Origin of the sequence: Vibrio kagoshimensis, from assembly GCF_050337535.1 — a bacterium.
Classification (GTDB): domain Bacteria; phylum Pseudomonadota; class Gammaproteobacteria; order Enterobacterales; family Vibrionaceae; genus Vibrio; species Vibrio gallaecicus.
Genome location: NZ_JAKJSZ010000007.1, coordinates 1 through 57,671, shown reverse-complemented (window position 1 = coordinate 57,671; position 57,671 = coordinate 1). Strand labels below are relative to the sequence as shown.

Here is a 57,671-nt window from a genome sequence, read left to right as displayed (position 1 = left end):
CTGAAGTGATCATGACAGTCGATAATGGTGTTTCTTCGATTGAAGGTGTTCGTTTCGCGAAAGAGAAAGGGTTAGATGTTTTGGTAACAGACCATCACTTGCCTGGTTACGAACTACCAATTGCCGATGCAATGGTTAACCCCAATCTAGACAGCTGTGCATTTCCTTCAAAAGCACTAGCGGGCGTTGGTGTCGCTTTCTATTTGATGATGGCTTTGTGTGTTCATATGCGTAAGTTAGGCTGGTTTGCTCAACACGGTATGACAGAGCCTAAACTAATGGAGCTGATTGATCTTGTAGCGCTAGGTACCGTTGCTGATGTGGTGCCTCTTGATGAGAACAATCGAATTTTAGTTCATCAAGGTTTACAGCGTATTCGAGCAGGTAAAGCGCGCCCTGGAATTCAAGCATTAATCGAAATCGCTAAGCGAGATGCTAAGCGATTAGTGGCGTCTGATTTTGGTTTTGCTCTTGGTCCTCGTATCAATGCAGCTGGCCGATTGGATGATATGTCGTTTGGTGTTGAGCTTCTGATGAGTAACAACATTCATGCCGCGCGTCGAATGGCCAGCGAGCTAGATGGCTTGAACCAAACTCGTAAAGAGATTGAAGAAGGCATGAAACAAGAAGCGATGGCTTTTTGTGAACGTCTTGAGTTTGGTAAAGACGATTTACCTTCCGGTTTAGCCTTATTTCAAAGAGATTGGCACCAAGGCGTGATTGGGATACTTGCTTCTCGAATTAAAGATAAATACCACCGACCTGTTATTGCTTTCGCAGATGGCGGGGAGGGCAGCATTAAAGGGTCATGCCGATCAATTCCTGGTTTGCATATGCGCGATGCATTAGACCGAATCGATACTCAAAACCCTGGTTTAATTTTGAAGTTTGGTGGGCATGCTATGGCAGCAGGTTTGACCATTATGGAAAAAGACTTCGATCGCTTTAGTAAGCTCTTCAATGAAGGTGTTAAAAAAGAACTCGGAGAAACGGCGCTTAAAGGTATTATTTTATCTGATGGTGAGTTGTTACCTGAAGAGTTTTCCATGCATACCGCAGAAACTTTACGTGCTGGTGGTCCGTGGGGACAAGCTTTTCCTGAGCCTATCTTTGATGGTGAATTTAAGGTACTTCACCAAAAGCTTGTGGGTGAGAAACACTTAAAGTTAATGCTGGAACCTTTATATAAAGGTCACCCAACCAATGTCATGATTGATGGTATCGCTTTTAACGTTGATCTAAGGCGTTGGCCTGATGCATCTGTTAAAACTGTCCATCTAGCATATAAGCTTGATATAAATGAATTTCGCGGGAATCAGTCCCTTCAACTAATGGTTGACCATTTAGATGCGAAATAACTAGATTAATTAGACGCAACATCGCTAGAAGCAAAAGCGAGTACGTATTCCGTATCGCTAATATTCACCTTATTCAGTCAGATCTAATGACTGAATAAGGTGAATGGTGTCATTCAATCGTGTTTCAAAAGTAAATCAAACTCGATGATTTTAGCGTCGGGTTTACATTCTACGTACAAGTCTGCGATCTCTTCTTTATCCAACCTAAAAAATTCTGTATCTCCGTCACACTTTTGAGTACAATTCTTCGGTTAAATTCTACTCATAAATGATGAGCTAAAATGTTTGAAATCAATCCTATAAAAAACCGTCTGCAGGATGTGTCTGAGCGCACAAATATCCTGAGGGGGTATCTTTGACTATGACGCTAAGAAAGAGCGTCTAGAAGAAGTAAACGCAGAACTAGAACAACCGGATGTATGGAACGAACCTGAGCGTGCACAAGCACTGGGTAAAGAACGTTCATCACTAGAGGCAGTAGTTGAAACTATCGACCATCTTGACCAAGGTGTTGAGGATGTTGAAGGGCTACTTGAGCTAGCGGTTGAAGAAGAAGATCAAGAAACGTTTGACGAAATCGAACCAGAATTAGCAGAGCTAGAAGCTAAGCTAGAAAAGCTGGAATTCCGTCGTATGTTTGCTGGTGATCACGATGCATCAGATTGCTATATCGACTTACAGTCAGGCTCGGGCGGTACAGAAGCTCAAGACTGGACTTCAATGATGCTCCGCATGTACTTGCGTTGGGCTGATTCGAAAGGCTTCAAGACAGAAGTTATCGAAATGTCGGATGGTGATGTGGCAGGTCTGAAAGGCGCGACTGTACGTATCTCTGGTGAGTATGCTTACGGTTGGTTGCGTACTGAAACTGGTGTTCACCGTTTGGTTCGTAAATCACCTTTTGATTCAAGTGGTCGTCGCCATACTTCATTTGCATCTGCGTTTATCTACCCAGAGATTGATGACAATATTACGATTGATATTAATCCTTCTGACTTACGCATTGACGTTTACCGTGCCTCTGGTGCTGGTGGTCAACACGTAAACACGACAGAATCAGCGGTACGTATTACTCACGTTCCGACTAACACTGTCGTTCAATGTCAGAATGACCGTTCGCAGCATAAGAACAAAGATCAGGCGATGAAGCAGCTACGTGCTAAGCTTTTTGAACTTGAGATTCAAAAACAAAATGCTGAAAAACAAGCGAGCGAAGAAACGAAATCAGACATAGGTTGGGGCAGTCAGATCCGCTCTTACGTACTGGATGATTCACGTATCAAAGATTTACGCACCGGCATTGAAAACCGTAATACTCAAGCGGTTCTTGATGGTGACTTAGACAAGTTTATTGAAGCTAGCCTGAAATCAGGTTTGTAAGCTTTACCAACTATATTTGTAAAAATGCCTATATTTGTAAAAATATAGCTGTCCAAATTATAAAAGCAGGGTACATCTCTAATGACTGATGCTGTTCAAAATGAAAACGCACAAGAAGCTTCTTCACCTGAAGAGAACAAACTAATCGCTGAGCGCCGCAGCAAGCTGGATCACATCCGCCAAAACTGCAAAGCTAACGGTCACCCAAATGACTTTCGTCGTGAGCACCTAGCGGGCGATCTTCAAGCGGAATTCGGTGAGAAGACTAAGGAAGAGCTAGAAGAGCTTAACCACATCGTTGCGATCGCTGGTCGTGTTATGGCGAAGCGTGGTCCATTCCTTGCGATTCAAGAAACTTCTGGTCGTATCCAAGCATACGCAGCGAAAGATGTACAAAAAGTACTGAAAGAGAAGTACCAAGGCCTAGATATCGGTGACATCATCGGTGTTAAAGGTGCGCTTCACAAATCAGGTAAAGGCGATCTTTACGTGAACATGGAAGAGTTTGAATTGCTAACTAAAGCACTTCGTCCTCTACCAGAAAAGTTCCACGGTCTAACTGACCAAGAAATGCGTTACCGCCAGCGTTACGTTGACTTAATCGTGAACGAAGACTCTCGTAAGACATTTATTGTGCGTTCTAAGCTTGTGTCTTCAATCCGTAACTTCATGAGCTCAAAAGGCTACCTAGAAGTTGAAACGCCAATGATGCACGTGATCCCGGGTGGTGCGACTGCACGTCCATTCATCACTCATCACAACGCATTAGACATCGACATGTATCTACGTGTTGCACCTGAACTTTACCTTAAGCGTCTAGTGGTTGGTGGCTTTGACCGTGTATTCGAGATTAACCGTAACTTCCGTAACGAAGGTCTTTCTCCACGTCACAACCCAGAATTCACAATGATGGAATTCTACCAAGCGTACTCTGATTACAAAGATCTAATGGATCTAACGGAAGAGATGCTAAGCACAGCAGCTATGGACGTTCTTGGTTCGACTTCTATGCCTTACGGTGACGAAACGGTTGAGTTCGGTGGCACTTACGCTCGCATGAGCATGTTCGATGCAATCAAACACTACACACCTGAAAATGCAAACATTCAAGCTCTTACTGAAGACGATCTTCAGAACAGAGAATTGATGGTTAAAATTGCAGAAGAAGTGGGTCTTTACGTTGAGAAATTCTGGACTTGTGGTCAGCTTCTTGAAGAGATCTTTGGTGAAACAGCTGAGCCTCAGTTAATTCAACCAACGTTCATTACAGGTTACCCAGCGGACATCTCTCCACTAGCTCGTCGTAGCGACAGCAACCCATTCTTCACAGACCGCTTTGAGTTCTTCATCGGTGGCCGTGAAGTGGCGAACGGTTTCTCTGAGCTTAACGATGCACAAGACCAAGACGAGCGTTTCAAAGCACAAGTTAACGCAAAAGACGCGGGTGATGATGAAGCGATGTACTACGATGCAGATTATATTACTGCACTAGAGCACGGCTTACCGCCAACAGCGGGCCAAGGCATCGGTATCGACCGCCTAGCAATGCTATTTACAAATACGCATACTATCCGTGACGTAATCTTGTTCCCAGCAATGCGCCCACAAGCTTAATTGATAAATCAATAAGTTATAAATATCTAAAACCACCTTCGGGTGGTTTTTTTGTTTTTATAGAAAAATCGTATATAGCCCGCACTATTTATTCGAAACATCACTGAATATGACATAGTCTTACTATTGAGACTGGTTATCTTGGATAGTCTCATTACTGTAACGTTTGTATTTTTAATGCGACTAAGACTTATTTTAGTTTTTGTTGATGAATTTAATCATAAATAAAGTAAGGAAATAGGATGGGAACTCAATTCAAGATGGATTCCTTACCAGGTTCTCTTATCGTCGTGGGTGGTGCGTATGAACCTTGGCTATCTGTTCTAGAACAGGTTGGCTGGCAATGCACACAATGTGCTGATTTACGTAAAGCGGATGCCTTAATTACCAGTACAGGTCCATGTATTGGTATCGTTGATTTAAGCCACGATGAATTCAGTTTAAATGGGATAGCGAACCTAGTTAGTACGCATAAACAAGTTCGCTGGCTGGCTTTTATCCGAGAGTCGCAATTAGGTTCGGATACTATTTGCCAGTTTATCGTTAATTTCTGTATCGACTTTTTCACAGCTCCGATCCCAGATGCCCAATTATTAAATACTATTGGCCATCAGCTTGGCATGCTTAAGCTAGAAAAAAAGGTATGGCCTAATTATGGTAATAGCCATGATATGGGGCTACTTGGTGAATCTGTAGCCGTTAAGCGATTAAGAGATCAAGTCAAACGCATCGGCCCTACCGATGTCAGTATCTTAATTTATGGTGAAAGTGGATCGGGGAAAGAAACCGTTGCTAGGGCGATTCACAATACTTCTTCACGAGCACATAACCCTTTTCTTGTTGTTAATTGCCGAGCCTTATCCGAGGAAAGGATTGAGTCGGATTTATTCGGGGTATCTCATAGTCATAACCCTAAAACCTCAATATTAGAACAGGCAAATGGTGGAACGGTTTTATTAAATGATGCTCTTGCTATGCCAAAATCTCAGCAAATGAATCTATTGAGATTTTTACAGGAAGGGAAAGTTGATACTCCGACAGGTTCAAAAGCTGTCGATGTCCGTATTCTTGCCGCGAACTCTTCGGATATAGAAAAAGCACTGATTGACGGTGAGTTTAACGAAGAGCTGTATCATTACATCAATGTGCTAAGAATTAATGTACCTAGCCTCAAAGAGCGTGCTGGGGATATTTCTATTCTGTCCGGTTATTACTTACAAGAGTATTCAAAAGAGTTTAATGCGCAAGCTCGTAGCTTTTCTGAAGATGCGATGAAAGCACTCACTCGTTACCATTGGCCTGGTAATATTCGTGAACTCATGAATCAACTAAAACGTGCAGTACTTATGTCGGACTCGGTAATGATTGATGAAGCAGCATTAGAGCTACCAAAGCATAATGATGGAAAGCGGAGTCTTAAAAGTATCCGTGAACGCTCTGAAAAGGATGCTTTAATTCTTGTCTTAGAATCACATTGTGGGCAAGTGTCATTAGCGGCAAAAGAGCTAGGGGTATCAAGAGCAACAATGTATCGTTTGTTGAATAAGCACAGCTTAATATCTGAAAGCACTATATAGAGAAATTACTATGTAGAGAAATCGAGCCACGTATCTAGCGTGGCTTTTTCGTTTCAGCGATATATTCTTTAGTTTTTATATAGCTCTTATGAATATGTTATATTTAAACGGATATGCAACAACTTACTAGGTGAATACTTTGTTTTCATAATGTTATAAATTTATAGGTTGAATTTTATACTCATTTGAATAGAATTTAACCGTGAAAGCAAAGTTATCTCTGCTTTATACATCATCATATATTTGGATTTTTTAGTTAGCTTGGAGGCGTAAATGAAACATTTTAATTTTATTCATCACATTTACGCATCGTCGGATTGTAGCAAAGATATGCCTGCTTACATGGCTGGTACATTTATGACTACCGATCTAGCCACCCAAGATAAATCTAACTAACAGATCCGTACCCTTATTTGGCTGCGGAAATAGCAGCTAAATGGGAACCTACCCCTTATCTCATCTAGAACGCTATTTTCTCAGTTAATCCTATTACTGGAGAATTATTATGCGTCACTCAATTTATTTAAAACTTGCGACTGTTCTTGTTCGTGCAGATCTACGCCGAGAAGAAAGAGAATGGCAACGAAAAGTTCGCCGTAGTTCATTTGATTTACCATGGGAAAACAAACATTTACTAAGAGATATTGGCTTGGAAAGTGATGGTCGACCTATTGCGTTTTCTGAACCTGAAGCTGTAACTATTGAGCGTCGAGTTCGTCATCTACGCCGAGTTTTAAGTGCACGAATACCAACGTAATATATGGGGTTGAGATACCTTCAGCCCCTAAACTGTATTGTGAGATATTTATTATGGTGTCGGGATTATTAGAGTGATCTTGAATGAATATCAAATTGAAAAGAGAAGTGGTTACTCACTTCTCTTTTTACGTTTCAAATGTATTTTTTAGCAAAGTAAATGACTTCAACTAAGCTTGAATAGAGCAGTGGAGGTGAATTATGCAAAAACATCAATTAGACATGTGGTTACACGGGCATCACAAGGAGTCTTATCAACCACCTAAAGTGTATGTGATTGGGTGTTCGGATGTTACTGAATACTTATTGGCAGTTGAATATAAGCATAAACTTGAACCAGTAAAAAAAGGCGGGGAGCCGTTACATTTCGGATCTTTGGATCAAGTAAAAGAAGAGCTAGTGCGATTGGGTATAGAGAAAGCGTATTTACGATTACACAATGCGTACGATGAGTTCGGCTCTACACCAAGCCAGCCCTATTGTGATATAGAGCTGTCATTAACTACGCATTAATTAAAAAGCCTTCAGAAATATAGATTAAAGGCTAAATAATTATAGGTAATGTGTCGTTAAAATTTGATGAGTAAATTGCGTTCTTAAATAGAAGCCTCTTGGCTTAGTTTTTATTGGTTTTCCATTTACGCCATAAGCTTCTGTGAGAACTCGGCTATTGGCTGCTTTTGGACGTAAGTGCAGAGCCTCTCCGTACCGGGCGGTGATTTGCTGTATGTTGCCGAGCACTATAATTTCCATTAGCTCTTCCCAGTCTCTTCTTAACACGTCCTCTTCTTCAGAGCTTGGTGTCCAAAGCAAAGGCGATCCAACTCTTCTATCCGCTAAAGGAATTTCTCTTTCTCCTTCAACTGGTATCCACAGCACTTTAGATAACTTATTTCGCACATGGCTGGTTTCCCAAGTTAAACCTTGTACACCGATCAGTGGAGCAACACAGACAAAAGTTGTCTCTAGTGGCTTTCCGCTATAACTGATAGGAATGCTTTTTAATTCGATCCCTAAGTTAACAAAATCTTGTTGAGGTTTACTGCCGGCGAGCGCTCCTAAATGCCATTCAAGTAACTGCCCAACCCAACCTTTATCTCGTTTAAGATCTGGTGGTACATCCATCTTGGCTTCGTTGGCTAACTCTTGAAATGACAATCCAGCAATAGCATTGGCTCTTTCTAGTAATTCTTCTTGGGTTTTAGGTTCTGGTTTCATAATAAAGAGGCAATATAAAAAATGAATTTTATCAGAAGTTATTGGAAATGATTACCGGTTAATAAACGATCTTGCAGTGCATCCTTTGATCAAAATTAAGGTTATCCACAGATTAGTTACGTAAAAATAAAAATAATTGCGATCTGTATAAATAAACAGGCGTTTTAAGATGAATAAATACTTGCTATATCAAGAGTAAAATGAAGCTTTTAGTGTGCTGTGTGGATAAAGGTCACATTGGTTGATCTTTGACCGATTGTTTTTCTGTAAAGATCCTTCCGGTTTTATTTTTATTTTAGTTTTTACTTTTATTTTAACTTGTTGATTTTTAATTGTTATATTTTTAAAGTTAAAGTGCTCAATAACTTTTCAATCTACATGAAGATTATTGATAGCCGATTATTGTTAATTCTTCACATAGTTATTCACAGAAAAGGTGAATAAATGTGGTCTATGTCTCACTCTTATGTGGGTAACTTAAATTTGAACAAAAGTTATCCAGAATTAAGAATAAAATCATAAATATCGGTTTAATCACATCACTAAGTTTGCTCCGCTTGGGGATATGTGGAAAAATCAATGTAATTAAAAATTTAGATAGAGGTTGGCCAGTGATAGATGGCGATGGTTACCGATTAAACGTTGGTATTGTAATCTGTAACAACCATGGTCAGGTCTTCTGGGCTAAACGATACGGGCAACATTCTTGGCAGTTTCCCCAAGGGGGGATTGATGAAGGTGAAACTCCAGAGCAGGCAATGTTCCGAGAGTTATATGAAGAAGTTGGTCTAACAAAAAAGGATGTGAAAATCGTTGCGACTAGTCGTCATTGGTTACGCTATAAGCTACCCAAACGCTTAGTTCGATGGGATTCAAAACCTGTCTGTATTGGACAAAAACAGAAGTGGTTTCTTCTACGACTAGATTGCGATGAATCTCGTATTAATATGCAGCGTGGAAGTACACCTGAATTTGATGGTTGGCGCTGGGTAAGCTATTGGTACCCAGTAAGACAAGTCGTTTCTTTTAAGCGAGATGTGTATCGTCGAGCAATGAAAGAATTCGCATCTTTAGCAATGCCGTTTAAAGAGCGAAAGACAAAAGGAAAACGTAAACAACGTAGAGGGTAAGCATGCTCAGTCAACTAAGGGACATAGTTGAACAAGTTTCAAGGGTTGAAGATGTTTATACTGCTCTTGATATTTTAGTAAAAGAGACATGCAGCGCGATGCAGACTGAATGCTGTACCGTGTACCTTGCTAACGATGAAATGCAGCGCCTTGAGTTGATGGCAACTCAAGGTCTGAATTTTAAAACTGACAGTATTCATATTAAATTTTCGGAAGGTTTAGTTGGTCTTGTTAAACGCAGTGCCGAACCTATTAACCTTGCAGAAGTCTCAAATCATCCTGCTTATAAGTTTTTCCCTGAACTAGGTGAAGATGTTTATCACTCTTTTTTAGGCACTCCAATTATCTATCGCAAGCAAGTGCTTGGCGTACTGGTTATTCAACAAAAGTCACCCCGTTTATTCAGTGAAATGGAAGAATCTTTCCTTGTCACTCTTTCTGCCCAGCTGGCTGTGATTGTTGCCCATGCACAAACGCAAGGTTTATGGCGTTTAGAGCAACAACAGCGTTTATCAAGCAAAGGTATCGCAGCTTCTTCGGGTGTAGCAATTGGCGATCTTTGGTGGGACAACACTCAACCTGAACTGACTGACGTCTATCCGGCCTCTACGCTTAATATTGAAAAAGAGCATGAGCAGTTGGTAGTGGCTATTGAAAATGCGCTGAGTGACTTTAGGCGTATGAGAAAGCGTTTAGATAGTGATATTAATAAAGATGCTTTGGCGATCTTTGATTTATTTACTCACTTACTGAACGATCCAATGCTTCGTAAAGATCTGAAATCTCAGATTCAAAAAGGTGATAGGGCGGATTGGGCACTAAGACAAGTCGTTGAAAGTTATTCAAACCGCTTCGCCAGAATGTCGGATGTGTACTTAAGAGAACGTGCTCAAGATATTCGCGAATTAGGACAAAGGTTACTCTACTTTCTCCATAATACTGAATATGAACAGCGTTCTTTAGAAAAGCCAATAATTTTAGTCGTTCGAGAGTTAACCGCTTCTGTTTTAGCTTCTATCCCTAAAGGGAAGTTATTAGCAGTGGTTTCTCTTGAAGGGGCTGCAAACTCTCATGCTGCTATTTTGTCTCGTGCTTTAGGCGTACCAGCAGTCATGGGGCTGAGCCTGAACCTCGAACAAATAAATGGTAAGCAAGCCATTGTTGACGGTTACAGCGGTGAAGTGTTCATTGAACCTGATAGTAACTTACTGAGTGAATATGGTGAGTTAGTGTTAGAGGAGAGTGAGCTCTCTTCAATGGTCAATCAAGAGCTGTTTAAACCGGCACTGACACAAGACGGCAGGCATGTTGATATTTTGTTGAATGCGGGGCTGAGTGCTGATACCAACATTGCACTTAATCAAGGTGTTGATGGCGTTGGCTTGTATCGAACTGAAATCTCTTTTCTTTTACAGCAGCGCTTCCCTTCAGAAGATGAGCAAGTGAAGCAGTATCGTTCAGTCTTGGAGAGCTATCCGAATAAACAAGTGGTTATGAGAACGCTTGATATTGGTGGAGATAAAGCCTTGCCGTATTTTCCAATTGAGGAAGATAACCCATTCTTAGGCTGGCGTGGGATTCGTTTTACACTCGATCATCCCGATATTTTTATCATTCAATTACGCGCAATGCTTAGAGCAAGCTGTGACAGTCAGAATTTAAGTATTTTACTTCCGATGATCTCTGGTGCACAGGAACTTGATGATGCCATCAAACTTATTGAACAAGCTTATGATGAAGTGAGTTTGTTGGATAGCCGAGTGAGAATGCCACGTATAGGGATTATGCTGGAAGTGCCTTCAATCGTGTATTTACTGCCTCTTATTGCTAATAAAGTGGATTTTGTATCAGTCGGCACCAACGATTTAACTCAATATTTATTAGCCGTAGACCGGAACAATTCACGTGTAGCGAGTGTCTATGAATCTATGCACCCTGCAGTGATTATGGCTTTGAAACAAATACACGATACTTGTAAACAACATTCATTACCTGTCTGTATATGTGGTGAGCTTGCAGGGGACCCGATGGGAGCCTTGTTATTAGTTGGGTTAGGGTATGACACCCTAAGTATGAACACCTCTAATGTTGCAAGAACTAAGTATTTGATTCGCCAATCTACGCATCAAGAGCTACAAGATTTGGCGAATAAAGCATTATCACAGCCCTACGGAAGTAGCATCTATAGTATGATGTTACGTTATTTTGAAGAACGAGAGTTTACTGGCTTTATTCGAGCGGGTAAGAAATAGGATATAACGTGACATATGAACTAATAGGCTTGCTAGTAGTATTAGGTGCGGTAGTTGGCGTATTAGCAGGTTTACTGGGTATTGGTGGCGGGCTACTTGTTGTTCCTGCTCTCCTTTTCCTCCTTCCGAAATCTGGGATATCCCCTGATATTGCTATGCAAATGGCACTGGCAACCTCTTTAGCCACAATAATAGTGACTTCAGGTTCATCCGCTTTAAATCATCTAAAGCTGGGTAATGTTGATATATTTGTTATTAAGTGGTTGATGCCAGGGGTCGTGATAGGGGGCTTCATGGGGTCTTTTATTGCAGATGTCATCCCTACGGAATACCTTCCTAAAGTTTTTGGTTTCATTGTGTTGCTACTTGCACTGCAAATGCTGCTATCGATTCGTTCGACCAGTCAAAAGTCTATGCCAAGTTCAGCTAAAACCATCATCTATGGTAGTGGGATTGGTGTTATTTCAAGCCTAGCTGGAATCGGTGGTGGATCATTGTCTGTGCCTTTTTTAAATTATCATGGCATAGAGATGCGTAAAGCTGTGGGTTCGTCCTCAGTGTGCGGTTGTGTGATTGCTTTATCAGGCATGCTTGGGTTTGTTTGGCATGGTTCATCCGTCGAACATTTACCTGAATACAGTGTTGGCTATGTGTACCTACCTGCTTTAGTTGCCGTTGCGAGTGCTTCTGTGCTGACAACTCGCATAGGGGCAAAGCTTGCTACTCAATTACCGACATCGGTTTTAAAAAAATTCTTTGCTGTATTTTTAATGTTCATTGCTGGCGCTATGTTGCTGTAGTCCCATTTCAGTATTCTTAGTCCGCGCGTTTCATTCATTGTTATTCATTTTATTGTTATAGAGAGTCGAGTATGTCTCAGGGGTTTATTGAATTCCCAAATATTGATCCTGTTCTTATCGAACTAGGTCCTATTGCTGTTCGTTGGTACGGGTTGATGTACCTTGTTGGTTTTATGTTTGCTATGTGGTTAGCGAACCGCCGAGCTGATAAGCCGAATAGTGGGTGGACGAGAGAGCAAGTGTCTGACTTATTGTTCGCTGGCTTTCTTGGAGTAGTAATTGGTGGGCGTGTTGGTTACGTTCTGTTTTACAACTTTGATTTGTTTTTGCAAGACCCGCTATATCTGTTCAAAGTATGGACCGGTGGTATGTCTTTCCACGGTGGTTTACTAGGTGTTATTAGCGCAATGTTCTGGTACGCACGCAAGAACGGTCGACCATTCTTTGGCGTGGCTGATTTTATCGCACCTTTAGTTCCGTTTGGTTTAGGGATGGGACGCCTAGGTAATTTCATGAACAGTGAATTATGGGGACGTGTAACAGATGTTCCATGGGGTATTGTTTTCCCTAACGGTGGACCCTTACCTCGACATCCGTCTCAGTTGTATGAGATGGCATTGGAAGGTATTGTTTTATTCTTAATCCTCAATTGGTTTATTCGTAAACCTCGCCCGTTAGGTTCTGTTTCTGGTCTGTTCTTGATGGGGTACGGTTCTTTCCGCTTCCTTGTTGAGTATGTACGAGAGCCTGATGCCCACCTTGGTTTGTTTGGTGACTTCATCTCTATGGGGCAAATATTATCGCTACCAATGGTGATCTTAGGTGCGTTGATGGTGGCGTGGGCATACAAATCAAACAGTAAAGTTGTTCAGTAGAATTCATTTTTGTTAGGAAAGTTATCGTGAAGCAGTATTTAGATCTTTGTCAGCGTATCGTAGATGATGGTGTGTGGATTGAAAATGAGCGGACAGGTAAGCGCTGTCTTACCGTGGTTAATGCCGATCTAACCTACAATGTTGGTCAGAATCAATTCCCGCTAGTGACAACTCGTAAAAGTTTTTGGAAAGCGGCTGTTGCAGAGCTCCTTGGTTACATCCGAGGTTACGATAATGCAGAAGACTTCAGAAAGCTTGGTACCAAGACTTGGGATGCCAATTCAAACTTAAATGACGCCTGGCTAAATAATCCTTACCGTAAAGGTGAGGATGATATGGGGCGAGTTTACGGTGTTCAAGGTCGAGCATGGGCTAAACCTGATGGCGGTCATATCGATCAATTGAAGAAAATTGTGGATGACTTGACTCGTGGTGTTGATGACCGCGGGGAGATTCTTAATTTTTATAATCCAGGTGAATTCCACATGGGTTGCTTAAGACCGTGTATGTATAGCCATCATTTTTCTTTATTGGGTGACACTTTATATTTAAATAGCACTCAGCGCTCTTGTGACGTGCCACTTGGACTTAATTTCAATATGGTTCAGGTTTATGTGTTTTTGGCTATCATCGCTCAAATTACAGGTAAGAAGCCTGGCGTGGCTTATCATAAAATTGTGAATGCCCATATATATGAAGATCAACTGGCGCCAATGAAAGACATTCAGTTGAAAAGAGAGCCGCTAGCTTCTCCTACTTTTCATATTAACCCTGAAATTAAGTCACTTGAAGATTTAGAAACTTGGGTGACATTAGATGATTTTTGGGTCGAAGGCTATGAATGCCATGATGCAATTAAGTATCCATTTTCGGTTTAACCTTTCCTAGTTGTTCTTTTGTTAAAGCGAGAAAAAATGGGAAAGGAGATAAGTAATCTTCGATAGATAACTTTAGATAAAGAAATAATGAAAAGGTTGGCTAGAAATAGCCAACCTTTTTTGTATCTGAAACTTTATCTTTGGATACAAAAATCCCCGCCTCAATGAGAGCGGGGATTTTTATTTAATATCGTATTTTATGAAAGGTAATGTCTATGCTGTTAGAGCAAGAATAGTACCTGGCATTACGATGAATACTGCAGCTAAGTAACCAGCAACAACAGCTTTGTTTTTTACTGCCATGTCAGAGATGAAATCTGCGCCCTTAACCGGCAGTTCACGTAGGAACGGAATACCATAGATAAATACTGTAGCCATCAAGTTAAACACTAAGTGAACAAGGGCAATCTGGAGTGCAAATACTGCGAACTCACCGGAAACGGCTGTTGCTGCAAGTAAAGCGGTAATACATGTACCGATGTTAGCACCAAGAGTGAACGGGTAAACATCACGAACCTTAAGGACACCCGTACCTACAAGTGGAACCATTAAGCTTGTCGTTGTAGAAGATGACTGTACTAGAATCGTTACAATTGAACCTGAAGCGATACCGTGAAGTGGACCACGACCAATTGCATTCTTTAGAATTTCACGAGCACGACCAACCATCAAACTCTTCATAAGTTTACCCATCACAGTGATTGCGATGAAGATAGTTGCGATACCCAATACAATCAGCATAACGCCGCCGACAGTATCACCAAATGTTGATAGAGGCTCTTTAATCGCGCTCACAACAGGCTTAGTAATAGGCTTGATGAAGTTAAAGCCTTTAATGCTCATATCACCAGTTGCTAGCATTGGAGAAACCAACCAATGAGAAATCTTTTCTAACATACCAAACATCATTTCTATTGGTAAGAAGATGGCAACGGCAAGGAGATTAAAGAAATCGTGAATAGTAGCACTTGCAAAAGCACGCTTAAACTCATCTTTACAACGTACATGACCAAGGCTAACTAGCGTATTAGTTACTGTTGTACCAATGTTAGCACCCATAATCATAGGGATAGCGACTTCAACTGGTAAACCACCAGCAACTAAGCCAACAATAATTGAAGTAACAGTACTTGATGATTGAATAAGAGCCGTAGCGGTTAAACCGATCATTAAGCCAGCAACAGGGTGAGATGCAAATTCAAATAAAACTTTTGCTTGTTCGCCCGTTGCCCATTTAAAGCCTGTACCTACCATTGAAACAGAAAGTAGTAGTAGGTAAAGCATGAATGCCAAGTTAGCCCAGCGTAGCCAGCGAGTAGTGCTCGCCATTGGCGCTGCTGCAGTAGTAGCTTGGTTCATAATGTATTCTCCATTTGACTGTAAGAGTCTGTGTTAAGTCTATGAGTTAATCTGAGCGTGATGTTAGAGGGGAAATATTTCAGTAATATTACATTTTTATGAGGTCTCTTTTTTTTCGTGATGTTTTAACTGTGAAATATGTAAATATAAAATGACACGCTAGTATCTATATGTTTTTAAAGGTTTTATTTTGGTTTTTGTTCGGTGGGATCTAGCTCGATTATTTGAATTTTTTTTCGGTTTTTATTTTTAATATGACAATGTGAAAATTGATATGTAGGAAAAACTATCGTTATTGTTCATTTGCGTAGGTTTTTACGAACTGTTTGAGGGGGCGTGTCATATTTGATATAAATAGAGGTGAATCCCACGATAATTGAGTCTCTATGTCGCACCTAAATTATAACCACCTTTACTATTTTTGGATGGTCTGCAAGCAAGGGTCTGTTACTAAAGCTGCTGAAGCATTGTTTTTAACACCTCAAACAGTAACTGGTCAGATTAAAGCGCTTGAAGAAAGAATGGATGGCAAATTAACGAAGCGAAATGGTCGTAGTGTTGAACCCACAGAGCTCGGTCAGTTAGTTTTCAAATATGCAGATCGTATGTTTGGCTTAAGCTACGAGATGCTTGATATCGTTAACTATAGTCAGCATTCCAATATTTTATTTGATGTAGGCGTAGCGGATGCTTTGTCTAAAAGGTTTGTCAGTAAAATATTAATGACTACCATTCCTGATGACAGCCGAATCCATTTACGTTGTTTTGAGTCTACTCATGAATTGCTACTTGAACAGTTATCACAGCATAAGCTAGACATGATTTTATCTGACTGTCCTGTTGATTCAGGGAAAAGCCCTGGGTTATTCAGTAAAAAGCTAGGTGAAAGCGGTATGAGCTTTTTCTGCTCTGGGGACATCGAAGGTGTCAGTTTTCCTGCAGTATTAGAACAAAAAAAATTGCTCATTCCTGGAAGTCGAACATCAATGGGCAGAAAGGTATTACAGTGGTTTGATAGGCAAGGGCTAAAGCCAGATATTCTTGGTGAGTTTGATGATGTTGCATTGATGAAGGCTTTTGCTCGTTATCATCCAGATGTGATCTTATTGGCACCAACGGTTTATATATCAGAACTTGAAGAAGACATCTCTTTACAATTACTTGGTGATATTGAAGAGTTTAAAGAAGAGTACTACGTCATATTTGCTGAAAGAATGATTCAGCACCCGGCAGTGAAAAATGTGTGTGATGCTGATTTCAGTAAGTTGTTTGAATAGCCTTATCTATAAATGAATAGTTTGGAAAAACATCAATTTGGATTATTATTCCAAGTATATTAGTAGTAAATCGTATTAGTAACATCGAATTTTCTGGTTATGAATGTCAGAAGTTGTATAGGAGTCGGCTTATGAACTTGAAAGATATGGAACAAAACTCATCTCAAGCGGTGATTTTGTTAAAAGCGATGGCTAATGAGCGACGTTTACAAATTTTATGCTTACTGCACAACTCTGAACTATCTGTTGGTGAACTGTGTGGGATGCTGGAATTAAGCCAATCTGCGCTATCTCAACATTTAGCGTGGTTACGCCGAGATGGTTTAGTCCAAACGCGTAAAGAAGCACAAACTGTTTATTACACTTTGAGTAGTGGTGAAGTGAAGGCGATGATTGAACTTCTACACAGCATCTACTGTGAGTAAAGAAACGAGCTGAAAATAAAAACTAAGTATCGAGTTCTGAAGTGAAGAAGTTGAAGGTTAAAAGTTGCATCAGGCTCTATTAGAAAAATAGAAATAAGCTATAAGTGCGAATTAATGGCTTAGACCAGGTGGTAAAAGCGAGATACTCAAATTTCAGATATAAAAAAACCGGCCAAGGCCGGTTTTTTCGTTAAGCGTTGTAATCGCAGTTCTAATTAAAGAGCTTTGATTGCAGCAGCGAAACGAGACTTATGACGAGCAGCTTTATTCTTATGAATAAGGCCTTTAACCGCCATACGGTCTAGAAGTGGTGTAACTTCTACAAGAGCTGCAGTTGCAGCTTCTTTATTGCCAGCTTCAATAGCTGCAATAGTTTTTTTCATGTAAGTGCGCATCATAGAACGACGACTAGCATTGTGCTGGCGACGTTTCTCAGCTTGGATAGCGCGCTTCTTAGCAGATTTACTGTTTGCCAAGGGTCTAACTCCCAAAAACTTAGTTCGGTGACAATTTAAGGGCGAGGACTATCCCTCATTAGCGCTTAATTGTCAAATGATTTGTGCAAAAACCCAGCTAAGCCAAACAATATTTGGATTGGAAGAGTCATCGCGGTTAAGATGGCGGGGATTCTAACAGCATTTGTAGACCAATGCTAATAAATATACCTTCAAGAATAGGATAGTATTTATCCTTGCCTAAAAGTAATCAACCAGTGTCAGAGGTTTTTGTGAGTAAACGACTGTTAAAGTCAGGCATGATCGTCAGTGCAATGACGTTTGTCTCCCGAGTGTTAGGGCTTGTACGAGATGTTGTCGTCGCCAATTTAATGGGGGCTGGAGCAAGTGCCGATGTCTTTTTCTTTGCAAATAAAATACCCAATTTTTTGCGCCGCTTATTTGCCGAAGGGGCATTCTCTCAAGCTTTTGTTCCTGTATTAACTGAATACCATGCAAAAGGTGATAAAGATAAAACCCGTGATTTGATTGCTAAAGTGTCAGGTACCTTAGGTGTCTTAGTTTCCATTGTGACTATTGCTGGTGTTTTAGGATCTGGGATTATAACTGCCATGTTCGGAGCCGGGTGGTTTATTGATTGGCTTAATGATGGACCGGCAGCTCCTAAGTTTGAATTGGCGAGCTTTATGCTCAAAATTACTTTTCCTTATTTATGGTTTATCACTTTTGTTGCTTTGTCTGGAGCCATTCTTAATACCCTAGGTAAATTTGCTGTTTCGTCATTTACACCTGTTTTTTTGAACGTGATGATTATCGGCAGTGCGTGGTTTATCTCTCCTAATCTTGCTCAGCCTGAAATTGGCTTAGCAATCGGCGTATTTTTAGGTGGCTTAGTCCAATTTCTTTTCCAAATGCCCTTTCTTATCAAAGCTGGAGTATTGGTTAAGCCTAAATGGGGATGGCGAGATCCGGGGGTTGTAAAGATCCGCACATTAATGATCCCAGCCTTATTTGGTGTATCTGTCAGTCAAATTAATCTGTTGTTTGACACATTCATCGCGAGTTTCTTAGCAACTGGCTCTATCAGTTGGCTTTATTACTCAGATAGATTACTCGAATTCCCCCTTGGTCTATTTGGTATCGCAATTGCGACCGTGATTCTTCCTGCTCTATCCCGTAAGCACGTTAATTCACAAGGTGATGGCTTTGCTCACACCATGGATTGGGGGGTTCGTATGGTTCTTTTATTAGGAATTCCAGCAATGTTGGGGCTGATAGTCTTAGCTAAACCAATGTTGATGGTTTTATTCATGCGAGGAGAATTTACACCACATGATGTAGACCAAGCTTCAATGTCTCTTGTCGCTTATGCTTCTGGGCTGCTGAACTTTATGTTGATTAAGGTACTAGCCCCTGGATATTACTCACGACAAGATACAAAAACGCCAGTGAAATACGGCATTATCGCCATGACCACTAATATGGTGTTCAACGCTATCTTTGCTTATTTTTATGGTTATGTAGGGTTAGCAATTGCCACTGCACTTTCAGCATTCGTAAATATGGCATTACTTTACAGAGGCTTGCATCGAGCGGGTGTTTATCAGCTAACTAAGACCACTTTAATATTCAGTGCTAAATTGGTGTTAGCTGGTGGTGTTATGGTGTCGGCAATATTATGGCAGCTAGAAAGCTCCCAGCAGTGGCTATCTTGGACCTTTGCTCACCGAGCATTTATGTTAGCTGCGTTAATTGGTTTTGGTGCGGCAGCTTATATCGCTTCAGTGCTTGTTTTAGGTGTCCGAGTAAAACATTTAAAAGCCGCGACAGATTAATGCTGATTAGTATATAATCCGTCGGTTTCACACAATAAATGATGCAAAATTACAGGTTTTAGCTGGTTATAATGGAACTTATCCGAGGCATTCACAATATTAAAGCACAGCATCATAGCTGTGTATTAACCATAGGTAACTTTGATGGTGTTCATTTAGGGCATCAGGAAGTTTTACAACAAGTATCGCGTCAAGCTGACTTGTTAGCGTTACCTTCTGTCGTTATGACATTTGAACCGCAACCTATGGAATTTTTTGCTAGGGATAAAGCGCCGGCGCGCCTGACTCGCTTGCGAGATAAGTTTGTTCAGCTCAGTAAACTTGATATTAATCGATTGCTGTGTGTGAATTTTAATCAGTATTTTTCGAGTTTATCCGCCGAAGCATTTATTAAAGAATTGCTTGTCGATAAGCTTGGCGTTAAGTTTTTAGTTGTTGGTGACGACTTCTGCTTTGGTAAAGGTCGTACCGGTAATTTCGCTATGTTAAAGCAAGCGGGTGAAAAATATGGTTTTGAGGTGGTGAGCACCCAAAGCTATTGTTTAGATAAACGCCGCGTGAGTAGCACGGAAATACGAAATGCATTAGCTGCAGATGATTTTGCAAATAGTGCTACGATGCTAGGGCGTGATTACAGTATCAGTGGTCGCGTTTCTCATGGTCGTAAATTAGGAAGAACGATAGGTTTTCCTACGGCTAATATTCCTCTTAAACGCTGTGTCTCTCCTGTATCTGGAGTCTATGTTGTGCAAGTTCTCGATCTTGATGGGGTGACCGTCGGTGGAGTGGCTAACATAGGGCAAAGACCAACAGTTGATGGAATTAGGCAACAACTAGAAGTACACTTTTTTGACTTTAAAGCCAATTTATATGGTAAACAGTTAGAAGTAGTACTTTTACATAAATTGCGTGATGAAAAGAAATTTGAATCATTTGACGCACTTAAAAATCAAATAGAATTAGATGCTGAAGCTGCAAGGGTGTTGTTGCTTCAGTTAAAGAATTAACCGGATGATTCCACTGGTTAAAATAATGTCTAACCTCGCCCAATATGACGGAATTAAGAATCGATGAGTGATTATAAAGATACCCTGAACTTACCTGAAACAGGGTTTCCAATGCGCGGCAACCTGGCTAATCGTGAGCCAGAAATGCTTAAACGTTGGTACAAAGAAGATCTTTACGGTGAAATCCGTAAAGCAAAGAAAGGTAAAAAGTCTTTCGTACTACATGATGGCCCTCCATACGCGAACGGCGATATTCATATTGGTCACGCGCTGAACAAGATTCTTAAAGACATTATTATTAAATCTAAGACCCTTTCTGGTTTTGACGCACCGTACATTCCAGGTTGGGACTGTCATGGTCTTCCAATTGAATTAATGGTTGAGAAGAAGAAAGGTAAGCCTGGTCAGAAGATCTCTGCTGCTGAATTCCGCGAAGAGTGTCGTAAGTACGCAGCAGGTCAAGTTGAAGGTCAGAAAGAGAGCTTCAAGCGTCTTGGTATCATGGGCGAGTGGGACAAACCTTACCGCACTATGGATTTTGGCACTGAAGCGAACATCATTCGTTCTCTAGGCAAAATTGCAGACAAAGGTCACCTTCTTAAAGGTTTCAAACCTGTTCACTGGTGTACTGACTGTGGTTCTGCTCTAGCTGAAGCTGAAGTTGAATACAAAGATAAAGTTTCTCCATCTATCGATGTGAAATTTTCTGCAGCTGACGAAGCTGCGCTTCTAGAGAAGTTTACTCTAGCTGAAGGACACGCTGGACAAGGCGAAATCTCTATCGTTATCTGGACGACAACACCATGGACTTTGCCTGCAAACCGCGCAGTATGTCTACGTGATGATCTAGAATACGTACTTATTCAAGTTGAAGCGAATGGCGAACAGCCAGCCCAACGTATCGTTGTTGCTTCTGAACTAGCAAAAGACGTAATGGACCGTGCGGGTATCGAGCGTTTCCATAACCTTGGTTTTGCTACTGGTGCTGATCTTGAGCTTTCTCAGTTTAATCACCCGTTCTACGACTTCACGGTTCCTGCTGTTCTTGGCGACCACGTTACAACAGATTCTGGTACTGGTGTGGTTCACACTGCTCCGGGTCACGGTCAAGAAGATTTCGTGGTTGGTAAAAAGTACAACCTAGAAATCGCTAACCCAGTAGGTTCTAACGGCGTTTACCTGCCAGACACTGAGCTATTTGCTGGTCAGCACGTATTCAAAGCGAACGACTCTGTTTTAGAAGTTCTAAAAGAGAAAGGTGCATTGCTGCACCACCACGCTTACGAGCACAGCTACCCACATTGTTGGAGACACAAAACTCCAATCATCTTCCGTGCAACACCACAATGGTTCATCTCTATGGATCAAGCTGGTTTACGTGCTAAAGCACTAGAGTCAACGAAGAATGTTGAGTGGATGCCTGAGTGGGGTCAAAGCCGTATCGAAGGTATGATCGAAGGTCGCCCTGAATGGTGTATCTCTCGTCAACGTACTTGGGGTGTGCCAATTGCTCTGTTCGTTCATAAAGAAACGTCAGAACTTCACCCAGAAAGCCCAGCTCTTATTGAAAAAGTAGCAAAGCTTGTTGAAGAGAAAGGTATCCAAGCTTGGTGGGATGTAGATGCTGCTGAACTTATGAGCGCTGAAGACGCTGATAAGTACGAAAAAGTAATGGATACGCTAGACGTATGGTTTGACTCTGGTGTTACGCACTTCTCGGTTGTGGATTCTCGTGAAGAGTACAACTTCCCGAATGAAGAAAGAACGCACAGTGCTGACCTATACCTTGAAGGTTCTGACCAACACCGTGGTTGGTTCCAGTCTTCTCTAATTTCATCTATCGCGATGAAAGACGAAGCGCCATACAAGCAAGTGCTAACGCACGGTTTCGTGGTTGATGGTAACGGCCGTAAGATGTCTAAATCTATCGGTAATGTTGTTGCTCCTAAAGATGTAACTAATAAGCTAGGTGCGGATATTCTGCGTCTATGGGTTGCTTCTACGGACTACACGAACGAAGTCGCGGTTTCTGACGAGATCCTTAAGCGTTCAGCTGATGCTTACCGCCGTATTCGTAACACAGCTCGTTTCTTCCTTGCGAACTTAAACGGTTTCAATCCTGCAACTGATCTGGTTCCTGCTGATGAAATGGTAGCACTTGATCGTTGGGCTGTAGGCCGTGCTCAAGCTGCACAAGAAGAGATTGTTAAAGCATACGGCGAGTACAACACTCACGGTGTGACTCAGCGTCTAATGCAGTTCTGTTCTATCGAAATGGGTTCTTTCTACCTTGACGTAATTAAAGACCGTCAGTACACAGCGAAGCAGGGCAGCCATGCTCAACGTAGCTGTCAAACTGCGCTTTACTACATCGTAGAAGCACTAGTTCGTTGGATGGCACCTATCATGTCATTCACAGCTGATGAAATCTGGAACGAAATGCCAAGCTCTTTACCAACTGGAGAGCAGCGCGATACGTTCGTATTCACTGGTGAATGGTTCGAAGATCTATTCGGTCTTGCAGAAGGTGAAGAACTAAGCAACGAATTCTGGGCTGAAATCCAGTCAGTTCGTGGCGCAGTGAACAAGCTTCTTGAAGACGCGCGTAAAGAAAAAACAATCGGTGGCGCACTGCAGGCTGAAGTAACTCTGTACGCTGACGACGCACTAGCGGCGAAAATCAACAAACTAGAAGATGAGTTACGTTTCGTACTGATTACTTCTGCAGCTGTTGTTAAGCCACTTAGCGAGAAGTCTGATACTGCTCAAGCAACGGACGTTGAAGGTCTATTTGTTGAAGTAGCCGCAACAGAAGCTGAGAAGTGTGACCGTTGTTGGCACCATACTCCAGATGTAGGCACAATTGAAGGTCACGAAAAAGTATGTGGTCGTTGTGTGACAAACGTCGATGGTGAAGGTGAAGTGCGTAAATACGCATAATTTGCTAGCAAGCAACTGAACTTTTTAGAAATATTATAGCCCCAGTATCTACTGGGGTTATTTTTAGGTTTTAGGAAAAGGTATGAGTGAACAATCACTAACATTAAAACAATCTGGTGTACGTTGGTTATGGTTAGCTCTGCTAGTCTTTATTGCTGATATCGCCATTAAGTTAGTTGTTATGGATAATATGGGATACGGCTGGGCAAATCGCATTGAGATCCTACCGTTTTTTAACTTACTGTATGTTCATAATTACGGTGCTGCTTTTAGCTTCTTAAGCGATCAAGGCGGATGGCAGCGTTGGCTATTTACCGGTATCGCTTTTGTGGTAACAGGCATGCTGACTTACTGGATGAGTAAGCTTCCAGCATCGGAGAAGTGGAACAACATCGCTTATGCAATCATCATTGGCGGTGCGGTTGGTAATGTATTTGACCGTGTTGTGCATGGCTTTGTAGTGGATTACCTAGACTTCTACTGGGGCGCATACCACTGGCCTGCGTTTAACTTAGCGGATATGGGGATCTGTATCGGCGCTGCGATGATTATATTAGATGGTTTTCGCAAGAAAGATGAAAGTAAATAAGCTGCTCTGAAGTCAGTCTATGACTCACAGATTAGAATAGCCCTAAGCGCTGTCGGTTGATTCCAACAGCGCTTTTTGTTTATGCTGCACAGGATAAGACAATCAAATAAAACTGTTCTTCCAATAATAAAGAAATCTAAGGAAAGTCACGTGGTAGCAATTAAAAAAGATTCAGCAGTAACTCTACATTTTACGATCAAAATGCAAGATGGATCTGTTGCCGATAGTACTCAGAATATGGGCAAGCCAGCGAAATTTATTATGGGTGATGGAAGCCTGAGTGAGAATTTTGAGCAATGCTTGATCGGCTTAGAAGCTGGTACAAAAAAGTCGATTGAATTAAAAGCAGAAGATGCGTTTGGTATGCCGAACCCTGACCATATTCATCATATGGATCGTGCGAAATTCGTTGGTGATGCAGAAGTTGAAGTCGGTACTATCATGGCGTTTTCAGGTCCTGACGGTATGGAAATTCCAGGTATTATTACTGAAATCGCTGGTGACTCGGTGACGGTTGATTTTAATCACCCCCTCGCGGGACAAGATGTTACTTTCGACGTAGATATTTTAGAAGTTGAATAGAGATTGATTGGCAAGGCTAAGAGGTTCTAGCCTTGCCTTCGGATAGACATAGCACCTTACAGTCGATCCTAACCAAGCGCTTCACTGTTTTTGAGCTTCACTGTAGAATGCATGCTTCGCTAATCGCGAACTCCATGGAAACGATTTTAGCCCCGCTTTAAGCTTATAGCCTCTGCGTTAAGCTATGGGTATGTAAAGTGACAATGAATTGAGCAATAAAATGAAAATAATGTTAGCTAACCCTCGTGGCTTTTGTGCCGGTGTTGATCGTGCGATCAGTATTGTTGAACGTGCACTTGAGATGTATCAGCCGCCTATTTATGTTCGTCATGAAGTGGTTCATAACCGTTTTGTTGTTGAAGGGTTAAAACAGCGTGGTGCTATCTTTGTTGAAGAAATCAGTGAAGTGCCTGATGATAATATCGTGATCTTTTCTGCCCATGGTGTATCACAAGCTGTTCGCAAAGAAGCGAAAGAGCGCGAACTTACCGTTTTTGATGCGACTTGCCCGTTGGTAACGAAAGTTCATATGGAAGTGGCTCGTGCAAGCCGCAAAGATATGGAAGTGGTATTGATTGGTCATGCTGGTCACCCTGAAGTTGAAGGTACTATGGGGCAATACGCTAGTAAGTCAGGTGGTATGTATTTGGTAGAGAAACCGGAAGACGTTCAACATTTGATAGTTAATGATGCGTCCAACTTGCACTATGTCAGCCAAACGACATTATCGGTTGATGAAACCGCTGATGTGATCGAAGAGCTGCGCCGTGTTTTTCCTGAGATCCAAGGTCCACGTAAAGACGATATTTGTTACGCGACACAAAACCGACAAGATGCCGTTCGTGAAATGGCGAATGATGTAGATGTGGTTATTGTTGTTGGTTCTAAGAACTCATCAAACTCCACAAGACTAAAAGAATTAGCCGAAAAGTTAGGTACGCCAGGTTATCTAACAGATTGCCCAGAAGACATAAAACCTGAATGGGTCGAAGGCAAGGTTAAGATAGGTGTTACAGCCGGTGCATCAGCTCCTGAAGAGCTTGTGAATCAGATCCTTGATCGTATTCGAGAGTTAGGTGCTGAGGGGATTGAAGAGATTCAAGGGCGTGAAGAAAATATGTTTTTCGAAGTGCCTAAAGAGTTACAAATAAAACAGATAGACTAACGATTCTAAATGGGGTTTGAGTGTAAGTCGTACTCAAATCCCATGACTCGTCCATACTTGCCTTATGAACAATGTTTGAATTACCCGCCCACTATTGAATCCCTAACTGCTCTTTTAATACTTTCAAATAGCGCCGGCTCACTGGGATCTCAAAGCCAGTTGAAGTGATGATTTCAGCCAAACCATTCTCTAAAAGCTTTATTTCTTGAATCCATTGTATATTCACTAAAAACTGCCTGTGACAGCGAATCAAATGAGTTTTTTCCTCTAGTACCTTTAGTGTCAGTTGTGAGCAAGCAGTTTGTGTTGAGCTTCTTACATGAACACCACTAATATCAGAGTAAGCGCACTCGACTGATTTACTCGACATAATCACAATTCTGTTATGCCCAATACAGGGAATTTGCTCTAAATTTTCAGGTGCGATTTCATTAACACTTTGCACTGGTAGAGTGAGCCCTTGGTTGTGCACCTTACTTAATCTAGTCACGCTTTTTTTCAGGCGCTGTGGTTCTACGGGTTTAAGCAAGTAATCAAAAGCATTGTCTTCAAAAGCTTGAATCGCATATTGATCGTAGGCAGTAACAAAAACAACGTAAGGCATAGAATCAGGGTCGAGCATGCTAAGTAATTCAATTCCAGTGACCTGTGGCATTTGAATATCAAGATAAACCACATCGGGCTTGAGTTGGTTTATTTTCTTCAAACCTTCAATCGCATTACTTGCTGAGCCAATCACTTCCACACCGCCAGTTTCAAGAAGAAGCTCCGTTAACTCCTCTCGTGCAAACTGTTCGTCGTCGATGACTAATGCCTTCAACATACTTGCTCCTTAAGAATAAGCGTGCCGTGTAAAGCTATCTTCGCTTGTAAAAGTCTCGTTCCTTGTGACATTTCTAAACCTGATTATGAGTATGTGATTGGAAATGATCTTGCTTAGGGATCATAAAGCTCATTCGGGTAAATTGCTGTGGAATACATTCTATTTTTAATGAAGATTGAGCGCCAAATAGATGAGTGAGTCGCTTATCTACAATTTCCATGCCTAGCCCTTGATGGTTATCCTCGGGATCTTGGTAATTACCAGCATTGTCTTCGACTGTAATTTTAAAACCATGAGCAGTTTCTTGGCTGTATATTCGAATGCATCCACCTTCGAGTAAGTTCGATATCCCATGTTTAATGGCGTTTTCAACCAAAGGTTGCAAAGTGAAGCTTGGAATCTTCAAGTCATATAAACTCGGGTCTATCTCCCAAATAATTTCAAGCCGATCAGTAAAGCGAGCTTTCTCAATCGTAAGGTAGGAATTGACGTGAGCAAGTTCATCTTTGACTGTTACCGAGCTGATGTTTTGCTTGAGATTACTGCGGAAAAATTGAGAAAGGTGCTGTATTAATCCTCGCGCTGTATCCGGATCTTTTCTTGTAACTGCACTAATGGTATTCAAAGCATTGAACAAAAAATGTGGGTTTACCTGTGCGTGTAAAAGTTTTATTTCGGCTTGAGTAAGTAAGGTTTGCTGTTGCTGATAATTACTAAAAAGCAGTTGGCTTGAAAGCAGTTGGGCAATACCTTCAGCCATAGACATGTTGATGGTAGAAAATAACTTTAGCTTAGGCTCGTACAGCTTTATTGTGCCGACCACCTCATCACCTGAACGTAATGGAATAATGAGTGCAGATCCTAATTTACAGTTGACGGATAAGGAGCATTGGTATGGAGTATCTTTACCATCCAGATAAATAATATCGTTTTTATTCATTGCTTCGAGGGTGGAATGCGAAGAAATTGGCGTATTGGGTTTATGGTGTTCATCGCCAATGCCTACAAAAGCTAAAATTTTCTCTCTATCGGTAATGGCGACTGCACCAACATTGGTTTCCTCATAGACAATACGAACAATTTGCTCTGCGTTTTTTGAATTAAACCCACCATGTAGTATCCCCACAGAACGTTCTGCAATGGTCAAAGCTCGGCGAGAGAAGGTCGCAGAATACTTCTCAAAAATGGTTTTTTTATCTTGGATAATGCTCATAAAGAGTGCAGCACCACATGAGTTTGCGATAATCATTGGCGCAGCAATATCAGAAACAAGCGCGTAAGACTGAGCAAAAGGCTTGGCAACGATCAGTAAGACGAGCATTTGGATAATTTCGGCAAACAATGTGATTGAGAAAACAACCATAGGGTTAAATAGTTGCTCCGTTTTATTCCTGCGAACTAAATAAATATGAAGTAGCCCGCCAATTAGACCTTCGGCGGTGGTAGAAATAGCACAAGCAAGGTCGGTAAATCCCCCTAATGAATATCGATGAATTCCTCCTGTTAGCCCAACGGCGAAGCCAACTACAGGCCCTCCAAATAACCCGCCCATGACCGCTCCAATCGCTCGTGTATTAGCAATGGCGTCATTGATTTGCAAGCCAAAATACGTACCCATGATACAAAATAATGAGAATACGACGTAGAGACTGAACTTATGTCTTAGTCGAGAAGAAACATTGAGTAAAGGAAGGAAAATTGGCGTTTTACTTAGCATGTAAGCAAGTACTAAGTAGACGCACATTTGTTGAAGTAAGGAGAGAACCAGTTCCATTACAAACCCTTAAAGATCAGATGTTATAAGTTTAAGTGATTGATTAGTATTAAACAAAACAAATAAGGGATTAGATGGAAAGGCTTAACCTTGGCGTAGGTAATGATTAAAGTTAGGTAGAAAACAGATGTTATGACCTAACTTTAATCACTACCGTCTCAGTGTTTTAACCCACTGTTTAATTCATTTGTAGAGCACTGAAAGATCAGTAGAAAATGAATAATTCAGAGGTATCAAATAACTTAAAAAATGAAAAATCTTCCATGTTTTTCTCCTAGCACTAGAATATTTAGGCGTTTGGTTTTTATCGTTATCTATTTAACCCTAGTGCAGGTCATGGTGGTTTTCCATGCCTATTTCTATTCTTATTTGTTGCTTTAGCAATGCCTTGTTTTTAGTTAGGAAAAACTAAGCCCATCATATGATGGGCTTAGAAGGGTTTACTTAAGCTTTAGATAAACCCAAGTTGCAAGCAAAGGTGTTACTTATTATTGAAGCTGCTGTGATTGTTGAGATCATTGTCTCTATGCAGTTTTAGTGACTGCTTTATTTTCATCAGCTGATTCATCTTGTTCATTTGCGTAGTCACGTTCGCCTTTCCCTTTGGAAATCTTGATGACATAAGCGGTAATCAATAGTGCAGATACAACGCCGACAATAGTCGATAATTGCATTGGTAAGCCAAAGCCAAGTTGGCTGTTACTTAAAATAAAGGTGATACATACTGTTGTCATGAAAATAGCTGGAACGGTTGTTATCCAGTGCAATTTATTATGGCGTAGTAGGTATGCGGATGCTGTCCACAGCATCATGACTGCGGTTGATTGGTTAGCAAAACCAAAGTAGCGCCAGATAATACCGAAATCTACTTGAGTCAAAATGCCACCTAGAACAAACAGAGGTAATGCCATTAGTAGGCGGTTACGAAGAGTTTTCTGTTCCATGTTGAAGTATTCAGCAAGGATAAGACGGCTTGAACGGAAAGCTGTGTCACCAGAAGTGATTGGTAGAATAACCACGCCAAGGAAAGCAAGGATACCACCAAATACACCCAGCAAACCAAATGAAGCGCTGTATACCACGTTACCCGGACCACCATTTGCAATCGCGTCAGACAGAGACTCAACTGAACCGAAGAACGATAGAGCAAGTGCACACCAGATTAGAGCAATGATACCCTCACCAATCATTGCACCGTAGAAAACGAAACGGCCGTTCTTTTCATTTTCCATACAACGCGCCATAAGTGGTGACTGAGTCGCGTGGAAACCTGATATAGCGCCACAAGCAATAGTGATGAATAGTGCAGGCCAAAGTGGTAGGTCATTTGGATTCATGTTGGTGAACATGTCTTTCATCTCAAAGCCACCCATGATTTGGTGCTCGTCTGATAAGCCAATCGCAGTGATTAATCCAACAGACATGAAAATCAGCAGTGCGCCAAACAGTGGGTAGAAACGACCAATAATCTTATCTACAGGGACAACAGTAGCGATGATGTAGTAGGCAAAGATAATCACAACCATTGTAGACATCGACATGGTGAAATCAGTTTGGTCATTGACTAGGTTAGTAATCATACCTGCAGGTGCTGAAACAAAAACAACCCCAACAAGAAGAAGTAGGACAATGGCAAAGATATTCATAAAGTGTTTTGCGCCATTACCTAAATAACGTCCAGTGATAGTAGGAACTGAAGCTCCGCCATTACGGATAGATAACATGCCAGAGAAGTAGTCGTGAACTGCGCCTGCAAATACACAGCCTAGAACAATCCATAACATTGCGGCAGGACCGTATAAAGCCCCCATAATCGGTCCAAATATTGGTCCAACACCTGCGATGTTAAGTAATTGAACTAAATATACTTTAGGTGTCGACATGGGTACGAAATCCACGCCATCTTGTTTGGTAATTGCTGGGGTTTTACGGTTTTCATTGATACCGAAAACCTTTTCGATAAAAGTACCGTAAATAAAATAGCCACCAATTAAAGCTGCTACGCAAGTTAGAAACCACATCATAACGTGTTATCCCTGAGTTGAATGAGTAAGTCAGAGTGCATACTAGAATAAGGAAATAGAAGCTTCACGCGATACTGAAGCGAGTGGTCGAATGGCGAGTTTAGTGGTGCTTATCTGAATTAAGTGGTTTGGAGGAAGCTTGAGTGGTTTAGGATAAGTGCGAGTGGCTAATTAAAATGTCTAAGTGGTTATTAATCTATTTAAGTGGTTCTATCTGTTAGGTTGCCAGCTTTTACAAATATCTAACGCTTTGCTATATCGAGAGTTTCACTAATGCTTAGTTTGTTGGAACACTTCAGACCAATGCAAATATGACTACTGATTAAAAGGGATTTAAATCGTTCACTGGTTATTATTGCCTTTTAGTGGCAACCTATAGTTATAAAAGTAAGGGATTGAAATGAAAAGAATAACAACGTGTTTATTGGCTATGGCTGCATTGTCAGGTTGTACGGCAAACCTTCAAGATCTAGCAAATGAAGGTGACTGGGTCGAAATAGGTTATCGAGACGGTGTGAAAGGAAACCCTCAACGTCTATATAGTGAGTTATCAGCATTAGGCAGTGTTGATCAAGCGAGTTATGAAACGGGTTATCAGCAAGGTGTAGAAGAGTTTTGCGATCCGAACCATGCCTTTCAAATTGGGCTGTCAGGTCAGTATTACGAAGGAGTATGCGCAGGCTTCGAGCATGCTCAGCAGTTCCGTATGGAGTGGCAACGTGGTTGGACTGAATACAGTAACTAGGTTTTTCTTTTTAAGATCTAGTTGAGTACATTCAACTTAACGCGCTTTTTATCTTTAAGACGATTAGAGATGCAAAGCGCGTTTTGTTTTTAACGAGACCTACATTTAATGAGATCTATATTCAATGAGGTCTATATTCAATGAGGTCTAAATCTAAAGCTCAGTATTGATCTCGACAGCCTTACGTAGGAAACCTTGCTGTTTCGAAAGTTGTAGCTTTGCGGTAGCTAAATCTAGATCAGTTAAGATCATTAAGATCGCAAGTTTAACCTCGTAGTTGGTTTCTCTTAAGGTCGATACGGCTTGATGCTTCTCACAGTCTGTTGCTTGCATAACAATTCTTGCCGCTCGAGCGACCAGCTTTTCATTGGTCGCTTTTACATCCACCATCAAGTTCTGATAGCTTTTTCCTATTCTGATCATACTCGCAGTCGTCAGCATGTTGAGAACCAATTTTTGCGCTGTGCCTGACTTTAAGCGTGTTGAGCCCGTCAATGCTTCAGGACCAACTACCGGGCTTATGGCGATTTTAGCAATGTCAGCAATTGGAGAGTCAGGGTTACAAGATAGGGCAATGCTAGTGGCACCGATCTCATTAGCATACTCCAAACCGCCAATAACATAAGGTGTTCTACCACTTGCGGCAATCCCAACTAACACATCATTTTCAGTAAAATTAATGTCTTTTAGGTCGTTTTCCCCAAGTTCAGGTGAATCTTCGGCTCCTTCTTTTGCTTTTAATATTGCCTCTGGTCCACCGGCAATAAGACCCACTACCATTTGGTCAGAAACACCAAAAGTCGGTGGGCACTCAGATGCATCAAGTACCCCTAAACGACCACTGGTGCCTGCGCCCATATAAATAAGTCGAGCACCTTTTCTAAATGCTTCCGTTATTTTATCTACGGCTTGAGCGATTTCGGGTAAAACTTTTTCGACAGCTAGAGGGACTTGTTTATCTTGCTGGTTAATACGTTCAATTATCTCGTGTGATGAAAGAAGGTCTATATCCATGGTGTCTGGGTTTCGTCCTTCAGAGACGAGTTGAGATAAGGCTGAAATTAAAGCGTCGTTGGTCATAGGTATCCTTAAAGATTGTCTACGAGCAGCTGTGGGAGGTCAGTCTGCATAATATAAAACACCCAAAGAGGCGAGCTTACTCGCCCCAGTCACTTCAGGTAAATTACTAGGTAAGTTATGAATTCGTCGTTGGGCAAGCCATGCGAAAGCCATTGCTTCCATATAATCAGCGCTGACACCTTTTGAATCTGTGGAGGCAACATTCCAATTAGGGAGTAATCGAGTAAGCCTTTCCATGATGAGTGGGTTACAGGCGCCACCGCCACAAACCAGTAATTCAGGTTCGGTGCCCAAGTGATAGCGGTTAACTTCGTTTGCTATTGTGGTTGCGGTAAATTCACAAAGTGTACATTGAACATCTTCAGGTGATAAATGGGTAAATTGAGATAACTGTTTTTCGAGCCAAGGTAAATTAAATAGTTCTCGCCCAGTACTTTTTGGAGGACGTTGCTCGAAATAAGCGTTACTTAGTAGTTGTTCTAATAATGGTTCGTGAGTAGATCCTTGCTTAGCAAATTGTGCATCACGATCGAACTTCTGGTTGAGGTGTTTATCAACCCAAGCGTCCATGAGCATGTTGCCAGGTCCGGTGTCATAGCCAAGTACTGGGTGATTTGGTCGCAGAACGGAAATGTTGGCAATGCCACCAATATTTAGGACGATAACTGAGCTAGAGCTTGCTTTGAATATCGTGTGATGAAATGCAGGGACTAAAGGTGCACCTTGCCCGCCTAACGCCATATCTTTTCGTCTAAAGTCAGCAATCGTTTGAATACCTGTTTTGGTCGCAATGACGTTGGCATCACCTAACTGCATAGTAAAGGGAGAAGAGCCTGTAGGTTGATGAAAAACCGTTTGACCATGGTTACCTACCGCAGTGATATCTTTTGCAGAGTAGCCAGACCTTTTGAGTAAATCTAATACGGCATCAGCAAAGAGGTGACCAAGCTGGTGGTCTATTTCACCAATGGTTTTTAAATCTGTAGCTTGACCAATACAAACATTGAATAAGCTTTGTTTAAGACTATTAGGCATTGGGTAGTCACCATGGGCAATAAGGGAAATTTTATTGCCATTAATGTTGACTAATGCTGTGTCGACTCCATCCATGCTAGTGCCAGACATCACACCAATATAAAGCTCTCTCTGTTTCATTCCTAAACTCTTCCGACATTGGGTTAAAAACATTGTAATGCAAAATCAAAGGGAATAATCTCGATAAGTTTATGAATTTTAGGCTTAGTAAGGGATAAATATGGGACCGTTATGGCTCGATGTCGCAGGTTATGAATTGACGGCAGAAGATAAAGAAGTTTTGGAGCATCCAACCGTAGGTGGTGTCATATTATTTGCTCGTAACTATTATGATAGTGAGCAGCTTCTAGCCTTGAATACCGCTGTAAGAAAAGCGGCTAAGCGTCCTATTTTAATTGGTGTTGACCAAGAAGGCGGAAGAGTTCAGCGTTTTCGTGACGGGTTTTCTATCATTCCTGCTGCTCAAGAATTTGCGAAACATAAAAATGGTGAAGAATTAGCGGAGCAAGCTGGCTGGCTAATGGCGGCTGAGCTGATTGCTCACGATATTGATTTAAGCTTCGCGCCTGTTTTGGATAAAGGTCATGAGTGTAAAGCGATAGGAAACCGTGCTTTCGGCGATAATATTGAGACTATTGTTCGCTATAGCAGTGCATTCATATCGGGCATGAAGTCAGTTGGAATGGCAACAACGGGTAAACACTTCCCTGGGCACGGTGGTGTGATTGCTGATTCCCATTTAGAAACCCCTTATGACGAGCGCCATGATATTTTTGAAACTGATATGGCTATCTTTAAGGCTCAAATTGAAGCTGGCATTCTTGATGCAATGATGCCAGCGCATGTGATTTATCCCAATTACGATAGCCAGCCAGCTAGTGGTTCTAAATACTGGCTTCAGACTGTACTTAAGCAGCAGTTAGGGTTCAAAGGGCTCATTTTCTCTGATGACTTAACTATGGAAGGGGCGGCAATTATGGGTGGACCCGCCGACAGAGCGAAGGCTGCTTTGAATGCGGGTTGTGACATGGTGTTGATGTGTAATAAACGAAATGCACAAATTGAAGCTCTTGATCACTTAGCTATTCAAGAGGTGTCTTTAGCTAACTCATTGCTTAAAAAACGCAACTTTGATTTACCAACTCTTCATTCGGATAGCCGATGGAAAGAGGCTTCAGAACAAATTAAGCGAATGCTAAACGCTGGGTGATAAATAAACACTCTATAAGTTTTAAGGAGGCGATATGAGAAATATCGTCTTTTTTGTATGTGTGAGACGCGGTTTAGAACTATTTGTATCTTATAACTAATTAAAATCTTAGTGTAAATATTAATTTACACTAAATGTTTTTTATTATTTACACTTGCAATCGTTTTTATAGCTGTTATTTTAGTTTCTAAAGATTGTTAGCCCATATGGATGTCTGGGTGTAAAAATAAATATACAGGTTGAGTTATGCAAAAGAGTGAATTAAGCAATGTCAATATTATCGACGAACAGGTACTGATTACTCCTGAAGAACTTAAAGAAAAACTGCCTTTAAGTGATAACGCTCGTCGCTTTATTCAAGAGTCTCGCGAAACTATCGCTAATATCATTCATAAGAAAGATCACCGTATGCTTGTAGTGTGTGGTCCTTGTTCTATTCATGATCTAGAAGCTGCGAAAGAGTACGCGAAACGCCTTAAAGCATTGTCTGAAGAGCTTAGTGACCAACTGTATATTGTGATGCGTGTGTACTTTGAAAAGCCAAGAACTACCGTTGGCTGGAAAGGTTTAATCAATGACCCGCATTTAGATGGCACTTTCGATATAGAGCATGGTTTGCATGTAGGTCGTGAGCTTCTTGTTGAACTAGCAGAGATGGAAATTCCATTAGCGACAGAGGCACTTGATCCTATTAGCCCACAATACTTAGCCGATACATTTAGCTGGGCAGCAATTGGTGCTCGTACTACCGAGTCACAAACACACCGTGAAATGGCAAGTGGTCTATCTATGCCAATTGGCTTCAAAAACGGTACTGATGGCAACTTAGGTACGGCAATTAACGCAATGCAAGCGGCTTCTTCAAGCCACCGTTTCATGGGTATTAGCCGCGAAGGTCAAGTTGCATTACTGACTACTCAAGGTAACCCAAATGGTCATGTGATTTTACGTGGCGGTAAGCAGACTAACTACGATTCAGTATCCGTTCATGAGTGTGAGCAAGAGCTTCAAAAAACAGGTCTTGATGCTGCATTAATGGTGGATTGCAGCCATGCAAACTCTCGTAAAGATTACCGACGTCAGCCATTGGTTGCTGAAGATGTGATTCACCAAATTCGTGAAGGTAATAAATCTATTATTGGTCTAATGATTGAGAGTCATTTGAACGAAGGTAACCAGTCTTCTGATATCCCTCTAAATGAAATGAAGTATGGTGTTTCAATTACGGATGCATGTATCAATTGGGATTCAACTGAGGCACTATTAAAACATGCACATACGGAGTTAGTCCCGTTCTTAGAAAACCGCCTGAAAGGTTAGTTAGCTACAAGTTAAGGTTTTTAACTAAAACTTTTTAATTAAGATGTTAGCTAAAGTTTATTAGTCAGAGTTTAAAGTTTAAGTGCCTCATTGATTTGGGGCATTTAAAGATCTGTCGTTAGTGAGATTCGGGCTAGCACAGGCTTATAGATAGTAAGGAATAAAATGGCCGTTGAACTGAACGCATTACGCGACCAAATCGATGCAGTCGATAAACAAATGTTGGATTTACTGGCTCAGCGCCTTTCTTTAGTTGAGAAAGTCGGAGAGGTTAAAAGTGAGCACGGTTTGCCTATTTATGTACCAGAGCGCGAAGCCGCAATGCTTGCCTCGCGTCGTAAAGAAGCTGAAAAAATCGGTGTACCGCCACAGTTAATTGAAGATATTTTACGTCGCACCATGCGTGAGTCTTATGCCAGTGAGAAAGACTCTGGTTTTAAGTGCCTTAAGCCAGAATTGCGTTCAGTGGTTATTGTTGGTGGTAATGGTCAACTTGGTGGCTTGTTTGGACGTATGTTCAAGCTTTCTGGTTACGATGTGAAAATCTTAGGAAGTAAAGACTGGGATAAAGCTGATGAGCTACTAGACAATGCTGGTCTTGTTGTTGTTACAGTGCCAATCCACTTGACGGAAGGTGTAATTGAAAAGCTAGGTAACTTGCCGAGTGACTGTATCTTATGTGATTTAACATCCATTAAGTCTAAGCCTCTGCAAACTATGCTTAACATGCATTCAGGTCCTGTTGTGGGTTTACACCCGATGTTTGGTCCTGACGTTCCAAGCCTTGCTAAACAAGTGATTGTTTACAGTGATGGTCGTGATGAAGAAAGCTACCAGTGGCTATTAAAACAATTTGCTATTTGGGGTGCTAGCCTATGCCAAATGGATGCCGCTGAGCATGATCATGGTATGACCTTAATTCAAGCACTCCGCCACTTCACTTCATTTGCTTACGGTCTTCACTTAAGTAAAGAAAACCCTAACATTGATCAGTTGTTGAAACTTAGCTCGCCAATCTACCGATTGGAAATTGCGATGGTTGGTCGTCTGTTTGCACAAGACCCTAACCTATACGGTGACATCATTCTTTCATCGGATGAAAACATTGAGATGATTAGACGTTTCCATAATTGTTTTGGGGAAGCATTGAAGATTTTAGATGGTAAGGATAAGGAAACCTTTGTTCAAAGCTTCAATCAAGTTAGTGATTGGTTTGGTGATTACTCTCAACAGTTTTTAGAAGAAAGTCAGAACCTATTAAAGCAAGCCCATGACTCTATTCATAGAGGCTAGAATCGGTTTTAAATCATAAAAAAGAGCGACCATTTGGTCGCTCTTTTTTGTATTGAATGTCTAGACAGCATTCGGTCTATAGTAGGCCAGAAGCAATTCGCTCATAGTAGACTAGAAGTAATTAGCTCATCATAGCCCCAAAGCAATTAGATCATAATAGGCTAATTAGTCGTGATAGGCTTTTTGCTATCTTCACTCGATACCGTTTCAATACTTGAATCTTTGTATGGAACATTGGTTAAATTAATTTGCAGCCTAACCACGTTATCAATTAATTGAACAAGTGGACCCCATTTCACTTTTGTTTCTTTTTCGAAAACGTAATTAAAGTTCTCGGGTGTCCAATCCATTAAGTACTGAGGGTTAAGTGAACGCCCTAAAAAGCGTACTTCATAGTGCAAATGAGGACCGGTAGAGTTACCAGAGTTACCACACTTTGCGATTACATCGCCTTTACTCACAAATTGACCGCTGCGAACATTAAACTTTTGCAAGTGAGCATATGAACTCATGAAACCAAAAGAGTGACGCATAGTTAGGAAGTTACCAAAGCCTTTTTTACTTGGTCTGACGGTTTCGATCACCCCATCAGCAGGAGCTAGGATTTCTTCACCACGCTTACAAGTCAGGTCAATACCTGTATGAGTATGTCTCTTGCCCGTTATAGGGTTAGTTCTTCGACCGTAAGATGATGAGATGCGTTGGTAAGCCATAGGGCTATCATTAGGAATCAAACGAAACATGGTCGCTCTTACCGCTGAATCAATTGCAGCAGCATCAATACGATCTTCTAAAGTCGAATCATCCGCTAACAAGTCTTCATCGGCTAGACCTAAAACAGATTCGACATCAAAAACACGTTTTCCAAGCAGTTGAATTTTCCCTTCTTTTTCTGTTAATTCTTGTGATAAAGAGTGGTTGGTGTCCACCTGCTCTTGATACAGAGATTCCACTTCACCTTTTTCAATATGAAGTTGGCTAAGGGCACTTTCAAATTCAGCTTGTTTTTCAGAAGTTGTAATCTGTTGGTTTTGATTTTCTGAATATAAATATACAGATCCGCCTATTAAGACAGGCACAGATAATAGTGCAGAGGCAATTAATAAAAGGGATTTTCGACCAAAGTAAAACGTCTGTTCCCCTTGGCCAGAAGGAATAGTGATAGAAACTTTTTGGGACATAACTACATAACAAAATGGTTTATTTAACTAACTAGAGCATTTGCTTATTGAATTTAGCTGCCTAGGTCGGATAGGTGTTCAATTTCGCGGTGAAGTAACTCATCATCACCGACATTAAGTTCAACTAAGCGTTTCAAATGACTAATACTATCAATATCTAAATGCTCTATGCGTAAACGCATTGAGGTATTGTTGGTAGAAATAATTGAAGCTTCTAGTTGAATCACTACATCACTATCATTTAGCTGAAAGCTAACATGAAGAGGTAAAGAGTGATTGAATAACAAAGCATCATCGCACTGCAGTAATACACCATGTAGCGATAAATCTTGAACAAAACCATTGAGTTGTAATCGGTCTTGTGAAGCTTTAGCTGGAACCTGGTAAATGATTCGTGAAAATCGACGTCTTTCAACCATAGTAGTTCTCTCTCATGATTTATTATAAGTACGATGACTTGTAAATATCTAAGGTCGCGATAATAGCGACCTTAGATTAAAATACAAGCAAATTTACTTAGCGATACGCTTGTACTTAATACGGTGAGGCTCTGCAGCTTGTGCACCGATAGTCTGTTTTAGCCATTCAGTATAGTCAGTATAGTTGCCTTCGTAGAAGTTAACCTGACCTTCATCACGGTAATCTAGAATATGAGTAGCAATACGGTCTAAGAACCAACGGTCATGCGAGATAACCATTGCACAACCAGGGAACTCAAGAAGCGCTTCTTCAAGTGCTCGTAGTGTTTCAACATCTAGGTCATTGGTAGGCTCATCGAGTAGTAATACGTTACCACCTGCTTTTAGCAGTTTCGCTAAGTGAACACGGTTACGTTCACCACCAGACAATTCACCGATAATCTTCTGCTGATCGATACCCTTGAAGTTGAAGCGAGAGCAGTATGCACGTGCAGGGATTTCGAAGTTGTTGATCTTAATGATATCAGCGCCTTCAGAGATCTCTTGGAATACTGTTTTAGTGTCGTCCATGCTGTCACGGAACTGATCAACAGAAGCAAGCTTAACTGTTTCGCCCAGTTCAACTGTGCCTGAATCTGGCTGTTCAGCACCACTTAGCATCTTGAACAGAGTCGATTTACCAGCACCGTTAGCACCCACGATACCTACGATGGCACCCTTAGGCATGCTGAACGATAGGTCGTCGATAAGAACGCGATCACCAAATGACTTTGTTAGGTTCTTAACTTCAAGAACTTTGTCGCCTAGACGCTCACCTGGCGGGATGAACAGTTCGTTGGTTTCGTTACGTTTCTGATATTGACCAGTTGTTAGCTCTTCAAAACGAGCCATACGAGCTTTAGATTTAGCTTGACGACCTTTCGGGTTTTGACGAACCCATTCCAGTTCTTTCTCGATCGTCTTTTGACGAGCGCTTTCACCAGCTTTCTCTTGCTTCAAACGCTCATCTTTTTGCTCTAACCAAGATGTGTAGTTACCTTCCCATGGAATACCTTCGCCACGGTCAAGTTCTAGAATCCAGCCAGCAGCGTTGTCTAGGAAGTAACGGTCGTGGGTAATCGCCACAACAGTACCGCTGTAATCAACAAGGAAGTGCTCAAGCCATGCTACTGATTCTGCATCCAAGTGGTTGGTTGGTTCATCAAGAAGCAGCATGTCTGGTTTTTCAAGAAGCAGACGACAGATAGCAACACGACGACGCTCACCACCTGATAGGAATTCAATTTTCGCATCCCACTCTGGAAGACGAAGTGCGTCAGCTGCACGCTCTAGAGCAGTCTCTAGGTTGTGACCGTCTTTTGCTTGAATTAGAGCTTCTAGCTCACCTTGTTCTTTAGCAAGAGCGTCGAAATCTGCATCTGGTTCTGCATAAGCAGCGTAAACCGCATCAATACGCTTAAGTGCATCAGCAACGTCAGAAACGGCTTCTTCAACGATTTCACGAACAGTTTTTGATTCATCAAGTACAGGCTCTTGCGGTAGGTAACCGACGTTAAGACCTTGCTGTGCGCGTGCCTCACCATCGATATCAGTATCAATACCAGCCATGATACGTAGTAGGGTAGATTTACCTGAACCATTTAGACCCAAAACACCGATTTTAGCGCCAGGAAAAAAGCTAAGAGAAATGTCTTTAAGAATTTGACGCTTAGGTGGAACAGTTTTGCTCACCCGAGACATGGTATATACGTATTCAGCCATTGCCGATCGATCCTAATTATTGTTCAAAATTATTGGCTATTTTATACCAATATTGGGGAATATGTTACTCCCTGCCAATAAATCGTATTTTGATGCTTGTTCTATGGAGTCTTAGATAATTTTTATCTTTAAAATTCTCAATAAATACAGGGAACGGGCGCTGTTAGTCTTCATACCGTAATAATTCAGATGAAGTATTGTTAATTTAATAATATTTACACTCAAAACCTTTACATTTACTGCGATGTTTGGCGTTAATAGAGGAATTGCATATCAAATACGCACTAAGGAATAGAGCGGATGTTTTCTCGAATTTTAAAATCTAAATTAACGGCGTTAACCGCGGCTATTGTGTCATCTATATCAATGGTTCCAGATGGGCTTGCCAGCGTTGTCTCTGAATTAGAAATGCAGCGAATCAATTACGAAAAAGCACAAGACATTCTTGATAAGAAAGATTTAAAAGCTTACCAAGCGATTCGCCCTAGTATTACCGCTTATCCTTTAACGCCATATGTCGATTATCGAGCTTTTTTGGTTGGACTCGATAAAAAATCTCCAGCTGAAGTCAGAGCCTTTATTGCTGAGAATAAAGCTTTTCCTTTCTCTAATCGTATCAGCGCTCCTTATCTATCTGCTTTGTCTAAAAATAAAGATTGGGAAGGAGTACTTGAGTATCAAATACAAGAGCCTGTCGGAGAAAAATACCAATGTATTTATTACCGAGCTCACTATGAACGAGAGCAACATGAAATTGCTTTTAATGGTGCAAAGCAATTATGGCTAAGCGGCAATGGCGTCGATGATCAATGTGACCCACTTTTTAACTATTGGGATAAAGCTGGACTACGAACAGATGAACTAATCTTAGAGCGAATGTTGTTAGCTTTCGAAAATCGTAATGGCAAGCTGATGAGCTATCTAACAAAGCAATTAGACAGTGAAGAGTCAATTGCTCAAGCAAAAGCGATGAAGGCTATTTACCGTAAGCCGGAAGGCGTTTTGACTTTCGCGAAAAAATACCCAGCTAATGACTTTTATCGTTCTCAAACTGAGTTTGCATTTGAAAAGCTGGCAAGGAAGTCTTCTACAGAAGCGCAGTCAGTTTTCAATGATGTAATGAAAGCGCAAAAATTCCCTGAGAAAAAGCAACAAGAGCTGGCTGATTATGTTTCATTCCGCTTAATAAATACCGACTCAGATGCGCTTGCAGTATGGCGAGATGACGTTATCAGCACAACGTCAAGACAAACGTTATTAGAGCGAAGAGCACGTCTTGCAATTCAACATGCTGATTGGTCAGGTCTTGTGAAGTGGGTATCGAAATTGGATGAATCCCATCAAGCTTCTTTACGTTGGCAATATTGGTTAGGGCGTGCTGAAGTTGAAACTGGCAAGGTAACACAAGGCAAGCAGCGATTAATGGCAATCACGGGGCAGAGAAATTTTTATAGTGTAGCGGCAGCAAAAGAAATCAAGCAGTCAATTAATTATTCGACTTCAACATTAAAGTTAGAGCGTGAAAAAGTTGCGCCTTATAAAGAAACATTAGTGCGTATCTCTGAGTTAATTGATGTAGATAAAATTGCCGCAGCAAAAAGTGAATGGCGATGGTTACTTTCGAATGTAACCAAAGAAGAAAAGGCAATGCTTGCGGCTTATGCTGCACAAAAAGGGTGGAATCACTTATCTGTGACCGCTAGTATCTCAGCCAAAATATGGGATAACATTACCCTTAGGTTTCCTGTCGCTCATAAGTGGTGGTTTAACTTTTATGCAGAGAAAAACGATCTAGATCCTATTACCTTGATGTCTCTAGCAAGGCAAGAAAGCGCACTCGATGCTGATGCTAATTCTCCGGTGGGTGCTCGTGGGATCATGCAGATTATGCCTGCTACCGCTAAATATACAGCGAAAAAATATAAGCTAGCGTATCAAGGTCGTGATGAGCTTTATGAGGTGGGAAAAAATATTGAGATTGGTAGCCACTACCTAGATGGCTTATTGAATCAATATGATAACAACCGAATCTTTGCTTTAGCAGCTTACAATGCAGGTCCAAACCGAGTGAAGCTATGGCGTAAAAGAACGGATGGTAAGCTTGATGCGTATGCCTTCATTGAAGCGATTCCATTTAAGGAAACTCGTGGTTATGTTCAAAATATCTTGATGTTTGAAACGTATTACCGAGACATTTTAGGTGTGGATGGTGCTTTTTTGAATGAGCATGAAGTTCACCAGAATTACTAATTCATGAGAGTGACTAATTCACCAAAGCGGCTAGTTGAATTGTGAGTGTGAGTCAGCCTTATTGGTTACTTACGCTCTTTAATATTGAATAGTTTTGCGTGTTTCGGTATACCTAGTGACAAATCGTATGAACGGTATTAACAAAATGTGCCGTTCATTAAGCAGCATGGATGAGAGCAAGCATTCGATTATTTTCTGATGCATATCTGTCTCATTCATGGTTCTAGCATGAATAAATCAAGAAGTAAGTGTAGATCATGGCATCACAACCAGAATATGAAAATTGGCAGCAGTTAATGGATTTAGTAAAAAGTGCCGCAGATAACGGGCAGCATGAACTACTACTGACAATGATGATGACTTCTGATGAAAGAGATGCCTTAGTGGCAAGAGTGAATATCCTTTGTGAGTTGATAAAAGGTGATATATCACAAAGGCAGGTTAGCCAGATGCTCGGGGTGGGTGTTGCAACTATTACTCGTGGTTCTAATGAGTTAAAAGCTAAATCTGACCAAGAAAAAGCAGAAATTGCTCAGTTACTTTTGAAGTAATAATTTTTTACTCAACTCAGATAAAAACGCTAGCCTAGTTGCTAGCGTTTTTACGTTTTATCATTCGATAAATTTTCTGAAAACAGAGGGTGAGTTACGATACTGGAAAGTGCTCTGGGTTCATGAAAGGAATGAGAGCTAAAATCAGAGCTTGGTGATACACAGAGCTTCGAGACAGTTGATTATGTGTCAAAAGCCCAATAGCTCCACCTTGCTGCTTAATATTGTTGGTTCCAAAAACGTCATCCATCACGTCACCGAGCTCGTTAGCGTGTTCTAATTTATTTAAAACGGCTGGTGGAAGCATAAGGCTTGCAGAACGAGACTCGCCTCTTTGCCCTTGAGATTCAATGATCATCCAGGCGAAAGTAATAGAACCTTCTATTCCGGCTTCCAGCCCTACATAAAAATGTGCATTAGGGTGAGCCAGAGCTGAGTTTCTTACTCGGTTCTCGGCGCCTAAATAAGTTTCATCGTTAGTCATGGGTTGATCTGCAACACCGCTGTCTACACTCACTCCAGTAAACGTGAAGTCTTCATTGGGTAAAGCCGATTGGAAAGCACTTTTAACAGCATTAATTTTTGCTGGGTTTAGCGAGGCAATGACAACAGATTTCATTGTTTAACTCTTATTGGCAGATGGACGTTAGTGAGAGTAATACTACTTGATGCTAATTATATAGTGATTGAGTGTTAGTGCTCAAACGTGTTTGTGACCAATATTTTAGTTCTTCAATCGGCATAGGCTTTCCGAAATAGTAACCTTGCATAAAGTCACATTGGTAGTTAGCAAGCCATTGGTACATATCTTCTGTTTCTATCCCTTCGGCTGTCACCATTTTATTTTGAGCATGGCACAGTTCGATGATTGGTTTAACAATATGCTGATTATTGGTTGCCATTAGCGTTTCTAAAAACACTTTATCTAATTTGATTTTTTGAACAGGATACTGAACAAGTTGTGTGATAGAAGTGTACCCAGAACCGAAGTCATCAATCGCTAGCTTATAGCCAAGGCGAGCTAATTCATGAAGTAATGGAAAACCTTGAGATTCTGATTCAAATGTTTCAGTTATTTCAAAATCAATCAATTCGGGGGGAATACGATTAGCTTTAGCGTGTTGATGAATAAATTCGGATAATCTTATCGTTTCTAGCTCTGCAGAAGATAGGTTAATGGATAGCTGAATAGCGTGAGGAAATTGGTCTTGGACCTTGTGAAACGATGCAAATGCATTTTTGATTACCCATTTGTCGACCAGATCGAATAGCCCTGTTTGTTCTGCTATAGGGATAAATTCATCAGGGGAGACAAACCCTAACTCTTTAGAAAACCAACGCAATAATACTTCGACACCAATAACTTTTTGTCCTGCGGTATCTAAATAGGGCATATACATCAATTTAAACTCATCATCAAAATGATTTTCTCTTAATGCTCTTTCTATATCTGCGCGGCGCTGTACAACCTTATCGAGATCTAAAGAATAATATGCGTGTTGGTTTTTTCCTGCTCGCTTTGCTTGATACATAGCAGTATCTGCATTGGAGATAAGTTTTTCTATGTTGTCGCCATCAGAAGGGTAGGTTGCAATACCAATACTGGCGGTAATAGGGAAGTTGCCAAGTTCAGTAATGAAGCCGTGTTGCATTGGCGCGAGTAATTGATCAGAAAAATCTTTCGCAACATTACCTGAGTTAGCTGGAGCATTGATGAATACAGAGAATTCATCTCCCGATAATCGTGAAACCATGCAAGTGGCATAATGGTGGCTTTGGTAAGTATCGCAGATGTTCGAAATTCTCTGAGCAAATGCCACCAAAATAGAGTCACCAATTTGGTGTCCGTACTTATCATTTACGAATTTGAAATTATCTAAGTCAAGATAAAGAACCCAAATAGAACGGTTTATATTAGGAACTGATAAGGATATTTCAGCATGGTTTTGAAACTGATGTCGATTCGCTATTTGAGTGAGTTGGTCCTTTTCAGCTAAGATTTTGGTTTGCTGATAAGTGTTATCTAACTCTTGATACATAGTGTAAAAGCGATCTGATAGGCGTCCAATTTCATCATTGCTGCCAAGGCGTTCGATGTTTTTCCGTTGTCGTCTTTCCACTTGTTTTAGTTGTGAATCTAAGCGTGTGATGGGGGTGATAATTGTGCGATATAGTAAGGTAAGCACCAGCCCCATGGTGACAAAGGCAGACAGCACAAACGAAGCTGTGATTTCGTTCCAGATTGAATTGAGTTTATTTCTCATCAAAAATGGAGCGGGATCAACGGTTGCATATAGTGCGGGTGATAACAGTATGGATTGAGTTAACCCTGTTTTTGTTTGAATTCGTTCAGAAGAAAAGAACAAACTGGTTTGATAATCGTATTCGATTTGTTTACGTAACGTATTGAATTTATCCAATGAAACGGATACTACAACAAAGAAAACATCGTTGACTTGATAGCTCAGTGGTGTTGCAAGAGTACGTTGATCTAATACTTCATAGCGAACCAACATTCCCTCACCTTGAGAGTTACGAGTGTAACTTATATTCGAGGTTTCTAGGGTCGATTGGTAGCTGTAGTTAATGTGTTCAAGGATTTTGGGGTCAATCTGGGCTAATTGCTCATGGCTGTTTTCGGCATAATATAAAACATCACGATTTCCATCTAATAGAGCAAGACCTGTAAAACTGTTATTTCCATCTTGGAGTAAATTAATGGTCTCTTTCAGGTTTTCAACCAGCTCTAATTCTCTATATGGATTATCTTTGAGAAGAAAGTAACGTTTTATGATGTCACTCTTAGTTAGCGTATATGAGTAACTATTCAGAAATGAACGAGCCTGGCGAAAATGTCCCGCTAATTTCTCCATATCAAGCTGTAAAGAATTCTCTTCCCGCTTAATAAAAGCATCTTTCTGGTTGGTATAAATGATGTAGCTAGACACCGCCGTACTGCAAAGTATGACAGGGGCAATGAGAAGTAAAATTTTAGTACTTAGCTTCATGACGGGCTACAACAGTATTTATAATTTTGGCGTATAAGCCTATATCAGTTATAGATTGGGTGCTATTTATTAGACCTTATTCCGTGATCTGTTGTTATGGGAATAGAGTTTTATATCAAAGTTAACTATTGTTCTCTGTTAAGACCGTTCAAAGTTCAGTTGATTCAGCACGGTTGTTCTTAAAAAGATACGTGACATTATCAAAGTCACGGATGACTGCCTCGAACGTTATGGGGTACACATTGTTCGAGACAGTGATGTACATATAAGCTACTGAAGTTTTACTTGCGTTGCTTTGATATTTTCACTTGGGTAACAGCCTAGTACTTTTAAGTGCGTAGTGAGCTTGGTGAGCTCCGCAATTGCATGCTGCATGTTTTCTGAATCTAGATGAGCTTCTAAATCGACATAGAACATTTCTTCCCAAGGGTTCCCCATGATTGGACGAGATTCAAGTTTGGTCATATTGATGTGATGACGCTGCAGAACTAACAAGCTTTCAACCAGAGACCCAGCCTCTTGTGACGTTGACATAATCAGAGTCGTCTTTGCTGGAATTTGTGTAGAAACTTCAACAGGTTTACGCGCTACGACAATGAAACGAGTATGGTTTTCTGTTTGGTTTGCAATATTTCCCTGTATAGATTGTAAGCCATACAATTTACCGCTTGAAGCGTTACCAATTGCGGCAACATCATCACTACCTAATTCTTTCACTTTCATCATCGCATCCGCGGTACTTGCACATGATTCAAGTGTTACGCCATTTAGTCTGCTTAGAAACTCGCTGCATTGCTGATGTGGCTGTGGATGTGAGTAAAGAGTCTTGATGTCTTCAATTCTGATATCGTTTTTAGCGACTAAGCAGTGCTCAATTGGCTGTGATAGTTCCCCTACGATGTAAAGAGTCGTGTGCTGAAGTAGGTCGTATACTTCATTGATAGAACCAGAGCTCGTGTTTTCAATAGGAAGCACACCGTAATCGGCATGACCTGACTCAACTGTAGTAGTTACTTCTTTAAAGTGACCGCAGTTAAGCTCAATCAGCTCCATATTTTTACGGCTGAAATATTCTCGGCTTGCTAAATGAGAGTATGAGCCTTTCGAACCTAGAAAAGCGACTCTTGCAAGTGGCTTACGGCTCTGCGGGTTCGCTAAGTTTTGTAAGTAAGATTGCTGCAGTAAAACAGAATCTTCGATGATGGTATGGAAAAGCTTAGTAATATATTGAGCATCGAGTTGATATTTATCTTTGCCATTATTAATCAGTTTTACTAAAAGCTGTTGCTCACGTTCAGCGTCACGAACAGGTTTAGAGGTTTCTACTTTACTTTTAGCAACTTCAATACTGAGTTGTCTGCGTTCTGAAAGTAGAGATAGTAGTTGGTCATCCAGATCATTTAAGCGAAGGCGAATCTCATCTAGAGAAAGATGGCGGTCAGTCATGAATTTTTCCTTATAAAAAAGCCTCCCTTATTTGGGAGGCTTTCTGTTCGTTTTTGACTTGTTTTTCTAAAACGACTTAGCCTCCGATTTACGGAAGAAAAAAGAAGTCAAAAATAAACAGGTGTTGGTTATGCATAAAATGTGATTTTTTTATGAGTGTTTAACCACAATAAGCAAGCGTTGTTCGAGCGTCAAGCAAAAAAATAGCGCCATAGAGGCGCTATTCTCGAATCTTCGGATTTCCTTTATTCAACTTCGGCTTCTAGCTCTTCTATTTCTGGTTTTTCTGAACGGCGAGCTTCAGGTTTATGAATGAGTTTATTAAGTTGACGTTCTAGTTTTTGTTCAACTTCGTTGATTGCTACGTATAGGTCATCATGAATTGATGAAGCAACCAGTTTTCCTTTTGGTACTGTTAGTACGGCTTCGAATTTCTTTTTCTTATTTGGTTCTTCGCTAAAGCTTGCTTGGCATCCAATGATGTCGATTTGCCATTTATCAAGCTTGTTAAATTTACTTTCAATGTGCTCACGGATTGCAGAGGTGATGTCGATATTTTTACCAGTGATGTTCATTTTCATAGATTCTTTCCTCTGTGGTATCCCTTATGGGTTAACTTCAGATTACTGTTTCAAGGAATAAAAAACGTGATAAAGATCACTTTTGTGGCTAGAGAGATTATTATTAAAATCAAATGTGATCTTACGCAAACCTTTGTTCTTAAAATAATAAAACTGCTTGTTATCAATGACAAAAAGTCTAAATTGGAGGCAGGGTTTCGCTAAAAATTATTGTTTTTAGGGGTGTTATACAGCCGTAAAAAATGAATGATTAAAACTTCACCATTTGTTTTAATAAGCACTTGATAGGATAAATGCTTATTAAAATGATGTTTTGTTCGAAAGCTCTTAGCAACCAATAAATACTCGAATTCAATAAAAAACCGCTTAGCTGTATTAAAGCGGTTTTTTTGGTTTTTAGCTTGTATCGTCTTTAGGGGAAATTATATTCCCTGCCGGTCTATGACAAAGTTAAGGAAGGTCACTATTTAAAGCTTGCGTTGTTTTTAAGTAACCGCGCATTGCCTGATCCTTTAATCGCTTGTATTGCCTCGAGTTGTTTGTAAATTACATAGTAGCGATTGATGTTCGTTACATAAGTAACAGGTTCTTTACTCACGTATTTTCGGGTGATGATTTCAACATTTTTAAACCACACATTTGGGTTATACCCTTTTGTCTTCGCCAGTTTTCTCATCTTTCTTATTTTAGCTGGACCAGCGTTGTAGGCCGCTAATGTAAAATATATTTGGTCATCAGGGCTTATTGCTTCATCGTTAAAATATCTATCTTTGATAAACCGCATGTACTTGATACCAGCATGAATATTATTGTCGACTTTATGTATGTTAGGAATGTTGACGTTTTTATCTCTCGCGGTACTCGGCAGGACTTGCATAACTCCAATCGCGCCTTTATGAGATACGCGGCTTTGATCTAATCCCGATTCTTGAAAACCTTGAGCAGACATCATTAATGGATCGAATTCGTACTTACTTGAATACTTTTGAAAGACTTCAGATAAATTCGCAACTCGGTCCACTTTTTTGGGGTTAAGCACTCGGCTTAACCAGCGTGTATTATCGATATACTTTTGATAAATTACATTGCCTAGTAATGTTCCGGAGCGGGCGGTTTTTACGTATTTGTTAATTTCTTTTTTTAATTGCGGACTATTTTTTCTTAAAGCCCAAGCTATTTTGCTATTTTCACGTAAAGGCAGAGATTCATGTATTTGTATGTTATCCATAACATTCAGCCACAGCCTAGCTTTATGGCTGTCTAGGATAGTGCTCTCTATGTAGCCTTGGTTCACCAGCTCAATTAATTCGTAATCTTGAAGGGATTCTTCAATGAAGTGAACATAAACTGGGGGCAAACCCTTCTTATTTAGTTCTTCATTCACTCGTTGGATACTTTCAAAGTAGCTAGAACTAGCTCTTATCCAAACTTCTCGTCCACTTAATTGATCAATTGAAGTAAAGCTTTCAGTTTTTAGACCTGTAATGAACAGCTCTTTGCCGTTTTGGATCATTGGGTTAGCAAAGTCGATCACTTTCAGTCTTTTGTCGGTAATGGTCAGGTTAGCTACTGCAACATCACCATAACCAGACTTTAAAGAGGGAAGTAAATCGTCACGTTGTACGGGAATGATTTGTACATTTAGATAGGGGTTTTTCTTTTTTAAGCTTTTTTCAAAGTGGTAAAGCATCTCAGCAATAATGCCTTTGGGTTTTCCATCTTCTATAAAATAAAAACCAAGATCAGCCGAAACAAGCACTCTCACTGTGCCTTTTTTCTTTAGTTGATCTAGGTCTCCCACGTAAGGGGCTTTACTTAATGGGGATAGCTCTAATGCATTTAAAATCGGAGTAAATCCGACAATTAAAATGAGTAATATCAACCTGCTCACATCCACACTCCATGTTGATGTTATGTTAATAGTTATTCATTAAAGATACCGTTTACAATGCGATTCATCAAGTTTACGATTTTTGACGAAAAAAAACGCACTATAAAATAGTGCGTTAGATTTGTGTGTGTCCCACATACATAACTTATAGAGGGTTTAGCTCGATAAGTTGTTCTGTTCTTTTCGCTGCGTCATCTAATTTTAATTGGCGGTAAGCCTCCAATTGAATATCTAGTGATTTTCTTGCAGCGATAGTGTCTGGGTATGTTTTTTGTAGTTCTTGACTACGGTTGATCGCCGCAATCCATGCTTCGCGCCGCAAGTAAAAATCAGCCGTCGCTAAATCGTATTCTGCTAAACGATTTTTTAATGCAAACATACGTTTTTGCGAATCTTCAGCGTATGGGCTTTCAGGGAAACGTTCGAGTAACTTTTTAAAATCAGCAAAAGCAAGTTTTACAGGCTCTGGATCTCGGTCACTACGATCTATATTGAATAGGTCGTGCATAAAGTTTCGGTCTTGAGCCATGTGTGTTAGCCCGCGCATGTATAGCACCCAGTCCTGTTTTTCATGAGTTGGGTTTAGGCGTAAAAATCGAGAAATGGTTGCCAAGCCTAGCGCAAGGTCGTCATTTTTGTAGTAAGCGTAGATTAAGTCGAGTTGCACTTGTTCAGAGTAAGCACCGAAAGGGTAGCGAGAGTCTAGTGCTTCTAACTTTTCTATTGCTGTTAGCCAGCTACCACTTTGCAGGGAAACTTGAGCTTCTGAATAGAGAACCGATGGTGGAACATCAGGAACTATTTCGTTGCTACTTGAACAGCCAACTAACAATGTTAATGCCAATAGGCCCGATAAAGTAAAGTGTTTCATGTCCGGGGTCGATTCCTTGAATTTAAATATTTCGTAAGCTTCCGTTACTTTCTAACCAGTAACAGATACAATGATGCAATTATTCTATTTTATCCATACTAATGGGTATTAGTCTCACGGTTTTTAAAAAAGTTCGATATGGCTCAGCAGATAACATTAACAGACACAGTAAAAAGCAGCCAGTTAGGTCAACGTTTAGACCAAGCTGTCGCTGAACTATTTACCGATTTTTCTCGCTCTCGTATTAAAGAGTGGCTTCTTGACGGCAAAATCCAAGTGGATGGCGAAGTTATCACTAAACCGCGCACCATAGTTTTGGGCGGTGAAGCGATCATCTTACAAGCAGAGCTTGCGGATGAAGAGCGCTGGGAAGCACAAGATATTCCGTTAGACATTGTCTATGAAGATGATGATTTATTGGTTATCAATAAACCTCGCGATCTGGTTGTACACCCAGGCGCAGGTACGCCGGATGGAACCATACTAAACGCATTGCTTTTCCATTACCCTCAGATTGCTGAAGTACCTCGTGCGGGTATTGTGCACCGTCTTGATAAAGACACAACTGGTCTTATGGTTGTGGCTAAAACGGTTCCAGCTCAAACTCGCCTTGTACGAGCTCTTGCTAAACGTCGTATTACTCGTGAATATGAAGCAATTGCAATTGGCAAAATGACAGCGGGTGGTGTGGTTGAGAAAGGCATTAGCCGTCATGCAACTAAGCGTACTTTAATGGACGTAAATGAATTAGGTAAGCCTGCGGTAACTCACTACCGTGTTGCTGAGCACTTCCGCGAACATACTCGTATTCGTCTGCGCCTAGAAACGGGTCGTACTCACCAAATCCGTGTTCACATGTCATACCTTCAGCACCCGCTGTTAGGTGACATTGCGTACGGTGGTCGTGCTCGTATTCCAAAAGGTGCATCTGAAGAGCTGACGACAATGATTCGTTCTTTTGATCGCCAAGCTCTGCATGCTGTAATGCTTAAATTTGTTCACCCTATTACTGGTGAAGAAGTTGAGTTCCACGCTCCTGTCCCAAATGACATGGTTGTGATGGCAGAAGCACTACGCGTTGATGCTCGCGAAAATCACGAAGACGACATTTAATTATGTCGACTATCATCCCTAACTGGAATTCGCCTTCGAATGTCAAAGCATTTTCTTCGACAAGAGTAGGTGGTTTTTCAAAAGATGAATATCGAGGGTTAAACCTCGGTACTCATGTTGGGGATGACATTAATTTGGTTCAGAAGAATCGAAAATATCTTCAATGCCAAGAAGACATGCCTAGTGCTCCTGTCTGGTTAAATCAAACTCACTCTACCCATGTGGTTGAAGTGCTGAAGCCTACTCTAGAAGTTTTGGATGCAGATGGCGCATTTTCAATGTCTCCAGGTGTCGTATGCTCTGCAATGACAGCCGATTGCCTTCCTGTATTGCTGACGAATACTTCAGGCACTCAAGTTGCAGCCGTTCATGCGGGGTGGCGTGGTCTTGCTGGTGGCATTATTGAAAATGCGATAGCCAAGTTTAAAGAACATGATCCACAAAGCGAAATTATGGCTTGGCTTGGTCCTGCAATTGGTCCATCAGTATTTGAAGTGGGAAGTGATGTGGTTCAAGCCTTTGTTGATTTTGATTCGAACGCGAAAGCTGCATTTCAAACAAAACCTGAACAGGACAAGTGGTTGGCGAATATGTCTCAATTAGCTCGTCAGCGTTTGAACTTAGCAGGAGTCACTGAGATCTCAGATTCAAATCTTTGTACTTACTCAGATCCTGATTTATTTTATTCATACAGAAGAGATGGAATAACAGGACGTCAGGCAGCATTCATCTGGATGACGTAACGCTTCTATATAACCTCAATATCTTTTCGATTTGTTCGATCTCATATCTTTATCTCCCCCCTTGAAAATTCACGTTACCGTATCCATCTTCTAACCATAAAGAAAACATAATCTTAATGAGTTAGGAAGGTTGGAATGCGTCTTGATCGTTTCACAAGTAAATTTCAAATTGCGATATCTGATGCACAGTCACTAGCACTTGGTCGTGATCATCAATATATTGAGCCCGTACATTTAATGGTTTCGTTATTAAACCAAGATAGCAGTGCCATTCGTCCATTACTGACGATGCTAAATGTTGATGTTGTTCAGTTACGTTCGAAACTGAGTGAAATGCTCGACCGAGTTCCTAAAGTTAGCGGAATCGGCGGTGATGTCCAACTTTCCAGTGCCATGGGCACGCTTTTCAATATGTGTGACAAAGTGGCGCAAAAGCGTCAAGACACATACATCTCTTCTGAAGTGTTTCTACTCGCAGCAATCGAAGATCGAGGACCTCTAGGTAACTTGTTAAAAGAGTTAGGGGTAACTGAACCGAAGTTGACTCAAGCTATTGAAAAGATTCGAGGCGGACAAAAGGTGGACGACCCGAATGCTGAAGATAGACGACAAGCTTTAGAAAAATTTACTATAGATTTAACAGAGCGTGCAGAGCAGGGGAAATTGGATCCTGTCATTGGGCGTGATGATGAGATCCGTAGAACTATTCAAGTATTGCAACGCAGAACTAAGAATAACCCTGTAATTATTGGTGAACCTGGTGTAGGTAAAACGGCGATTGTTGAAGGACTGGCACAGCGTATTATCAATAATGAAGTACCTGAAGGCTTGCGTGGTCGACGTGTCCTATCGTTAGATATGGGCTCATTAGTCGCAGGTGCGAAATATCGAGGCGAATTTGAAGAGCGCCTCAAATCAGTACTGAATGAGCTTTCTAAAGAAGAAGGCAACGTCATACTATTTATCGATGAACTTCATACCATGGTTGGTGCGGGCAAAGGTGAAGGTTCTATGGATGCTGGGAATATGCTTAAACCAGCACTTGCACGAGGTGAACTTCATTGTGTAGGAGCGACCACTCTTGATGAATACCGCCAGTATATCGAAAAAGATCCAGCTCTAGAGCGTAGATTCCAGAAAGTACTCGTTGATGAACCAACAGTGGAAGACACAGTTGCGATTCTTCGTGGGCTAAAAGAACGTTATGAGCTACATCATCATGTAGAGATTACAGATCCTGCAATTGTCGCTGCCGCTAGTTTATCCCATCGTTATGTTTCAGATCGTCAGTTACCAGATAAAGCGATCGATCTTATTGATGAAGCAGCTTCAAGTATCCGTATGCAAATTGATTCAAAACCTGAGTCTTTAGATAAGTTAGAGCGGAAAATCATTCAACTTAAAATCGAGCAACAAGCTTTAACTAATGAGAATGATGAAGCAAGTAACAAACGTTTGAATACACTGCAAAATGAATTGCTTGATAAAGAGCGTGATTTTGCAGAGCTAGAAGAAGTTTGGAATGCTGAAAAAGCAGCACTTTCAGGCACCCAACATATTAAAGCCGAATTAGAACAGTCTCGCATGGATATGGACTTTGCACGTCGAGCGGGTGATCTAAATCGTATGTCTGAACTTCAGTATGGACGAATCCCTGAACTAGAGAAACAACTGGATCTTGCCACGCAAGCTGAGATGCAAGAAATGACGTTGCTGCGTAATAAAGTGACTGAAGCTGAAATTGCAGACGTATTGTCAAAGCAGACAGGTATACCCGTTTCAAAAATGTTAGAAGCTGAAAAAGAAAAGCTTCTCAAGATGGAAGGTGTTCTGCATAACAGAGTAATAGGTCAAGCTGAAGCGGTTGAAGTAGTTTCTAATGCAATACGTCGTAGTCGAGCAGGGCTCTCTGATCCAAATAAGCCTATTGGGTCTTTCCTATTTTTAGGACCTACAGGGGTTGGTAAAACGGAATTATGTAAGACGCTCGCAAATTTCATGTTTGATAGCGATGATGCCATGGTTCGAATTGATATGTCTGAGTTTATGGAGAAGCACTCTGTTGCTCGACTTGTTGGTGCACCTCCTGGTTATGTAGGGTATGAAGAGGGTGGGTACTTAACTGAAGCTGTCAGACGAAAACCCTATTCCGTTATTTTACTTGATGAAGTAGAGAAAGCTCACCCTGACGTTTTTAATATATTACTCCAAGTTCTAGATGATGGTCGTTTGACTGATGGGCAAGGAAGAACGGTTGATTTTCGTAATACAGTTGTAATCATGACTTCTAATTTAGGGTCATCACGAATTCAAGAAAACTTCCATTCACTTGATTATCAGGGAATCAAAGATGAAGTTATGGAAGTGGTAGGTAAGCACTTTAGACCAGAGTTTTTGAACCGTGTTGATGAAAGTGTTGTTTTCCATCCGTTAGGGCAAGAACATATTAAATCAATAGCATCGATCCAGTTACAGCACCTTAGCAAGCGAATGGAAGATAATGGATATGAGTTAGAAGTAACAGCTCCAGCGCTAGATCTCATTGCTCAAGTCGGCTTTGATCCTGTTTATGGCGCTCGTCCATTAAAAAGGGCAATACAACAAAGTGTAGAGAATCCATTAGCAAAAGCGATTTTAGCAGGCAAAGTTGATCCAGATAAGAAAGTTCAGTTGCGTGTAAGTAATGACAAGATTGTTGCTCATCAATAGTGGTGATGTTCTTCGTGCTAATAAAATAATCTAATTGATGGAAATATTATCGCTTTGGTTGTTTTGTGTTCATGTGAATGGTTAATCGTAATTTTTCCTTGAACTCACTAAATTAGTCTCTATAATCCGCTCTCGTTGTCAGGCAAGATTAAACAGTTTCCTGAAGCGATAGCGGTTAATTTATTAATAAATTAAGCCTAGATAATTAAAGCTAAAAAAGTGTTTGACACTGAGTTTTGATTCGCTAGAATGACCGTCCACTTGAAAGGCTTCATTAACTTGAAGTGTTGAAAGTAAAGCTCTTTAACAATTTAAACCTATCAATCTGTGTGGGCACTCGTTGATGAATATCAAAATTTGTTTTGCATTAGCAAAGCAAGATTTCCTCGGAAATCAATTTGGTTTCAATGAACTGAGTGACCAATACAAAATTAAGTTTACTTAATTTTGGCACAGTCAATTCATTACCATTCTGTTGGAATGGTAATAGCTTTAGAATTACATGTTTACTTCGGTAAATATTAGTTTTGAAGTCAGTATTCATTGAGCCGACAAAATCTTAAATTGAAGAGTTTGATCATGGCTCAGATTGAACGCTGGCGGCAGGCCTAACACATGCAAGTCGAGCGGAAACGACAACATTGACTCTTCGGATGATTTGTTGGGCGTCGAGCGGCGGACGGGTGAGTAATGCCTAGGAAGTTGCCCGGTAGAGGGGGATAACCATTGGAAACGATGGCTAATACCGCATAATCTCTATGGAGCAAAGCAGGGGACCTTCGGGCCTTGTGCTACCGGATACGCCTAGGTGGGATTAGCTAGTTGGTGAGGTAATGGCTCACCAAGGCGACGATCCCTAGCTGGTCTGAGAGGATGATCAGCCACACTGGAACTGAGACACGGTCCAGACTCCTACGGGAGGCAGCAGTGGGGAATATTGCACAATGGGCGAAAGCCTGATGCAGCCATGCCGCGTGTATGAAGAAGGCCTTCGGGTTGTAAAGTACTTTCAGTTGTGAGGAAGGGGGTAAGCTTAATACGCTTAYCTCTTGACGTTAGCAACAGAAGAAGCACCGGCTAACTCCGTGCCAGCAGCCGCGGTAATACGGAGGGTGCGAGCGTTAATCGGAATTACTGGGCGTAAAGCGCATGCAGGTGGTTCATTAAGTCAGATGTGAAAGCCCGGGGCTCAACCTCGGAACTGCATTTGAAACTGGTGAACTAGAGTACTGTAGAGGGGGGTAGAATTTCAGGTGTAGCGGTGAAATGCGTAGAGATCTGAAGGAATACCAGTGGCGAAGGCGGCCCCCTGGACAGATACTGACACTCAGATGCGAAAGCGTGGGGAGCAAACAGGATTAGATACCCTGGTAGTCCACGCCGTAAACGATGTCTACTTGGAGGTTGTGGCCTTGAGCCGTGGCTTTCGGAGCTAACGCGTTAAGTAGACCGCCTGGGGAGTACGGTCGCAAGATTAAAACTCAAATGAATTGACGGGGGCCCGCACAAGCGGTGGAGCATGTGGTTTAATTCGATGCAACGCGAAGAACCTTACCTACTCTTGACATCCAGAGAAGCCAGCGGAGACGCAGGTGTGCCTTCGGGAGCTCTGAGACAGGTGCTGCATGGCTGTCGTCAGCTCGTGTTGTGAAATGTTGGGTTAAGTCCCGCAACGAGCGCAACCCTTATCCTTGTTTGCCAGCGAGTAATGTCGGGAACTCCAGGGAGACTGCCGGTGATAAACCGGAGGAAGGTGGGGACGACGTCAAGTCATCATGGCCCTTACGAGTAGGGCTACACACGTGCTACAATGGCGCATACAGAGGGCAGCAAGCTAGCGATAGTGAGCGAATCCCAAAAAGTGCGTCGTAGTCCGGATTGGAGTCTGCAACTCGACTCCATGAAGTCGGAATCGCTAGTAATCGTGAATCAGAATGTCACGGTGAATACGTTCCCGGGCCTTGTACACACCGCCCGTCACACCATGGGAGTGGGCTGCAAAAGAAGTGGGTAGTTTAACCTTTCGGGGAGGACGCTCACCACTTTGTGGTTCATGACTGGGGTGAAGTCGTAACAAGGTAGCCCTAGGGGAACCTGGGGCTGGATCACCTCCTTATACGAAGATATCGTTGATGAGTACCCACACAGATTGATTAGGTTTAGAAAGTAAAAGAGAYGAAGAACTCCCAAGTTCTTCAATATCCAGTGTCCCGTTCGTCTAGAGGCCTAGGACACCGCCCTTTCACGGCGGTAACAGGGGTTCGACTCCCCTACGGGATACCATTGGGTCGTTAGCTCAGTTGGTAGAGCAGTTGACTTTTAATCAATTGGTCGCAGGTTCGAATCCTGCACGACCCACCATTCTTTCTCC

General features: G+C 41.2%; 46 protein-coding genes, 2 tRNA genes, 1 rRNA gene and 1 other annotated feature (1 of these 50 running past the window's edge). Of the genes, 32 read left to right on the top strand and 17 right to left on the bottom strand.

All coding sequences use genetic code 11. The features are described 5' to 3' along the window. The 7 genes from recJ to L4C37_RS07800 all read left to right on the top strand — a co-directional run. Nucleotides 1–1,358, top strand: partial view of a single-stranded-DNA-specific exonuclease RecJ gene (recJ, locus tag L4C37_RS07830; protein WP_429768285.1) — the 3' portion only. 379 nt of this gene lie to the left of the window's left edge; 1,358 of the gene's 1,737 nt are visible here — the last part of the coding sequence; its start codon lies off the left edge, out of view; it ends in the stop codon at nt 1,356–1,358. 281 nt (nt 1,359–1,639) lie between these two features. Further along, nucleotides 1,640–2,738 (top strand): peptide chain release factor 2 gene (gene prfB, locus L4C37_RS07825; protein WP_137374541.1). Its coding sequence is split into 2 segments (ribosomal slippage): nt 1,640–1,714 and nt 1,716–2,738, totalling 1,098 coding nucleotides; the frame shifts between segments, so codons are not numbered across the junction. Between the two features lie 81 nt (nt 2,739–2,819). Beyond that, complete coding sequence (gene lysS, locus L4C37_RS07820; protein WP_137374542.1) at nt 2,820–4,352, top strand: lysine--tRNA ligase; 1,533 nt, start codon at nt 2,820–2,822, stop codon at nt 4,350–4,352. A 242-nt stretch (nt 4,353–4,594) separates the two neighbouring features. Then, nucleotides 4,595–5,929: a cyclic-di-GMP-binding transcriptional regulator VpsR gene (gene vpsR / locus L4C37_RS07815; protein ID WP_137374543.1), complete on the top strand. Its 1,335-nt coding sequence runs from the start codon at nt 4,595–4,597 to the stop codon at nt 5,927–5,929. Between the two features lie 273 nt (nt 5,930–6,202). Continuing rightward, nucleotides 6,203–6,325: a hypothetical protein gene (locus L4C37_RS07810; RefSeq protein ID WP_257217142.1), complete on the top strand. Its 123-nt coding sequence runs from the start codon at nt 6,203–6,205 to the stop codon at nt 6,323–6,325. Nucleotides 6,326–6,434: 109 nt separating this feature from the next. Continuing rightward, a complete protein-coding gene (locus L4C37_RS07805) occupies nt 6,435–6,686 on the top strand; it encodes a DUF1127 domain-containing protein (RefSeq protein ID WP_137374544.1) in 252 nt (83 codons plus the stop codon). 200 nt (nt 6,687–6,886) lie between these two features. Next, the gene (locus tag L4C37_RS07800) at nt 6,887–7,198 is read left to right on the top strand and encodes a DUF6482 family protein (protein ID WP_273297293.1); all 312 of its coding nucleotides are present in this window, start codon (nt 6,887–6,889) and stop codon (nt 7,196–7,198) included. 39 nt (nt 7,199–7,237) lie between these two features. Here L4C37_RS07800 and mutH read toward each other — a convergent pair whose 3' ends face one another. Next, on the bottom strand, nt 7,238–7,903 hold the full coding sequence (gene mutH / locus L4C37_RS07795; protein WP_273297294.1) for a DNA mismatch repair endonuclease MutH: 666 nt from the start codon (nt 7,901–7,903) through the stop codon (nt 7,238–7,240). Between the two features lie 611 nt (nt 7,904–8,514). Between mutH and rppH the strand changes: the two genes are divergently transcribed. From rppH to L4C37_RS07770, 5 genes are all read left to right on the top strand, one after another. After that, nucleotides 8,515–9,033 carry an RNA pyrophosphohydrolase gene (rppH, locus tag L4C37_RS07790; protein ID WP_137374547.1) on the top strand — a complete coding sequence of 173 codons (519 nt, stop codon included), beginning with the start codon at nt 8,515–8,517 and terminating at the stop codon, nt 9,031–9,033. Between the two features lie 2 nt (nt 9,034–9,035). Further along, complete coding sequence (ptsP, locus tag L4C37_RS07785; RefSeq protein WP_429768284.1) at nt 9,036–11,285, top strand: phosphoenolpyruvate--protein phosphotransferase; 2,250 nt, start codon at nt 9,036–9,038, stop codon at nt 11,283–11,285. Nucleotides 11,286–11,293: 8 nt separating this feature from the next. Further along, complete coding sequence (locus L4C37_RS07780; protein WP_137374549.1) at nt 11,294–12,085, top strand: sulfite exporter TauE/SafE family protein; 792 nt, start codon at nt 11,294–11,296, stop codon at nt 12,083–12,085. A 71-nt stretch (nt 12,086–12,156) separates the two neighbouring features. Next, entirely contained in the window at nt 12,157–12,960 is an 804-nt protein-coding gene (gene lgt, locus L4C37_RS07775; RefSeq protein ID WP_273296149.1) for a prolipoprotein diacylglyceryl transferase, read from the top strand. Nucleotides 12,961–12,986: 26 nt separating this feature from the next. Continuing rightward, nucleotides 12,987–13,838, top strand: a complete 852-nt coding sequence (locus L4C37_RS07770; protein WP_429768283.1) for a thymidylate synthase — start codon at nt 12,987–12,989, stop codon at nt 13,836–13,838. A gap of 213 nt (nt 13,839–14,051) precedes the next feature. Here the strand turns inward: L4C37_RS07770 and L4C37_RS07765 are convergent, their stop codons facing one another. Continuing rightward, on the bottom strand, nt 14,052–15,197 hold the full coding sequence (locus L4C37_RS07765; protein WP_137374552.1) for a Na/Pi symporter: 1,146 nt from the start codon (nt 15,195–15,197) through the stop codon (nt 14,052–14,054). A 386-nt stretch (nt 15,198–15,583) separates the two neighbouring features. On the opposite strand from L4C37_RS07765, the gene nhaR reads away from it, so the two are divergent. Further along, on the top strand, nt 15,584–16,474 hold the full coding sequence (gene nhaR / locus L4C37_RS07760; protein ID WP_273296150.1) for a transcriptional activator NhaR: 891 nt from the start codon (nt 15,584–15,586) through the stop codon (nt 16,472–16,474). A gap of 131 nt (nt 16,475–16,605) precedes the next feature. Beyond that, entirely contained in the window at nt 16,606–16,899 is a 294-nt protein-coding gene (locus L4C37_RS07755; RefSeq protein WP_137374554.1) for an ArsR/SmtB family transcription factor, read from the top strand. A gap of 215 nt (nt 16,900–17,114) precedes the next feature. Here the strand turns inward: L4C37_RS07755 and rpsT are convergent, their stop codons facing one another. Next, complete coding sequence (gene rpsT / locus L4C37_RS07750) at nt 17,115–17,375, bottom strand: 30S ribosomal protein S20 (RefSeq protein ID WP_137374555.1); 261 nt, start codon at nt 17,373–17,375, stop codon at nt 17,115–17,117. Nucleotides 17,376–17,626: 251 nt separating this feature from the next. On the opposite strand from rpsT, the gene murJ reads away from it, so the two are divergent. From murJ to ispH, 6 genes are all read left to right on the top strand, one after another. Further along, nucleotides 17,627–19,189, top strand: coding sequence for a murein biosynthesis integral membrane protein MurJ (gene murJ / locus L4C37_RS07745; protein ID WP_429768281.1), 1,563 nt, complete (start codon nt 17,627–17,629; stop codon nt 19,187–19,189). A 71-nt stretch (nt 19,190–19,260) separates the two neighbouring features. Next, nucleotides 19,261–20,196, top strand: a complete 936-nt coding sequence (gene ribF / locus L4C37_RS07740) for a bifunctional riboflavin kinase/FAD synthetase (protein WP_372267869.1) — start codon at nt 19,261–19,263, stop codon at nt 20,194–20,196. A gap of 63 nt (nt 20,197–20,259) precedes the next feature. Then, complete coding sequence (ileS, locus tag L4C37_RS07735) at nt 20,260–23,136, top strand: isoleucine--tRNA ligase (protein WP_372267866.1); 2,877 nt, start codon at nt 20,260–20,262, stop codon at nt 23,134–23,136. A gap of 82 nt (nt 23,137–23,218) precedes the next feature. Then, entirely contained in the window at nt 23,219–23,725 is a 507-nt protein-coding gene (gene lspA, locus L4C37_RS07730; RefSeq protein ID WP_137374559.1) for a signal peptidase II, read from the top strand. Nucleotides 23,726–23,875: 150 nt separating this feature from the next. Continuing rightward, nucleotides 23,876–24,307, top strand: coding sequence for an FKBP-type peptidyl-prolyl cis-trans isomerase (gene fkpB / locus L4C37_RS07725; protein WP_137374560.1), 432 nt, complete (start codon nt 23,876–23,878; stop codon nt 24,305–24,307). A 220-nt stretch (nt 24,308–24,527) separates the two neighbouring features. Then, entirely contained in the window at nt 24,528–25,472 is a 945-nt protein-coding gene (ispH, locus tag L4C37_RS07720; protein WP_429768280.1) for a 4-hydroxy-3-methylbut-2-enyl diphosphate reductase, read from the top strand. Nucleotides 25,473–25,563: 91 nt separating this feature from the next. Here ispH and btsR read toward each other — a convergent pair whose 3' ends face one another. The 3 genes from btsR to L4C37_RS07705 form a co-directional block, all read right to left on the bottom strand. Then, a complete protein-coding gene (btsR, locus tag L4C37_RS07715; RefSeq protein ID WP_137374562.1) occupies nt 25,564–26,295 on the bottom strand; it encodes a two-component system response regulator BtsR in 732 nt (243 codons plus the stop codon). A gap of 73 nt (nt 26,296–26,368) precedes the next feature. Further along, on the bottom strand, nt 26,369–28,069 hold the full coding sequence (locus tag L4C37_RS07710; protein ID WP_429768279.1) for a LytS/YhcK type 5TM receptor domain-containing protein: 1,701 nt from the start codon (nt 28,067–28,069) through the stop codon (nt 26,369–26,371). 524 nt (nt 28,070–28,593) lie between these two features. After that, nucleotides 28,594–30,093: a carbon starvation CstA family protein gene (locus L4C37_RS07705; protein WP_137374564.1), complete on the bottom strand. Its 1,500-nt coding sequence runs from the start codon at nt 30,091–30,093 to the stop codon at nt 28,594–28,596. Nucleotides 30,094–30,493: 400 nt separating this feature from the next. Between L4C37_RS07705 and L4C37_RS07700 the strand changes: the two genes are divergently transcribed. Continuing rightward, the gene (locus tag L4C37_RS07700) at nt 30,494–30,838 is read left to right on the top strand and encodes a DUF2799 domain-containing protein (RefSeq protein ID WP_137374565.1); all 345 of its coding nucleotides are present in this window, start codon (nt 30,494–30,496) and stop codon (nt 30,836–30,838) included. 153 nt (nt 30,839–30,991) lie between these two features. On the opposite strand, the gene murQ is transcribed toward L4C37_RS07700, so the two are convergent. Next, entirely contained in the window at nt 30,992–31,918 is a 927-nt protein-coding gene (gene murQ / locus L4C37_RS07695; protein ID WP_137374566.1) for an N-acetylmuramic acid 6-phosphate etherase, read from the bottom strand. 39 nt (nt 31,919–31,957) lie between these two features. Next, the gene (locus L4C37_RS07690; protein WP_429768278.1) at nt 31,958–33,073 is read right to left on the bottom strand and encodes an anhydro-N-acetylmuramic acid kinase; all 1,116 of its coding nucleotides are present in this window, start codon (nt 33,071–33,073) and stop codon (nt 31,958–31,960) included. A gap of 100 nt (nt 33,074–33,173) precedes the next feature. On the opposite strand from L4C37_RS07690, the gene nagZ reads away from it, so the two are divergent. The 3 genes from nagZ to tyrA all read left to right on the top strand — a co-directional run bounded on the left by nagZ (nt 33,174) and on the right by tyrA (nt 36,776). Further along, nucleotides 33,174–34,163, top strand: a complete 990-nt coding sequence (gene nagZ / locus L4C37_RS07685; RefSeq protein ID WP_429768277.1) for a beta-N-acetylhexosaminidase — start codon at nt 33,174–33,176, stop codon at nt 34,161–34,163. Nucleotides 34,164–34,409: 246 nt separating this feature from the next. Beyond that, nucleotides 34,410–35,483, top strand: coding sequence for a 3-deoxy-7-phosphoheptulonate synthase (locus L4C37_RS07680; RefSeq protein ID WP_137374569.1), 1,074 nt, complete (start codon nt 34,410–34,412; stop codon nt 35,481–35,483). A gap of 165 nt (nt 35,484–35,648) precedes the next feature. Then, nucleotides 35,649–36,776 (top strand): bifunctional chorismate mutase/prephenate dehydrogenase, encoded by a 1,128-nt coding sequence (gene tyrA, locus L4C37_RS07675; protein WP_372267852.1) that lies wholly within the window; start codon nt 35,649–35,651, stop codon nt 36,774–36,776. Between the two features lie 161 nt (nt 36,777–36,937). Here the strand turns inward: tyrA and L4C37_RS07670 are convergent, their stop codons facing one another. From L4C37_RS07670 to ettA, 3 genes are all read right to left on the bottom strand, one after another. Further along, nucleotides 36,938–37,957: a M23 family metallopeptidase gene (locus L4C37_RS07670; protein ID WP_273296537.1), complete on the bottom strand. Its 1,020-nt coding sequence runs from the start codon at nt 37,955–37,957 to the stop codon at nt 36,938–36,940. 53 nt (nt 37,958–38,010) lie between these two features. Next, nucleotides 38,011–38,376, bottom strand: coding sequence for a PilZ domain-containing protein (locus L4C37_RS07665; protein ID WP_137374572.1), 366 nt, complete (start codon nt 38,374–38,376; stop codon nt 38,011–38,013). A gap of 93 nt (nt 38,377–38,469) precedes the next feature. Beyond that, on the bottom strand, nt 38,470–40,137 hold the full coding sequence (ettA, locus tag L4C37_RS07660; RefSeq protein ID WP_137374573.1) for an energy-dependent translational throttle protein EttA: 1,668 nt from the start codon (nt 40,135–40,137) through the stop codon (nt 38,470–38,472). A gap of 300 nt (nt 40,138–40,437) precedes the next feature. Between ettA and L4C37_RS07655 the strand changes: the two genes are divergently transcribed. After that, complete coding sequence (locus tag L4C37_RS07655; RefSeq protein ID WP_429768275.1) at nt 40,438–42,387, top strand: transglycosylase SLT domain-containing protein; 1,950 nt, start codon at nt 40,438–40,440, stop codon at nt 42,385–42,387. Nucleotides 42,388–42,644: 257 nt separating this feature from the next. Then, a complete protein-coding gene (trpR, locus tag L4C37_RS07650) occupies nt 42,645–42,938 on the top strand; it encodes a trp operon repressor (RefSeq protein ID WP_137374575.1) in 294 nt (97 codons plus the stop codon). A gap of 94 nt (nt 42,939–43,032) precedes the next feature. Here trpR and yjjX read toward each other — a convergent pair whose 3' ends face one another. From yjjX to L4C37_RS07620, 6 genes are all read right to left on the bottom strand, one after another. After that, a complete protein-coding gene (gene yjjX / locus L4C37_RS07645) occupies nt 43,033–43,557 on the bottom strand; it encodes an inosine/xanthosine triphosphatase (protein ID WP_137374576.1) in 525 nt (174 codons plus the stop codon). Between the two features lie 52 nt (nt 43,558–43,609). Further along, nucleotides 43,610–45,946 (bottom strand): putative bifunctional diguanylate cyclase/phosphodiesterase, encoded by a 2,337-nt coding sequence (locus tag L4C37_RS07640; RefSeq protein ID WP_429768274.1) that lies wholly within the window; start codon nt 45,944–45,946, stop codon nt 43,610–43,612. Between the two features lie 270 nt (nt 45,947–46,216). Then, nucleotides 46,217–47,392: a prephenate dehydratase gene (gene pheA / locus L4C37_RS07635; RefSeq protein WP_372267841.1), complete on the bottom strand. Its 1,176-nt coding sequence runs from the start codon at nt 47,390–47,392 to the stop codon at nt 46,217–46,219. A gap of 12 nt (nt 47,393–47,404) precedes the next feature. Then, nucleotides 47,405–47,525 (bottom strand) — a sequence feature (Phe leader region). Between the two features lie 112 nt (nt 47,526–47,637). Next, nucleotides 47,638–47,973: a ribosome hibernation-promoting factor, HPF/YfiA family gene (gene hpf, locus L4C37_RS07630; protein WP_137374579.1), complete on the bottom strand. Its 336-nt coding sequence runs from the start codon at nt 47,971–47,973 to the stop codon at nt 47,638–47,640. Between the two features lie 463 nt (nt 47,974–48,436). Beyond that, on the bottom strand, nt 48,437–49,870 hold the full coding sequence (locus L4C37_RS07625; RefSeq protein WP_429768273.1) for an MltF family protein: 1,434 nt from the start codon (nt 49,868–49,870) through the stop codon (nt 48,437–48,439). 139 nt (nt 49,871–50,009) lie between these two features. Then, nucleotides 50,010–50,735, bottom strand: coding sequence for an outer membrane protein assembly factor BamD (locus tag L4C37_RS07620; RefSeq protein ID WP_137374581.1), 726 nt, complete (start codon nt 50,733–50,735; stop codon nt 50,010–50,012). A gap of 138 nt (nt 50,736–50,873) precedes the next feature. Here L4C37_RS07620 and rluD point away from each other — a divergent pair, with 138 nt between their 5' ends. From rluD to L4C37_RS07590, 6 genes are all read left to right on the top strand, one after another. Further along, complete coding sequence (gene rluD / locus L4C37_RS07615) at nt 50,874–51,848, top strand: 23S rRNA pseudouridine(1911/1915/1917) synthase RluD (protein ID WP_004735031.1); 975 nt, start codon at nt 50,874–50,876, stop codon at nt 51,846–51,848. Nucleotides 51,849–51,850: 2 nt separating this feature from the next. Next, nucleotides 51,851–52,591 carry a peptidoglycan editing factor PgeF gene (gene pgeF, locus L4C37_RS07610; protein WP_429768272.1) on the top strand — a complete coding sequence of 247 codons (741 nt, stop codon included), beginning with the start codon at nt 51,851–51,853 and terminating at the stop codon, nt 52,589–52,591. 135 nt (nt 52,592–52,726) lie between these two features. Then, nucleotides 52,727–55,300, top strand: a complete 2,574-nt coding sequence (gene clpB / locus L4C37_RS07605; RefSeq protein ID WP_273296114.1) for an ATP-dependent chaperone ClpB — start codon at nt 52,727–52,729, stop codon at nt 55,298–55,300. Nucleotides 55,301–55,861: 561 nt separating this feature from the next. After that, nucleotides 55,862–57,416: ribosomal RNA gene (locus L4C37_RS07600) — 16S ribosomal RNA — on the top strand. 91 nt (nt 57,417–57,507) lie between these two features. After that, a tRNA-Glu gene (locus tag L4C37_RS07595) sits at nt 57,508–57,583 on the top strand. A 2-nt stretch (nt 57,584–57,585) separates the two neighbouring features. After that, a tRNA-Lys gene (locus L4C37_RS07590) sits at nt 57,586–57,661 on the top strand. Nucleotides 57,662–57,671 lie beyond the last annotated feature (10 nt).

Bases quoted from the DNA above. Each gene is read 5' to 3' on its own strand.
- lysS (WP_137374542.1), top strand. From the start codon at position 2,820: ATGACTGATGCTGTTCAAAATGAAAACGCACAAGAAGCTTCTTCACCT.
- vpsR (WP_137374543.1), top strand. From the start codon at position 4,595: ATGGGAACTCAATTCAAGATGGATTCCTTACCAGGTTCTCTTATCGTC.
- L4C37_RS07810 (WP_257217142.1), top strand. From the start codon at position 6,203: ATGAAACATTTTAATTTTATTCATCACATTTACGCATCGTCGGATTGT.
- L4C37_RS07805 (WP_137374544.1), top strand. From the start codon at position 6,435: ATGCGTCACTCAATTTATTTAAAACTTGCGACTGTTCTTGTTCGTGCA.
- L4C37_RS07800 (WP_273297293.1), top strand. From the start codon at position 6,887: ATGCAAAAACATCAATTAGACATGTGGTTACACGGGCATCACAAGGAG.
- mutH (WP_273297294.1), bottom strand. From the start codon at position 7,903: ATGAAACCAGAACCTAAAACCCAAGAAGAATTACTAGAAAGAGCCAAT.
- ptsP (WP_429768284.1), top strand. From the start codon at position 9,036: ATGCTCAGTCAACTAAGGGACATAGTTGAACAAGTTTCAAGGGTTGAA.
- lgt (WP_273296149.1), top strand. From the start codon at position 12,157: ATGTCTCAGGGGTTTATTGAATTCCCAAATATTGATCCTGTTCTTATC.
- L4C37_RS07765 (WP_137374552.1), bottom strand. From the start codon at position 15,197: ATGAACCAAGCTACTACTGCAGCAGCGCCAATGGCGAGCACTACTCGC.
- nhaR (WP_273296150.1), top strand. From the start codon at position 15,584: ATGTCGCACCTAAATTATAACCACCTTTACTATTTTTGGATGGTCTGC.
- L4C37_RS07755 (WP_137374554.1), top strand. From the start codon at position 16,606: ATGAACTTGAAAGATATGGAACAAAACTCATCTCAAGCGGTGATTTTG.
- ribF (WP_372267869.1), top strand. From the start codon at position 19,261: ATGGAACTTATCCGAGGCATTCACAATATTAAAGCACAGCATCATAGC.
- ileS (WP_372267866.1), top strand. From the start codon at position 20,260: ATGAGTGATTATAAAGATACCCTGAACTTACCTGAAACAGGGTTTCCA.
- lspA (WP_137374559.1), top strand. From the start codon at position 23,219: ATGAGTGAACAATCACTAACATTAAAACAATCTGGTGTACGTTGGTTA.
- ispH (WP_429768280.1), top strand. From the start codon at position 24,528: ATGAAAATAATGTTAGCTAACCCTCGTGGCTTTTGTGCCGGTGTTGAT.
- btsR (WP_137374562.1), bottom strand. From the start codon at position 26,295: ATGTTGAAGGCATTAGTCATCGACGACGAACAGTTTGCACGAGAGGAG.
- L4C37_RS07710 (WP_429768279.1), bottom strand. From the start codon at position 28,069: ATGGAACTGGTTCTCTCCTTACTTCAACAAATGTGCGTCTACTTAGTA.
- L4C37_RS07705 (WP_137374564.1), bottom strand. From the start codon at position 30,093: ATGATGTGGTTTCTAACTTGCGTAGCAGCTTTAATTGGTGGCTATTTT.
- L4C37_RS07700 (WP_137374565.1), top strand. From the start codon at position 30,494: ATGAAAAGAATAACAACGTGTTTATTGGCTATGGCTGCATTGTCAGGT.
- murQ (WP_137374566.1), bottom strand. From the start codon at position 31,918: ATGACCAACGACGCTTTAATTTCAGCCTTATCTCAACTCGTCTCTGAA.
- L4C37_RS07690 (WP_429768278.1), bottom strand. From the start codon at position 33,073: ATGAAACAGAGAGAGCTTTATATTGGTGTGATGTCTGGCACTAGCATG.
- nagZ (WP_429768277.1), top strand. From the start codon at position 33,174: ATGGGACCGTTATGGCTCGATGTCGCAGGTTATGAATTGACGGCAGAA.
- L4C37_RS07680 (WP_137374569.1), top strand. From the start codon at position 34,410: ATGCAAAAGAGTGAATTAAGCAATGTCAATATTATCGACGAACAGGTA.
- tyrA (WP_372267852.1), top strand. From the start codon at position 35,649: ATGGCCGTTGAACTGAACGCATTACGCGACCAAATCGATGCAGTCGAT.
- L4C37_RS07670 (WP_273296537.1), bottom strand. From the start codon at position 37,957: ATGTCCCAAAAAGTTTCTATCACTATTCCTTCTGGCCAAGGGGAACAG.
- L4C37_RS07665 (WP_137374572.1), bottom strand. From the start codon at position 38,376: ATGGTTGAAAGACGTCGATTTTCACGAATCATTTACCAGGTTCCAGCT.
- ettA (WP_137374573.1), bottom strand. From the start codon at position 40,137: ATGGCTGAATACGTATATACCATGTCTCGGGTGAGCAAAACTGTTCCA.
- L4C37_RS07655 (WP_429768275.1), top strand. From the start codon at position 40,438: ATGTTTTCTCGAATTTTAAAATCTAAATTAACGGCGTTAACCGCGGCT.
- trpR (WP_137374575.1), top strand. From the start codon at position 42,645: ATGGCATCACAACCAGAATATGAAAATTGGCAGCAGTTAATGGATTTA.
- yjjX (WP_137374576.1), bottom strand. From the start codon at position 43,557: ATGAAATCTGTTGTCATTGCCTCGCTAAACCCAGCAAAAATTAATGCT.
- L4C37_RS07640 (WP_429768274.1), bottom strand. From the start codon at position 45,946: ATGAAGCTAAGTACTAAAATTTTACTTCTCATTGCCCCTGTCATACTT.
- pheA (WP_372267841.1), bottom strand. From the start codon at position 47,392: ATGACTGACCGCCATCTTTCTCTAGATGAGATTCGCCTTCGCTTAAAT.
- hpf (WP_137374579.1), bottom strand. From the start codon at position 47,973: ATGAAAATGAACATCACTGGTAAAAATATCGACATCACCTCTGCAATC.
- L4C37_RS07620 (WP_137374581.1), bottom strand. From the start codon at position 50,735: ATGAAACACTTTACTTTATCGGGCCTATTGGCATTAACATTGTTAGTT.
- rluD (WP_004735031.1), top strand. From the start codon at position 50,874: ATGGCTCAGCAGATAACATTAACAGACACAGTAAAAAGCAGCCAGTTA.
- pgeF (WP_429768272.1), top strand. From the start codon at position 51,851: ATGTCGACTATCATCCCTAACTGGAATTCGCCTTCGAATGTCAAAGCA.
- clpB (WP_273296114.1), top strand. From the start codon at position 52,727: ATGCGTCTTGATCGTTTCACAAGTAAATTTCAAATTGCGATATCTGAT.